Annotated in this window: 37 protein-coding genes, 1 pseudogene and 1 riboswitch; of the genes and pseudogenes, 12 read left to right on the forward strand and 26 right to left on the reverse strand. The window is 28.7% G+C overall.

Annotated elements, in window-relative coordinates:
* The 9 genes and pseudogenes from CLPUN_RS14040 to metK form a co-directional block, all read right to left on the reverse strand.
* Positions 1-156 (reverse strand): helix-turn-helix domain-containing protein (locus CLPUN_RS14040; RefSeq protein ID WP_143329058.1); only part of this gene is annotated, 156 nt, incomplete at its 3' end.
* Between the two features lie 106 nt (positions 157-262).
* Positions 263-6,190 (reverse strand): annotated as a pseudogene (locus CLPUN_RS14045) (DUF6531 domain-containing protein); the annotation flags it as partial.
* A 45-nt stretch (positions 6,191-6,235) separates the two neighbouring features.
* Complete coding sequence (locus CLPUN_RS14050) at positions 6,236-6,988, reverse strand: DUF4280 domain-containing protein (protein WP_077847886.1); 753 nt, start codon at positions 6,986-6,988, stop codon at positions 6,236-6,238.
* Position 6,989: 1 nt separating this feature from the next.
* The gene (locus CLPUN_RS14055; RefSeq protein ID WP_077847887.1) at positions 6,990-7,511 is read right to left on the reverse strand and encodes a hypothetical protein; all 522 of its coding nucleotides are present in this window, start codon (positions 7,509-7,511) and stop codon (positions 6,990-6,992) included.
* A complete protein-coding gene (locus CLPUN_RS14060; protein ID WP_077847888.1) occupies positions 7,508-8,611 on the reverse strand; it encodes a pentapeptide repeat-containing protein in 1,104 nt (367 codons plus the stop codon). Before CLPUN_RS14060 ends, CLPUN_RS14055 begins: the two co-directional genes overlap by 4 nt.
* 111 nt (positions 8,612-8,722) lie before the next feature.
* A complete protein-coding gene (locus CLPUN_RS14065) occupies positions 8,723-10,162 on the reverse strand; it encodes a contractile injection system protein, VgrG/Pvc8 family (RefSeq protein WP_077847889.1) in 1,440 nt (479 codons plus the stop codon).
* Between the two features lie 169 nt (positions 10,163-10,331).
* Positions 10,332-10,949, reverse strand: coding sequence for a hypothetical protein (locus tag CLPUN_RS14070; protein WP_077847890.1), 618 nt, complete (start codon positions 10,947-10,949; stop codon positions 10,332-10,334).
* Positions 10,950-10,976: 27 nt separating this feature from the next.
* Positions 10,977-12,419 carry a contractile injection system protein, VgrG/Pvc8 family gene (locus tag CLPUN_RS14075; protein ID WP_077847891.1) on the reverse strand — a complete coding sequence of 481 codons (1,443 nt, stop codon included), beginning with the start codon at positions 12,417-12,419 and terminating at the stop codon, positions 10,977-10,979.
* A 411-nt stretch (positions 12,420-12,830) separates the two neighbouring features.
* Entirely contained in the window at positions 12,831-14,006 is a 1,176-nt protein-coding gene (metK, locus tag CLPUN_RS14080; RefSeq protein WP_077847892.1) for a methionine adenosyltransferase, read from the reverse strand.
* A 171-nt stretch (positions 14,007-14,177) separates the two neighbouring features.
* A riboswitch (SAM riboswitch) is annotated at positions 14,178-14,276 on the reverse strand.
* Between the two features lie 183 nt (positions 14,277-14,459).
* Between metK and CLPUN_RS14085 the strand changes: the two genes are divergently transcribed.
* Positions 14,460-15,527 carry an NAD(P)H-dependent flavin oxidoreductase gene (locus CLPUN_RS14085; RefSeq protein WP_077847893.1) on the forward strand — a complete coding sequence of 356 codons (1,068 nt, stop codon included), beginning with the start codon at positions 14,460-14,462 and terminating at the stop codon, positions 15,525-15,527.
* A 226-nt stretch (positions 15,528-15,753) separates the two neighbouring features.
* On the opposite strand, the gene CLPUN_RS14090 is transcribed toward CLPUN_RS14085, so the two are convergent.
* Together CLPUN_RS14090 and guaD are read right to left on the reverse strand one after the other, a co-directional pair.
* Positions 15,754-16,134: a RidA family protein gene (locus CLPUN_RS14090; RefSeq protein WP_077847894.1), complete on the reverse strand. Its 381-nt coding sequence runs from the start codon at positions 16,132-16,134 to the stop codon at positions 15,754-15,756.
* A 242-nt stretch (positions 16,135-16,376) separates the two neighbouring features.
* Positions 16,377-17,657 (reverse strand): guanine deaminase, encoded by a 1,281-nt coding sequence (guaD, locus tag CLPUN_RS14095; RefSeq protein ID WP_077847895.1) that lies wholly within the window; start codon positions 17,655-17,657, stop codon positions 16,377-16,379.
* Positions 17,658-18,035: 378 nt separating this feature from the next.
* On the opposite strand from guaD, the gene CLPUN_RS14100 reads away from it, so the two are divergent.
* From CLPUN_RS14100 to CLPUN_RS14120, 5 genes are all read left to right on the forward strand, one after another.
* Complete coding sequence (locus CLPUN_RS14100; protein WP_077847896.1) at positions 18,036-19,913, forward strand: beta-glucoside-specific PTS transporter subunit IIABC; 1,878 nt, start codon at positions 18,036-18,038, stop codon at positions 19,911-19,913.
* Between the two features lie 50 nt (positions 19,914-19,963).
* A complete protein-coding gene (locus CLPUN_RS14105; protein ID WP_077847897.1) occupies positions 19,964-21,370 on the forward strand; it encodes a glycoside hydrolase family 1 protein in 1,407 nt (468 codons plus the stop codon).
* 262 nt (positions 21,371-21,632) lie between these two features.
* Positions 21,633-22,481: a PRD domain-containing protein gene (locus CLPUN_RS14110; protein ID WP_077847898.1), complete on the forward strand. Its 849-nt coding sequence runs from the start codon at positions 21,633-21,635 to the stop codon at positions 22,479-22,481.
* 60 nt (positions 22,482-22,541) lie between these two features.
* Positions 22,542-24,035, forward strand: a complete 1,494-nt coding sequence (locus CLPUN_RS14115) for an FGGY-family carbohydrate kinase (protein ID WP_077847899.1) — start codon at positions 22,542-22,544, stop codon at positions 24,033-24,035.
* Between the two features lie 196 nt (positions 24,036-24,231).
* Positions 24,232-25,713: a pectate lyase family protein gene (locus tag CLPUN_RS14120; protein ID WP_198944344.1), complete on the forward strand. Its 1,482-nt coding sequence runs from the start codon at positions 24,232-24,234 to the stop codon at positions 25,711-25,713.
* 190 nt (positions 25,714-25,903) lie between these two features.
* Here the strand turns inward: CLPUN_RS14120 and CLPUN_RS14125 are convergent, their stop codons facing one another.
* The 14 genes from CLPUN_RS14125 to CLPUN_RS14195 form a co-directional block, all read right to left on the reverse strand.
* Positions 25,904-26,224 carry a hypothetical protein gene (locus CLPUN_RS14125; protein ID WP_077847900.1) on the reverse strand — a complete coding sequence of 107 codons (321 nt, stop codon included), beginning with the start codon at positions 26,222-26,224 and terminating at the stop codon, positions 25,904-25,906.
* Positions 26,225-26,363: 139 nt separating this feature from the next.
* Positions 26,364-26,867: a GNAT family N-acetyltransferase gene (locus CLPUN_RS14130; protein ID WP_077847901.1), complete on the reverse strand. Its 504-nt coding sequence runs from the start codon at positions 26,865-26,867 to the stop codon at positions 26,364-26,366.
* A 32-nt stretch (positions 26,868-26,899) separates the two neighbouring features.
* The gene (locus tag CLPUN_RS14135) at positions 26,900-27,340 is read right to left on the reverse strand and encodes a MarR family transcriptional regulator (protein WP_077847902.1); all 441 of its coding nucleotides are present in this window, start codon (positions 27,338-27,340) and stop codon (positions 26,900-26,902) included.
* Positions 27,341-27,803: 463 nt separating this feature from the next.
* Complete coding sequence (locus tag CLPUN_RS14140; protein WP_077847903.1) at positions 27,804-28,880, reverse strand: hypothetical protein; 1,077 nt, start codon at positions 28,878-28,880, stop codon at positions 27,804-27,806.
* Positions 28,867-29,358: a sigma-70 family RNA polymerase sigma factor gene (locus CLPUN_RS14145; protein WP_077847904.1), complete on the reverse strand. Its 492-nt coding sequence runs from the start codon at positions 29,356-29,358 to the stop codon at positions 28,867-28,869. The genes CLPUN_RS14140 and CLPUN_RS14145 overlap by 14 nt, the downstream gene beginning before the upstream one ends.
* A gap of 212 nt (positions 29,359-29,570) precedes the next feature.
* Positions 29,571-30,731 carry a stalk domain-containing protein gene (locus CLPUN_RS14150; RefSeq protein WP_077847905.1) on the reverse strand — a complete coding sequence of 387 codons (1,161 nt, stop codon included), beginning with the start codon at positions 30,729-30,731 and terminating at the stop codon, positions 29,571-29,573.
* A gap of 225 nt (positions 30,732-30,956) precedes the next feature.
* On the reverse strand, positions 30,957-38,456 hold the full coding sequence (locus tag CLPUN_RS14155) for a non-ribosomal peptide synthetase (protein WP_077847906.1): 7,500 nt from the start codon (positions 38,454-38,456) through the stop codon (positions 30,957-30,959).
* A 140-nt stretch (positions 38,457-38,596) separates the two neighbouring features.
* A complete protein-coding gene (locus CLPUN_RS14160) occupies positions 38,597-39,502 on the reverse strand; it encodes an MBL fold metallo-hydrolase (RefSeq protein ID WP_077847907.1) in 906 nt (301 codons plus the stop codon).
* Positions 39,503-40,105: 603 nt separating this feature from the next.
* On the reverse strand, positions 40,106-41,581 hold the full coding sequence (locus CLPUN_RS14170) for a nicotinate phosphoribosyltransferase (RefSeq protein ID WP_077847908.1): 1,476 nt from the start codon (positions 41,579-41,581) through the stop codon (positions 40,106-40,108).
* Entirely contained in the window at positions 41,578-41,949 is a 372-nt protein-coding gene (locus CLPUN_RS14175) for a hypothetical protein (protein ID WP_077847909.1), read from the reverse strand. Before CLPUN_RS14175 ends, CLPUN_RS14170 begins: the two co-directional genes overlap by 4 nt.
* Before the next feature lie 305 nt (positions 41,950-42,254).
* Entirely contained in the window at positions 42,255-42,938 is a 684-nt protein-coding gene (locus CLPUN_RS14180; RefSeq protein WP_077847910.1) for a cysteine hydrolase family protein, read from the reverse strand.
* Positions 42,939-43,071: 133 nt separating this feature from the next.
* Positions 43,072-43,989: an NUDIX hydrolase gene (locus tag CLPUN_RS14185; RefSeq protein ID WP_077847911.1), complete on the reverse strand. Its 918-nt coding sequence runs from the start codon at positions 43,987-43,989 to the stop codon at positions 43,072-43,074.
* A 345-nt stretch (positions 43,990-44,334) separates the two neighbouring features.
* Positions 44,335-45,363, reverse strand: coding sequence for an epoxyqueuosine reductase (locus CLPUN_RS14190; protein WP_077847912.1), 1,029 nt, complete (start codon positions 45,361-45,363; stop codon positions 44,335-44,337).
* 95 nt (positions 45,364-45,458) lie between these two features.
* Positions 45,459-46,637 (reverse strand): acetyl-CoA C-acetyltransferase, encoded by a 1,179-nt coding sequence (locus tag CLPUN_RS14195; protein WP_077847913.1) that lies wholly within the window; start codon positions 46,635-46,637, stop codon positions 45,459-45,461.
* A 246-nt stretch (positions 46,638-46,883) separates the two neighbouring features.
* Here CLPUN_RS14195 and CLPUN_RS14200 point away from each other — a divergent pair, with 246 nt between their 5' ends.
* A complete protein-coding gene (locus CLPUN_RS14200; protein WP_077847914.1) occupies positions 46,884-47,774 on the forward strand; it encodes a LysR family transcriptional regulator in 891 nt (296 codons plus the stop codon).
* Between the two features lie 150 nt (positions 47,775-47,924).
* Here the strand turns inward: CLPUN_RS14200 and CLPUN_RS14205 are convergent, their stop codons facing one another.
* Positions 47,925-48,638 (reverse strand): ferric reductase-like transmembrane domain-containing protein, encoded by a 714-nt coding sequence (locus CLPUN_RS14205; RefSeq protein WP_077847915.1) that lies wholly within the window; start codon positions 48,636-48,638, stop codon positions 47,925-47,927.
* A gap of 274 nt (positions 48,639-48,912) precedes the next feature.
* Here CLPUN_RS14205 and CLPUN_RS14210 point away from each other — a divergent pair, with 274 nt between their 5' ends.
* The 5 genes from CLPUN_RS14210 (at position 48,913) to CLPUN_RS14230 (ending at position 55,489) form a co-directional block, all read left to right on the forward strand.
* A complete protein-coding gene (locus CLPUN_RS14210; protein WP_077847916.1) occupies positions 48,913-49,350 on the forward strand; it encodes a MarR family winged helix-turn-helix transcriptional regulator in 438 nt (145 codons plus the stop codon).
* 2 nt (positions 49,351-49,352) lie between these two features.
* Entirely contained in the window at positions 49,353-51,602 is a 2,250-nt protein-coding gene (locus CLPUN_RS14215; protein ID WP_077847917.1) for an ATP-binding cassette domain-containing protein, read from the forward strand.
* A 105-nt stretch (positions 51,603-51,707) separates the two neighbouring features.
* Positions 51,708-53,240 (forward strand): sigma-54-dependent transcriptional regulator, encoded by a 1,533-nt coding sequence (locus tag CLPUN_RS14220; RefSeq protein ID WP_077847918.1) that lies wholly within the window; start codon positions 51,708-51,710, stop codon positions 53,238-53,240.
* Between the two features lie 96 nt (positions 53,241-53,336).
* On the forward strand, positions 53,337-54,665 hold the full coding sequence (locus CLPUN_RS14225) for an MATE family efflux transporter (RefSeq protein ID WP_077847919.1): 1,329 nt from the start codon (positions 53,337-53,339) through the stop codon (positions 54,663-54,665).
* A 263-nt stretch (positions 54,666-54,928) separates the two neighbouring features.
* Entirely contained in the window at positions 54,929-55,489 is a 561-nt protein-coding gene (locus tag CLPUN_RS14230) for a TetR/AcrR family transcriptional regulator (protein ID WP_077847920.1), read from the forward strand.
* Positions 55,490-55,719 lie beyond the last annotated feature (230 nt).

Raw genomic sequence — 55,719 nt, forward strand, 5'->3', positions numbered from 1 at the left:
AATTTCATTTAAGATAGTGTTTATAGGTCGTTTTAACTCTTTTGCTATCTTATAAGGTGAAAAGCCATCTTTTAGACGAAGCTGGATAAGCATACGTTCTTCAAAATTCAAATGTTTATTTTTACGTGGTTCTGTGTTATTATTTGGGTAGTCCATAGTGATTATCCTCCGTGTATGTTTTTTGTTTAACGATTAAATCATAACACAGAATAATCCACTATGGATTTTTTATTAGTTCAATTTCATTTTACAACAGGTCTAATTCTTTTTTCTCTTTTATTCTTTCTGTAAAACTTTTTCTTCTAGGAGTTTGACTTAATGGGCTAGTTAAGAAACCTTCTTCTGATTTCTTTTTAGCTTCTTCCATAGCTTTTGCTCTGGCTTCTTGAGCCTTCTTTGCTTCTAATACAATTGCTTTTTCATCTATTTGATAAGCTTTCACTGAAACTACATTTCTATCTACGTTGTAGCTTCTATCCACATGATTTTTATTTCTATCCACATGTTTTGTTAAGTTACCTTCCTTATCATAATAGAAATATTCACTATTTCCTTCTTGGTCTCTTATTTCACATACTTGTCCTAAACTATTGTAGAAATATTCTATACTTCTACCATTTGCATCAGTAGTACTTGTTATATTTCCTGCATAGTCATAAGCATATTTTTCAACTCCGCCTTCTGCTGTTGTTATTTGAATAATTCTTCCCCAGTCATCTAAGAGATAGCTTGTTTGATTTCCATTACCATCAGTGATCCCAGTAATATTTCCTCTAGCATCATACTTATAGCTTTGAGCTAGTTTATTTTCTTTTCTGGAATTTGGAGTAACAATATCTTTAATTTGCCCTAGTAGTGTGTAGGTGTATTCTACTTTATTATTTTCTCCATCTATTGAACTTTTAATATTTCCTTTATGGTCATAAGTATTTTTAGTTATTGTTTCTCCTAAAGCATTTTTAACTTCGACCACTTGTCCTTTTAAATTATAAGAATAAGTTGTTCCAACTCCATCATCTTTCTTATTATCATATTGCTCTGGTAATACTTGCTTTATAATTCTATCATTTTTATCATAAAACAATCTTGTTGTATTTCCTGAGAAATTCACAAAATGAGTAAGTCTATTTTGAGGGTCATAAGTATAAGTCTTTTCCTTAAGTGAAAATCCTAATTTTATATTTGTCTCTTGGAACTTACTCAGCGAATGTAGGTGAGTAGAGTTTTCTTCATTATTAAACTTAAAGTTAATTTTCTTAAATAATTTCTCATTTTCTCTTTTGTTTTCAAGTCGCTCAGGCCAATGCACTCTATAATCATTTTCACTTATATATTTACTGCTTATAAGCTTTGCATCTTCCCCTGAATATTCACTTATGCTTGTTATATTATCAGCCTTATCGCATTTATAAGCATAACTTCTAAAGATTCCATTAGCTTCATCTTTTTCATGCTGCTCTATAACTCTATCAGCTTTATCATAAACTCTTCCTATTTCATAGCCTTTTGGAGTTATAATCTTTGTTGTATTACCATTTTTGTCATATTCATAACTTGTAATAGCCCAAATATTTTTTCCAGCAGTTTCTGGAGCTACAAAACCTCCGTTTATTTCTTCTTTCTTTTGAATTAAATTTCCTACTTTATCGTAAATATAGTGAATTGCCTTAGTAGTTGTATCATTAATCTTAAAGCTCTCATATGTTTTGTTGTTTAAGCAATCATATTTATATCGTGCTTTTGCACCATACCTATCCTTAACTTCAACAAGCCTGTTTTCTTCATCATATTCAAAATGAATTTCATGATATTTATTACACACTTGATTTTCAGATACTATTGTAGTTCCATACTTTTCTAAGATTTTATTTCCATTCTTATCATAATAGTAGTATGCTAAACTATATTTAATCAAATCTTGTCCAATACTTTTTTCATCAGCTGACAATTTATTATTTTGTAATAAAACATTATCTTTATTATCATCTGTTGAATTCTTTACTTGTATTGAATCATTTGATCTATTGTCTTCAACTTTTTCAACCGGAACTCTTTTTTCAATTAGATTTCCAAGTAAATCATATTTAAATAATGTTGCATTTCCTTCATTATCTATTTCTTTTATTATGTTTCCATGAAGATCATATTCAAAAGTTTTTTCTACACTTCCTTCCTCATTTATTATTGAAGTTAACCTATTCATTGAATCATAAATATAGCTAAATCCTAACCCATCATCATTTTCTTCCTTGTAGTATTCTGGGCTTATATGCTTTATAACATTTCCATTTGAATCATAGAAGAATCTTTCTATTCCTCCATCTGGATATATTGTTTTTATTTTTCTATTATCTTTATCATAAGCATACTCTACTCCAAGACCATCATGAGTTTCGTCACTATAATAATTAGGATTTACTTGCTTTATTATATTGCCTTCACTGTCTCTTATGCTCTTTTCTACAATTCCAAGTGGATTTTTTATACTTATAAGTCTATCCATATGATCATAGGTATATCTATAACCTTCTTCTGAAGCACTTCCATCAATACATGCGTTTGGAGTATAAAGGCTCACTAAATTTCCCATATTATCATAATTTTTTATTGTTACATTTCCATTTGCATCCTTTATTTTAGCTGCAAAGTTTAAATTATTGTATGCAAATTCTATTGTTCCATAATCTGTTTGTATTTCAGTGTTTCTGCCTACTTTATCATAGGTATATCCATAAACATATCCACTGTTTGTAATTACTATAACTGGATCTTTTCCTTGTTTTCCTCCTAAGTCACTTGAATTTTTGTATTCATATTTTGATATATTTCCATTACCATCTGTTTTACTTAGAATTCGTCCATAAGAATCATATTCATAACTTTCAGTTTTCCAATTTCCAACCGAAATCTTTGTTTTCTTAGTCATTAAATTACTTAAGCGATCATAATCATAGATAATTTCTTTTTCTTCATTATCTTTTTCTTGAATTAAGTTTTCATTTTCATCATAAATATATTCTGTTATTAATCCATTTGGCAGCGTTTCTTTTAGCAAGTTACCAAATTCATCATAGACTTTAAAAATTTCAAAGCCCTTTCTATCTTTTATATAGCTTTTATTTTGATAATCATCATATTTATATTCTTCTGTAGTTCCATCTTCATAAAATAAATGTGTAATTAGTCCATCTTTATTAAATCTTGTTTTTTCTGTTCTTTTACTCTTAGTATAATAGAAGGTTACTTCTTTTTCTGAGTCATCATAAGTTATTTTACATGAATCATCATTCGGGAAGTCTTGACGTATTACTCTTCCTTTTTTATCAAAGAAGTTCTTAGTATAGGTATTTCCATTTTGATCTGTTATAGTATCTATATATCCTTTATCATCGTAGGTATATCTTGTTATTCCTTTATCAACATGAATAACATCTGTTAAATAATCTCCATCATACTTATATTGAACTACTCTATCTAAGTCATCTTTTATCTCAATTACTTTTCCATCTTTGTAGATCAAAAATAACTTATAATTTGAGAAGGTTGTTATTGTTTCTATATTTTCTCCAATGTAGGTTACTGAAAGTTTGTTATTGTTCTTATCAGTTATATCAACTAGTTTACCGAAATTATTGTACCTATAAATCTTTTTCTCTGTTGCAATTTTAAATATCCAATAGTCACCCTTATTCTTTAATGAATAAATTTTTGCTCCACCCTTGTCATTTATCCATTCATCATAAGCTTTATTAAAAGTTTCAACATGACCATCTGTACAAAGTACATTTATTTTTTCTCCATTAAATTCAAGTAAAGTTTCAAAGTTTGTAGTCCATCCAAGTCCAAGAAGCCCTGTCCTGTTATTTACAGATTCATATTTCCTTTCAATTTTAAATTCTTCATGAATATCTGGTAGTACAATATCAGTTGCTGGAATATATAAACTTCCTGTTGCTCCATCTACAGGATCAGAGAAACATACTTTATTACCAATATATTTCTTTATAAAAGTACTTGTAAAATTAGCATCTCCAGTAGTTGCTAATTGACTTCCCATATCTAAAGCGATATCAGAAGCTAATCTTACTCTTCCTAGAGTCTTACACGAAAGCTCTCCCGCTTTCTCTAACTTTTTGAATTTATTCATTGCACCTATACTAACATTAGACATTGCAGCTGAAGTTACTGCTGATTTTACATAATCCATAATATCAGTATCTAATTTTCCGTTATCAGCATAATCAGCTAACATATTAAAAGCAACATCTCCGCCTGCATCTAATCCCATTTTTAACAATACCTCTGTAGCTGCTCCACCTGTTCCAATTGCAATTACGACACTTGATATAAGAACCGATCCATATTTTACAATATTATATAGTGTTTCATTCCCTCCACATACAGTATCCCGCATAAAATTATAAGATTTCGAGAAGTCACCACTCTTGGCTTTACCATAATCAGATAATCCTTCTCCAATTTCAGCTGCACCTACTGCTGCTGCCGTAAGCCCAACTCCTACAGCTGCAAGTGCTAATCCTCCTGTAAGCACTGTTGCTGCTACTGCTACCGCTACAACACCAATAGCCAATGCAATTGCTCCAAAACCCACCTTTTGCTTAGCTGCATCAACTTTTTGTTCTTCATATGCTTTTGCTTCATTATTTATTTCTTCTATTTTGGCTGCATCTCCATCATTTCTATGCGCTATTTCATCTGGCAGCACTACTGGATCTTTTATTGTTCCCTCATATTTAATTGTAGTTCCTTTTATAAATGTCTGCTCAGACATTTGAACTCCAATTGAACCTTTAGATAGTTCTATTTTACTTTTAGCTGAAAGATTTATACTTTCTGGTCTAAATGGAGGTGTATCCCCAAATCCTTCTCTCATTCCAAGTTCTAAATTTTCTGTTGCTGTAAAATTAATATTATTACCTGCTAAAGAAACATTTCCACTTTGATTTAAAGTTAAACACACAGTTCTACTATCATCTGCTGCAAAACTCATATCACTTGGAGTTAATTTCATTTCACTACCTGATGTATGAGAAAATGATTTATTATCTGGATTTTGAGTTTTTCCTGCATATTTTGCATCTGATCCGTGTGCTCTTACTGCGTGAATTGCAATTGAATCTTTCTCCTCATTAGTTGGAAAATAAATATGAACCGTACTTTCTTTTTCAGGCATACAGTACCATGCACTACTTTCTATTGCAAAGGTAAAATATTTTTGATTTGGATAAGCTTCATATACAGAATCTATTTCAAAGTGTACACTCATAGTGTTTCCTTTTATATCTTTAACTGCAGCAGGTATACTCATTCCAAAAATCTTATGATTAACTTTCTGAATGCTTCTTAGACCTCGTTCAATTCCTAATGCATAAATTGTTCTAATTTCTTCTTTATAAACTTCTGTTTGAACTTTTGCTACTACGCATTTAACTTTATTGAATATAACCTGTTCTCCAAGTATTAATTTGTTAGGAGTTACAATTTCCCAAGTGGTATACTCTTGAAGAAAATTTTCCTCAATACCTAAAGCTTCTCTCTTATTGTAATTATTAATATCTTTAACAACTTCATAATCATCTAAATCTATTTTCTCATCATTATTAATTTCAGGTATTCCAAAATGGAATCTCCCATAATCTGCTGTAAATTCGGGAAGTAATACTCCATTAAAATGGCTTGCAATCCTCTTTATAAATTCCCAGTCTGTTTCTTCATATTGAAGTATAAACTCCCCTATTGCTTGTCCTTTAGTTATATTATCGGTGAAGTCTTTCTTAATATAAGGTTCTAAAACCTTTTGTATAACCTGTTGATAGGTCATATCTAGGTTACAGAAGGTTCTACTGTTTTTCTTAATATCAAAATCCTTTGTATAAGAGACACATTGAAGCTCCATAATATGAAGATTACTTTTATAAGACATGAAAACTTCCTTAATCTTACCTATAAATAACTTAGTTTCTTGCTTAGTATCTTCATCAACTCTCGATACACTTACCTTTTCTTCCCTAACACTTTTATTTATATACTCTAATATTTTTCCTTCTTCTATTAATAGCCTTAACTTTAAGGAAGCATGGTCATTAATTGGCTGTACTATTTTTATATCTTCAACTTGAATACCATTGTAAGGTATTTCTATTTTTAATCCCTTATATGTTAGTATCATATAGTTCTATCCTCCTTCTCCTTTGTTAAATTTCTGATAGTTTTTCTATTCTTTTTGCCCACTTGTGTATAATGTAATTTCTCCCCCATATGCACATTGAAGCTTACATCTACCAAGTAATGAAGGTTTTCCATCCATAAGAACATCTTCTTTTCCGTCTATCCATTCAGTAAATATTTGAGGATCACATACTCCTGCACATTTTGATGCTAAATCAGCACTTGCTTCTTTTGCTGGAGGTTTTGAAAACAAATCCATGACCTTTTCAAAAAAACTTTTCGGTCTACTATTTACTTCGTCTAATATTTTTTTAGCCGCCGCTTGTACACTTGGATTATTTGGGCTCTGACATATTCCAAAATTTCTTATATTTACATTAGGTTTGCTATCGCCAACATTTAGTTGAGCAATTCCATGTATAAATTCCCCATGGCTTATAGGAACTACAGCAAAGCTTTCATGAACTGCACAGCTGCACAGAATAACTGCAGTATGAACAATATAGCTTTTTTGAAGATCTTTTAATCGTTGAGCCTCTGCTTCTGCTGCCTTCTTTTCCTCTTCTGCTTTCTTCTCCTTTTCCGCTTGTTCTTCTGCTTTCTTTGCTGCTTTTTCTTCTGGAGATGCTGTAAGCCAGTTTATTCCATTACCAATATCTCTCTTTAAAAAGCCACCAACTCGTTCTACCATCCCTACTGTTTGTTTAACTGTATCAACTGTATCTTTTACACCTTTTTCAGCTTCATTTACTACTGTTCCAGCCAATACCCCATATTTTCCCTCATTTTCACTTGCCACCTTATTCCACCTCTATTTCCTCAAAGTTAATTCCCACAAATAAATTTCTCTTTAGCATGCTTTCAACTACATCTAAGGAAACTATAAAGTAATAATCCACACCTGCTTTTATTTGAAATATATTATAATCTTCTATTTTCTTAGAATCTAAAACTATCTTATCTACCCAGCCGTTTTTTAAATAAATAGTATTATCACTTAATGCATCTAATAAATCAGGTAAAACTAACCTATATACTTTCTGCTTTTTCAGTTTTAAATCCGAAAATACAGCTATTTTATAAATTATTGTATTTTCATATAAATTAAAAACTTTGTGAAGCTCATCTGAAACAAGTAATACTGGTGCTTGAATTAAATCTGGATAAACACTGTTTTCATTCCCTTTTACAGGAACGTTTGTACAATCTCTATATTTATCTTCATCTACCTTTAATAAAGTCATTTTTTTGCTATTATTAAAGCCTTCTATTTCAATTGCATTTTCAAGAATTCTATCTTGTCTTAAAATAAAATATTTCATTCTTCCTTCCCTCCATCTATATATATAGTTTGAAGTTGTTCTGAAGTTAAATGAATAAATGGTATATCTTTTTCACTGAAGACAGCATCTTCTACATCCGCTCCTTCAAAAGACACATTTTTTAATTTTGCACCTATAAAGGCTGATTTTTTTAATTTTGCATTAGTGAAGTCTACATAACTAAGTTCAGAATTACTAAAATCTACTCCGATACATTCTGCACTTCTAAAATTAGAATCTTGAATTATAGCATTTTCAAAAGATGCTCCTCCTAATTTTGAATTTTCAAATTCACAATGTTGTATTTTTGCTGCCTTAAATTGTCCTTTTATTATGTAACTTTCTGAAAAATTTATTTCCTTAAGTCTGCTGCCTTTAAAATTAATAAATAACATATTCTGCTTTGTTAAATCACCAACTTCTAGTTTGCTGTCTTTCCACACAGTATAAACAAAGGGATGTTTTTCTTCTGGCTGCTTTTTTAATTCCAAAAGTTCGTTTATATCTTTTTGTCTATTATCCATAGCAAATAATATTTCACTTTTCCCTTGATATTCACTCCATTTTACAGTGTAAAAAGTTTCTATGAAGTTTTCTTTCATCCATGGCTCTTCATCTAAATTCCAAAACCAGCTTCTTATGCTTATTGAAATGTCGTTATAACATTCTACTGCTAAATTAAATATGATTTCTTGAATATCATATTTATTTACTTTTCCCATATAAATCTTTTTTTCTTTTATTAATTTTTCTTTAAGGTCTATAAATAACTCAAACAGAAATTTCAAGTCTATTTCTTCATATATAGAATCCTTATCTAAATACCATAATGAATTATAGCCATGAGCAAATATCTTATAGCTTTCATTTAAAATATTGATTCTAAGAAGTTCAAATTGAAAAACTCCTATTTTATAATCCTTTTCTGTTTCATCAAACTCCTTGGCTTTCTTTATTAATTTTTTCATTCCATCTATTAATAATTTTTTTACCTTTTCTTCATTTTCCTCAAAGTATTCTTCAAACTTTAATCTATATTCCTTCACTAAGTTTTCGCTTACATTTGCTTTAAAATGTTCTAATGCTTCTTGTCTGTTCATGATAATCCTTCCTTTTCCTTTAGGAATTATTCTCTTAAGTAAGTCATATTAAATCCAATAATTTTATTGCTTTGTCCTTTGCATCATTTACTTAACACTTGCTTTATATAACTAATTATTATTAACTTGTGTACCTTTTTCTTTTATTTGTCCCTCTTGATCAAAGTCCAAACCTCCACCTTTATCACAAGCAAAATTTATAGTCTTCTTGGAGCTTACTAAAAAACTCTTTTGAGCCTGAATTTTAATATTTTCTTTTGCATTTACATTTATATTATTTTGGCTTGTGATGCTTAAAGTTCCATCACTCGTAAGGTTCATTTCTGCCTGTCCACTATCGCATGAAATAAAAATACCAGCTGGTGTAAGCTTAACCTGTTTATCATGAGCTGTTCTTAGATACTTATCATCTGGATTTCCCATTCTGTCTTCTGATTCTCCGGCTCCTTGAATGTATCCACTAACGGCACTGACTGCGAAGGTTTCATCTTCATCTTTAGTCGGGAAATATGCTCTTACACTATCCCCTATTTCAGGCATGCAATACCATCCACTTCCATCAGTAGATGCTGACATAGTAGAAAATTTAAACCAATAAGCCTTTTCTTCCTCTTGGCATTCATCTATATTTAAATGAATCTTTACTAAGTCTCCTTGAACCTTTATTATTTTTCCATCAATTGAACTTCCTATAATATTGGTATTAAAAATTCTTTTCTGTCTTAATCCGTTTTTTATTCTTAATTTATAAGTGTTTTCTAGTTGTCCATTTTTAATTTCATAAATTCCTTCATACACATAAAAGGATTGTCCTTGCATTTGTATATTATCTCCAAGCTTTAATATTTCATAAGTTTCTATTTCATAAGTTATATAATCTATTTCATCTGCATCTTGAAGGAAATTTTTAAGCATATATTCATAAAGCCCTAATTCTTTATATACTTTATAATTAGTATTATCACCTTTTAATTCCTTTACTTGATCTGGAACTCCCATAACATACTGTATTGATTTAGTATCCATAACTGAAAATAATCCTTGATTATATCTTGATGCTATTCTCTTTAAAAATTGCCAGTCTGTTTCTTCATATTGAACAAGGAATTCTTTTACTTCTTCATCTGGTATATTTAAAATATAATTAGAATTGCTATATTCACTCATTATAGATTTTATGAGGTTTCGAGTAGTCATAGATATGTCTTGAAAAGATTTGGACTTTAATTTTACATCCATTAAATAGGACATGCTTTTAGCTTCAATATTAATTTTGTATACTTCACGTTCTACATTTATTTCTATATTAGTAACAATGCCATAAAATAAAGTTATATTTTCATTTCCTTCATAATAAACTTCTATAGTCTTATTATCTGTGGTTAAATCAATATCCTTATCTTCTTCATTTTTTAAAATTCCACTTAAATATAGCTTTATATGTTCATTTATCTTTACGTCTATTTTTAAGTTTTTAATTGATTCTAAAGTATATCCACTAACTCTGATTTTTTCATAATTAATTGATTCTACTACTTGGTTCGGATCCATTTTTACAAGTCCCCTCCTTTAACTTTCCTTATCCTTTAGCTAAATTAACTTATTTTCTTGTATTTTGATAAAAATTCAAATACATTTATTTCAGGTATATAAGTTCCTTCATAAAATTTGCATCCATATGCTTTATTCCATGTAAATTTATAATTGCAAAATATATAGTTTAATTAATCTTTATCAGCATTGTACTTGCTTTTATAATTAATTCCCAAATCTTAATATCTTTATAAAAACAATTATAATTTCCTATAAGCAAGGTTCCCTTATATTCTCTATAGAAAACAAGATTATAAATCGGACCCTTTCCGGTTGGAGTTTTATATGTTCCATAATACATTTTTGAAGCTCCATCTCCAACTTCTCCCTCTTCAATCCATTCTAGGTAAAGCTCCATATCTTTAAAATTATTTTCCATGCCTCTTTTAAACTTAGCAAAACTCTGTTTTTGAGCACCTTTATCTATATAAGTTAAAGTAAAACTTAAACCATCAAGATCATTCACTAAAGTAACATTTTTATTAGTGTTTACTTTTTCTTCGAAATATCCTGCAGGCATTGGTATTTCTAACTTTCCTTTTATAAGTACTCTGTTTTGAAATTTAAAATTGGTATTGTTTATATGTAATACCCCACTTTTAATTTGATTTATTACTTCTTTAAGGGTAATTTCTTCCTCATCTGCATTATGGTTATCTTCATCTAGTTCTTTCTTTAAGCCTTCTTCTTTTTCCATTCTCTGCTGCATTTTCAATTTTGCTATTTTTTCATCTATATTATCCATGCTAATCTAATCTCCTTTAATCTAATATTACCCATTATTATGAGTTCTAGTTCCAGTGACTAAAATCTCATTGCCCTCATTCATTATTAAACTGCTTCCAGTTTCACATAAAATATCTACACTTTTTTGCGCACTTATTGTCATTTCATTTTCTGCTCTTAATAAAAGATTTTTAGCACAAGCAATATTAATATTCCTTTGACCCACAACATCTATAGTTCCATCTCTATTTAAATTCATAGAAGCTTGCCCACCATCACATTCTATTAATATTCCATTAGGTGTAAACTTAACTTCTTTATTTGCATCTGTTTTTAAAGATTTGTTATCTGGATTAGACATCCTATCTTCCTTTGCCTCTGCCCCTAATTTTGCTTCATGAGTATCAATAGCATTTACAACAAAAGCTTTACTTTCCTCTTTAGTTGGGCAGTATAATCTTATTTTTTCACCAACTTCAGGCATACAGTACCATCCTCCACCATCTGGTGATGCTGCAACCGTAGCATATGGAAACCAATATGATATAGAAGGATCTGAATTGTTGCTAATTTCTAATTGAACCTTTACTCTATCTCTTTGAACTTCTAATATTGATCCATTAATTGATATTCCTATACAATTCATATTGTATAGACGCTTTGATCTAAGACCACCTTTATGTCTTAATTCATATATATTCTCTAAATTGCCTGCTTCCATTGTATATACTACTTTATTAATATAAAACTGACTGCTTTTAAAATCAAAATTCTCACCTAGATTTAATATCTCTTGTGTTCTAATTTCATAAGATATAAAATCTGTTTCTAAAACCTCAAACACATCATTATTTTTTGCATCATTATATTCCTCTACTGCTTTAGAAATAGAATAATTAAGAATTTTTGTTTTTGGCTCCACATGTATTTCTGGGGTACCTATATATAAATGAATATTCTTAAGTTCCATTTCACTTATAAGACTTTGATTATACCTAGATACTATACGTTTTAAAAATTCGTAATCCGTTTCATCATATTGAAGTATAAATTCCCCAATTGGTTCATTAGGAATGTTTATATTATAATTTGCACTAGGATATACTTTCATCACTTCATCTATAAGCTCATGAGTAGTCATATTTATATTTTGAAAATCTCTTTTTTTCTTTTGAATATCCATTTTATAATCAAAACTTTTAGCTTCTATAAATAAGGTGTATACATAATTAATGACACTTATCTTTATTTTTGTAACAAGCCCGTTAAACAATGAAAAATGTTCTCCATCCTTTTCATAAAATACTTCTATAGGTGTTTCTTCATCTGTATCCTGCAAACAATTATCTTTCATTTCATCATTTAAAATACATGTTAGATTTAAGGTAACATGATTACTTAAGCAATTTTGTATCTGCATTTTTTTTATAAAATTCACTTCATATGTAGATATTCTTAAATTTTCATACGATATAAAATCTTCTTTCATAAAATACATCCTTCCCTTCACTTTTATACTAAACAGATTTACTACATACTTCTTTACTTTTTTTAATTCATCATTACATCATATATTTTTTCTTCCTTAATATATACTTAATTACATACTTCTTGGTATAATGAGTATTTTCTTCACTTTTTTACATTATTTTAATAAACTTCACTTTATCATCTTAATAAAATATAATAAATATACTTGTCGTAAATTCCCAAAAATTAATCGTAAAAAATAAGTATTTTAATTATTTCGCCTTTACTATTTAATTGGTATATTCCAGGATAAATCCATTGACTTTTAAGTTAATAACTAGTATTTAACAAACTTTTTCTTGAAATTATTAATTGCTTATAGCTCAAAAAAGCTGCCTCAAAATAAATTTGAGACAGCTTGAATATCATACTATAGATATTTCTTAATTTCTTCTACTTTATTTAATTGCTCCCATGGTAAGTTAAGATCATTTCTTCCGAAATGTCCATAAGCAGCTGTTTGTTTGTAGATTGGTCTTCTTAAGTCAAGATCTCTAATTATAGCTCCTGGTCTTAAATCAAATACTTTTTCTACTATTTCAACAATTTTATCTTCATCAACTTTTCCTGTTCCAAAAGTTTCTACTTCAATAGAAACTGGCTTTGCAACACCTATTGCATAAGCTAATTGAATTTCTAATTTATCTGCAGCACCTGCAGCAACTAAATTCTTAGCTACCCATCTTGCAGCATATGCAGCTGATCTATCAACCTTAGTTGGATCTTTTCCTGAGAAGGCTCCTCCTCCATGTCTACCATATCCGCCATATGTATCGACTATTATCTTTCTTCCTGTTAAGCCTGAATCCCCTTGAGGTCCTCCAACAACGAATCTTCCTGTTGGATTGATGAAATATCTAGTTTTATCATCTAATAATTCTGTTGGAACAACAGCATCAATAATATATTTCTTAACATCTTCTTGGATTTTTTCTAAAGAAATCTTATCATCATGTTGTGTTGATATAACGATAGTATCAATTCTTTTAGGTGTATTATCTTCATATTCAACTGTAACTTGAGTCTTTCCATCCGGTCTTAAGTAGCTTAATGTACCATTCTTTCTTACTTCTGTAAGTCTTCTTGATAACTTATGAGCCATAAATATTGGAAGTGGCATGAAATCTTCTGTTTCATTAGTTGCAAAACCAAACATCATACCTTGATCTCCAGCTCCAACTGCTTCAACTTCGTCTTTTTCACCTGCTCTTGATTCAAGGGCTTCATTTACACCCATAGCAATATCAGCTGATTGTTCATCTATTGCTGTTAGAACTGAACAAGTGTCACAGTCAAATCCATATTTAGCTCTGTCATATCCAATTTCTCTTACAGTTTCTCTAACTACCTTTGGGATATCTACATAACAATTTGTTGTTATTTCTCCCATTACCATTACCATACCTGTAGTCGTACAAGTTTCACAAGCAACTCTAGCAAGTGGATCTTGTGCTAAAATAGCATCTAAAACACCATCTGAAATTTGGTCACACATCTTATCTGGATGTCCTTCTGTAACTGATTCTGAAGTAAATAATCTTCTCATTTTTTTCTCCCCTCGACATAACTCTTTATCATAAATTTTAATACATATATTTTAATTTTAGTAAAATATATACATACTTTTGGTAAGCAGTATAACTTTTAACTTTTATGGAAATTGTTTTGCTAAAATAAAAAAACTCTTCGATAAGAAGAGCACAATTTCAACAATACTTTCTTATCTTGTAGAAATACATCTACGGAATTGGCACCTTGTTTAATACAGGTTGCCGGGTTTCACAGGGCCCTTTCCCTCCACCTCTCTTGATAAGAGTTACATAATTTAATTTTCATCATTATGTTATCATATGATTTGTGATTAGTCAATATAATAAAAACAGTCTTTTTTTAAATTTTCCTTGTTTAAGTATCAATGTTATTCTATAATTAAATAAAAATACTTTGATTGTCAAAGTACTTTTATCATTGAATTTTCTTGTGAAAGGATATATGTAAAATGAATTTTAATTCACTTAAAATTGGAAATTTAGTTGCCCCTATTCCTATTATTCAAGGAGGAATGGGCATTGGCGTTTCATCTTCTAACTTGGCCGCTGCTGTTGCAAACGCTGGTGGTATTGGAATAATTTCTGCTGCTCAACTTGGTTATGATGAAGGTGACTTTGAAAAGAACCCTTTAGAAGCAAATTTGAGAGCTTTAAAAAAACATATTGAACTTGCAAAATCTAAAGCAGTTAATGGAATAATAGGCATTAATGCTATGGTTGCAACTAATAACTATGAAGATCATATAAAGGCCGCAATAGAAGCTGGAGTTGATTTAATAATTTCTGGTGCTGGACTTCCTACTATGTTACCTAAACTAGTAAAAGATTCTTCTGTAAAAATAGCACCTATTGTTTCTTCTTTAAAAGCAGCAAAGGTAATATTAAAGCTTTGGGATAAACATGATAATATAGCTCCAGACCTTGTTGTAATTGAAGGTCCAAAAGCTGGTGGGCACTTAGGCTTTAAGGTTGAAGAATTGGAAGATGAAAATCTTGATTTTGATAAAATTGTTACAGATATAATAGATGAAACAAAAAAATATTCTCAAAAATATGACAAAGAAATTCCTGTTGTTGTTGCTGGAGGAGTTTTTGATGGCTATGATATTGCTAAGTACCTTAAATTAGGAGCTAGTGGTGTTCAAATGGCAACAAGATTTGTAGTAACTGAAGAATGTGATGCTTCACAAGCCTTCAAAGATGCATATTTAAAATGCACAAAGGAAGATGTTCAAATAGTTAAAAGTCCTGTAGGAATGCCTGGACGTGCTATAAGAAATCCTTTTGTTAAAAGAACTCTTACTGAAAGAGAAAAAATAACTCATTGTTACAATTGTTTAACACCTTGTAACCCTGCTGTAACTCCTTACTGTATAAGTAAAGCTTTAATTAATGCAGTAAAAGGAAATATTGATGATGGTCTTATCTTCTGTGGAGAAAATGCTGGCAGGCTTACAAAAATGACTACTGTCCAAGAGCTTATGGATGAGTTAGTTTCAGAAATAAAGAAAGCTTAACTAAATAAAATTTGCTGCATTTACAATTGAATCATAATTGTGATTTAATGTGAATTTTATGAATCTATATAACTTAAAATTATATATAATTAAATGGACTGTTACAAAGAATTGCTATACAAAAGCTTTCCTTGCAACAGTCCATTTTACTTTCTTTATAAAATTATGTTAAATATTATCTTATAAATATTTTAATTACAATAGCATGAAAGTATCCTAATATTAATTATTCCTTTTTGCATGCAATTACTTCAACTTCACATAACACTGCTTTAGGAAGTTCTTTTACTGCTACGCAAGAACGTGCTGGCTTACTTATAAAATATTCAGCATAAACTTCATTAAATTTAGCAAAATCGCCCATTTCAGCAATAAAACAAGTTGTTTTAATAACATTATTAAAATCAATGTTATTAGCTTCTAATATAGCCGAAATATTTTTCATAACCTGCTTTGCTTGTTCTTCTATAGTAGTTCCTACTACTTCACCTGTTGCTGGATCTAAGGCTATTTGACCCGAAGTAAATAATAAATCTCCAAAGCTTACTGCTTGAGAATATGGTCCTATAGCTGCTGGAGCTTTTTCTGTGTTCGTTACTTTTAACATTTTTAATTCCTCCCCAAAATATATATGGCATTTTCTTTGTTATTGTTTTTCAAATGCCTTAATCATTAATTCTTTTATATGAATTTATTTAATTGTATCATCTTATTATTTCATATACAATTTTTTTAGTAATTCCTATTTTATCCCTATATATATCTACAAGATAACTAATTCTGTTTTTTCAAAAAATCTTCCTTAATCAATAAGTAACTTAAAATCTTTTTTGCGCTTTAATTATAATATTAATTTAATACTTTTCCAGATAAATATTTATTAATTATATTTTCCTCATTCCCAAAATATATTAATCTTTCTATTCTCTCTTCTATGCTGCCTTTACTTACCTTCCATAAATTCTTATCATCTATTACTAGAGCATCAAATTCATAACCTTCTTCAAAGCTCCCAACTCTCCCAAAAAATCTTCCACCGCCTTTAGTTGCTAAATAAAAGGCTTCTTGAATCGTTAAAGGTTTTTCTTCCTCTTTAAAACAGACATATCTTAATTTTGACATTTTTATTGCACTAGCCATTACAGAAAACATATTTAAAGTTTCTCCACCTGATATATCTGATCCAAGACCCATTTGAATATTTTTCTTTAATAACTTACTAATTGGAGATATTCCACTAGATAAATTTACATTAGAAGTTGGACAATGAGCTATTACTACTTCATTCATTTTAATTTTAGCTATTTCTTCTTCAGTTAAATGGACACAATGAGCCATTATAGTTTTAGTTTGTCCAAATAGATTAAATTTATCATATACATCACCATAGTTTTTGCAGTCAGGATGCAGCTCATTAACCCACTCAATTTCCGATGGATTTTCTGCTAAATGGGATTGAACTGGAAGATTGTATTTTTCAGCAATCTTACCAAGCTCCTCCATTAAATAACCTGTGCAACTTGGTACAAACCTTGGAGTAACTATTGGCTTTACAAATTTATATTTCCCACTACAATTTTCTATCCATTGAATAGTCTTTTTAATTGATTCATCACTATCTTCCTTTAAGGTATCAGGACAATTTCTATCCATATTTACCTTGCCTACATATGAAGTTATTCCCTTATCATCTAATAATTTCATTAATATTTCTGTAGACTCCTCATGAATTGTCCCAAAAATAACTGCTCTTGTTGTTCCTTGATTACATAATTCCTCAACAAATTCCTTATATATTTTTTCAGCATAACCTTTATCTTTAAATTTTGCTTCTTCTGGGAAAGTATATGTTTCAAGCCATGGTATAAGTTCTTTATCATAACCAATACCTTTTATAGCAAATTGAGGCGCATGTGTATGTAAATCAACAAAACCAGGAATTATAAGTTTATCACCATAATCTTTAACTGTAATTCCTTCATATTTCCCTGGTAATTTATCGTATACTCCTTCAACGGAATTTTCTTTTACTACTATATACCCATTTTCAACTATATTAAATGCTTCGCTAGTTTTCGTATGTACAATGTTTCCTTTTAATATCTTAATCTTTTCCTTAAAACAAGCCATATGTTCAACCCCTTATTTAGTTATTATTCGTATTTATTATAATAAATCTCTTATATATTCCCGTCAAGATTTTGTTAATTCTCCTCTAATGCTAAATCTACTTATAAATTTAGCATTTCAAATTTTATGGCTTTTATTATATCAAAATTATAATAATAACGGAAACATTTACACTTGACTCGTGAAAACGTTTATGATAATATATACACATAAAACTCAAATAAATCACAGTAGACGTGTTACTGGTAATGCAGGCAAGATCGAATCAATTGTTTAGATTATTCTATATAATCTAGCGATTTGGTTTGGTCTTTTTTTTGTTGAATGGCCATGAAACAAAAAATTAAAATTTCTATAAATATTTAGGAGGATTTAATTATGGATTATGCAAAAATAGCACAAGATATTTTAAAAAACTTAGGCGGCAAAGATAATGTAAAAGAATTATCCCATTGCATGACACGCCTTAGATTTAAATTAAATAACTCATCTAAAGCAAATAAAGATATAATATCTAAAATTGAAGGAGTTATTTCAGTTGTTGAAGGTATGGGCCAATTTCAAGTTGTAATTGGAAATAAGGTTACAAAAGTTTATGATGAAATGATTAAATTAGTACCAGAATCAGGTGTTTCAAATTCTGATTCCGCAGCTGCTGAAAAACAAAGTATTGGCAATACACTTTTATCTGCCTTATCTGGAATTTTTGTCCCTATCGTTCCTGCTATTGCTGGCTCTGGTATGGTTAAAGGAATTTTAGCAATTTGGGTACTATACTATACAAATATGTATGGAATTGATGTAAAACAATATCAAAGTTATATTATTTTAAATGCATTATCTGATGCTGTATTCTACTTCTTACCTATATTTTTAGGATTCTCAGCAGCTAAAGTATTTAAAACCAGTCAAGTATTATCAATGATTATTGCTGCAACTTTATGTTATCCTGCTTTCACTGCCCTCATGACAGGAAAGGAAGCAGTTGATTTTCTAGGACTTCCTGTAACAAAAGCACCTTATACGTCTTCTGTAATTCCAATAATTATTGCAGTATGGGTGCTATCATATGTTGAAAGATTCTTCGAAAAATATATACCAGAAGTATTAAAGATTATTATGGTTCCAACATGTGTTTTACTTGTGATGCTTCCTGCTACAATATTACTATTTGGACCTATTGGAATATACCTAGGAAATGTTATCAATTTTACTTATAAATCTATTTATACATTTAGTCCAATCCTATGTGGAGCTTTTATTGGCGGATTATGGTGTGTATTAGTTATCTTCGGTGCTCATAAAGCTTTAGTTCCAATTGGTATTAATGATGTTGCACAAACTGGAAGGCAAAATCTTTTAGCTTTTGCAGGTGCCGCTAATTTCTCACAAGCTGGTTCTGCACTCGGAGTATTCTTTAAAACAAAAAATAAGCAATTAAAAACAATTTCTATGTCTGCTAGTATTACTGCTCTTTTTGGAGTTACAGAACCTGCTATCTATGGTGCAAATCTTAGATTGAAAAAGCCAATGGTATGTGCTGTAATCTGTGGTGCTATTGGTGGTGGAATTATGGGACTTGGAGGAGCTTATGGAAACGCCTTTGCAAACCAAGGTATTTTAACAATACCTGTTTATGCCTCAGCTGGAATGATACCATTTTTAAGTTACTTAGGTGGCTGCGCCATTGCATTCTTTGGTTCTGCTATCTTAACTTATATAGTAGGCTTTGAAGACATAGAAAATAAAGATGAGGAAGAAGTTAAATCTAGTAATTTAATTCAAAATTTATCTTCTAGTGAAGATCTTGAAATAACATCTCCCTTAAAAGGCAATATTATTCCTTTAACTGATGTAAACGATAATGTATTTTCCTCAAAGGTTATAGGTAACGGTGTAGCTTTAATTCCAACAGATGGAATAATCAAAGCTCCTGCTGACTGTAAAGTCGTTTCACTATTCCCTACCTTACATGCTATAGGCCTAAGATTAAATAATGGAGCTGAACTATTAATTCATATAGGAATTAATACAGTCGAATTAAAAGGAAAACATTTTGAATCATATGTACAACAAGGTGACTACGTAAAAAAGGGAAGCAAATTAATATATTTTGATATTGATAAGATTAAGGCAGCAGGATATGATATCACAACACCAGTAATAGTAAGTAATACAGGAGACTTCGCAGATGTAAGTCCATGTGAAAGTAAATATGTATCAGATGAGGATATAATTATTTCCCTTGCAAAATAAAAAAACAATAAACTACTAAAATAAATGTTTTATATAACAGGAGGATTTCTATGAATACAATATTTCCAAAAAATTTCTTATGGGGTGCTTCCTCTTCTGCATTTCAAATTGAAGGAGCGTGGGATGAAGATGGTAAAAAAATGACTGTAGCTGATTTCAATTCCTTTAAGAAATCTGACATACAAGCTGATACAAAGGTAGCTTCAGATTTTTACCATCATTTTGAAGAAGACATTAATTTAATGAAAGAATTAGGAATGAAAACTTATCGTTTTTCTATCTCATGGGCAAGAATTATTCCCGATGGTGATGGTGACATTAATCAAAAAGGAATAGACTTTTATAATAAAGCAATCAATAAATTAACAGAATGTAACATTGTACCTTTTGTAACTTTATATCATTTTGATTTACCTTTTGCTTTAGTTGAAAAATATAATGGTTGGGAAAGCAGAGAAACTGTATATGCATATGAACGTTTTGCAAAAATCTGTTTTAAGGAATTTGGAGATCGAGTTAAGTATTGGCAGCCTCATAATGAACAAAATTTAATTGTTAGGGTTGAGGAAAGAATCAATATTTATGATGAAAAAGACCACTTAAAAATTGATAAAATGCGTGCTCAAATGGACTACAACATGTGTTTAGCACATGCCCTTGCAGTTAATGCATGTCATGAGATGATAAATGATAGTAAGATTGGAGCTGCTGTATCATCATCTGTAACCTACCCACTTACCTGCAAGCCAGAAGATGTTTATGCTGCACGTATGAATGATAACTTTAAAGTTTACTATATGCTTGACATGCATTTTTATGGTGAATATCCAGGCTATTATTTAAAATATCTTAAGGAGCGCGATATAATGCCTCATATGGAAGACAATGATAAGGATATTTTAAAAAGTGCAAAAATGGATTTTATAGCAGTGAACTATTATAGAACAAATTGTGCTGAAGCATTACCCGTATCAAATAATAATACTTTTGGAACTAGAGAAGGCACTGTAGATTTTAGCATGCATGGACTTTTTAAGATGTCTATGAATCCTAATTTAAAAGCTTCTGAATATGGTGCTGCAATTGATCCCTCTGGCTTACGAGTTGCATTAAACGAATATTGGCAAAGATATCATCTGCCTATTATAATTACAGAAAACGGTCTTGGAACTCCTGACGTTTTGGAAAATGGAAAAGTTCATGACAAATATCGTATTGATTACTTAAAATGCCACATAGATGCTTGTGCATTAGCTATAGAAGATGGTGTTGAAATGCTTGGTTACTGTCCTTGGTCTTTTATGGATCTTTTAAGCTCTGCACAAGGCTTTAGAAAACGCTATGGTTTAGTCTATACGAACAGAACTGACCACGATACCTTAGGATTAGAGAGAATAAAAAAGGATAGCTTCTATTGGTATAAAAAAGTTATAGAAACTAATGGTGAATTAGAATAAAATAACATAATATATTTATAATAAATTTATATAAAAACTAATGATATTACTTCATTTTATTGCTCACCATTAAACTATTTAGGCATATTGAGAAAGCTCCTAGATAGCTTCATATTTTGTATAGAACAATGAGTATGTGCATCTTATAAATACACATACTTAAGGGATAATAAAACAGAATGGCTTATTGACTTATTTTCAATGTGCCTAAATTAACACTATTTATTTAAATAAATATAATGATGAGATTGGAGTGCTAAGTATGTATATTACAAAAATCTTAAATAATTCCTTGGTACTTGCAAAGGATAATACAGATAATGAAATAATTTTAATGGGAAAAGGTCTTGGACACAATCATGCTATAGGCTATGAATTGAAAAAAGAAGAGATTGAAAAAATTTTTGTTCTTCATGATGAAACAATGAAAAAGAATATTATACAATTAGCTTCTGAGATTGACGAGGTCTATTTTAATATCGCACAAATGATTATTGATTATGCAATAACAAAATATAATATAAAATTAATGAATCATATATATTTAGCTTTAACTGATCATATTGCATTTGCTGTAAAGCGTTTTAAATCTAATATTCTAATAGAAAATCATTATTTATCAGAAATTAAAGATTTTAATCCTAATGAATATGATATTGGGGCATATGCATTAAGAATAATTAATGAAAGTTTAAGCTTGCAGCTTCCACAAGAAGAAATTATAAATATTGCTAATCATTTTATTAATGCTCAACAGGATAATCCTTATAGTGAAAAAAACAAAAAAATTTCTAAAATAATAAAAGATATATTAGAAATTGTTCACTATCATTTTGCAATTATATATAATGAAGATTCATTTTATTATAAGCGGTTTGTAGCACATTTAAAGGCTTTTTCTCAAAGATTTCTTGATAAGCAGCCTAATAAAGAACAAGTTGATTTTATTTATGAGCAAGTACGTGCTAATTGTAAAGCAGAATACGAATGTGTAAAAAAAATTAAAACGTATATATATAATGAATATTCTAGAAATCTACCTATTCAAGAAGAATTATACTTGATGATACATATTCATAAAATTTTAGGAGAATTAGATGAAATCTCTTAAGATAAATTAAGAAAGTATATTAAAACTTTGCCCACTCTAATTATGCAAGGAGGTTTGATTATGGTGATTATTCTGGTTATTGATGTAGGAACTTCGAGTATGCGTGGTATCCTATATTCGCAAAGCGGATATGCACATAAAATTATTCAAGAGACTTATTCACCTGAATATCTTAATGATGGTTACGTTGAACAGGATACTCTTACTTTTAAAAAAGCTCTTATTAATATAATAAAACAAGCCGTTGAAGGTGCTAACAATTTAGCTGCTGAAATCATTGGTATTTCACTTACGTCCCAACGTTCATCTATGATCGCACTTGATTTTGAGTGTAATCCATTACGTAAAGCTATAATGTGGCAAGATAGACGAACACTTCCAATATGTTCAAATTTGTTGCCATATGAAAATTATATTTATGAACGAACCGGTCTTAAACTAAGTCCTGTTTTTCTAGGACCTAAAATAGCATGGTTAAAGCAAAATGAAGAAGAGATATATAGAAAAGCTTATAAAATTGTTACTATTGCAGATTATCTAATGTATATAATGACAAATAATCTTAGAACTGATTATACCTATGGCAGTAGAACTCTATTAATGAATTTACATACTCTTAATTGGGATACTGATTTACTTAACTTATTTGATATAGATGAAGATAAGTTATGTACTTTAAGTGGACAAGGTTGTATTTCTGGATATATAACGGATAGTTTTTCTAAAATATCTGGATTAAAAGCCGGTATTCCTGTAATTTCAGCCGGTGGTGACCAACAATGTAGTGCAATTGGAAATGGTGTAATTAATGAAGGCGATACTCAAATAACTACTGGAACAGGTTCGTTTATTATTACTTCCTCCGACAAACCTCATATTGATCCCGTTAGTAAAGTTATATGTAGTATTTCTGCAGTTCCTAATAAATATATTCTTGAATCTAGCATACTGACATCAGGAACTATTTATAATTGGTTCAATAAAAATTTCTATTGTAGTACTGAAACTGTTGAATATAATTATGATAAAATAAATTTCGATGCAGAAAATTCTAAACCAGGTTCTAATGGTGTTATATTGTTACCACATTTTCAAGGCAGTGGTTCACCTGATTGGAATCCAAATGCTACAGGGTTGTTTCATGGTATTTCACTTGGCACTAAAAGAATAGACTTTCCACGTAGTATTTTAGAAGGAATAGCCGCTGAAATTGCTGAAAATTTAGACATATTACGTTCATATGTAGGAACGATCACTGTAATTAATATTTCTGGTGGTCTTACTAAAAATTCACTTTTCAATCAAATACAGGCTGATATGTATGGCACATCTGTAAATTTACCTTCTGATTTTGAAACTACTGCTTTAGGTGCCTTAGCCAGTGCAGCTGCCGCTTTAGGAGTATATAATTCTATACCTGAAGCATTAGACTATATAAATAAAAATAAAGAAAATACTATTTATAATCCAATTTTAAATAATATTGAAATTTATAATCAATTAAAAATCCGTAGAAAAACTATTTACAACGCTTTATATAAAAGTATAACTTGATTAATATTTAATCATTGTATAGCTAGAGACTTATTTCCTAAATATAATTGAGACTTTTACAATTAATATATAAAAATAATTCTCTATCTAAACTGCAAATTATTTATTTAATTTTAGGAAATTATTGTTTACATTAGTATTTTATGATAAAATCTGTATGAAATTTAAAAATTTGTAGATTAAAGGAGTTTAAAAAATGAAAATTGGAAGAATGATTAGTAAAAAAACCCTATGTTGTATAGTAACAGCTTCATTAATTATGGGCGTTACTTCATCAAAACAAGCAGCATTTGCATCTGACCTAAAGACTACTTCAAGTATCCAAACTACATCAGCAAGTTCTATACAAAATTTAAGTGAATATTCTGTTACAGGCTTCTCTAAAGGAAACCAAGGTGGGGGCATAATTGATGAGACAAGCCCTGATTATAAAAAAGTAACTAATGCAACAGAATTAGCAGCAGCTTTAAATAAAAAGTCACCTGCAAAAGTTATAGAAATAGTGAATGATATTGATTTAGGATGGAATGAATTACCATCATCAGTAAAAGGTTCACCTTTCTCTCAAGCTAATACTCCACTCACACATCCACTATTGAAGAAAACTGGTGTAAGCAAACTTTATGTCAAAAATTTAAATGGCCTTACTATTTACTCTAAGAATGGAGCTAAATTAAAACATGTAGGAATAATTTTAGATAATTCTCAAAATATAGTTATTAGAAATATACAGTTCGATGAGCTTTGGGAATGGGATGAAGCTACAAAAGGTGATTTTGATAGAAATGATTGGGATTATGTTACTGTTCAAACCTGTAAAAATGTATGGATAGACCATTGTACTTTTGGAAAATCATATGATGGTATAGTTGATTCTAAGAAAGGAACAACAGGACTTACTATTTCTTGGTCTAAATTCTTACCAGCAGACATGACAAATGGTGGCTTCTATGCTGCCATGTTCGATGAAATGGAAAAAAATCCTTCAAGCTATCCAATGTATAGCCTTATTAAATCTCAAGGATTAAGCAAAGAAGATATTATGAAAATTGAAGCACCACAAAAGAAAACTCATTTAATTGGTTCAACAGAATTTGCAAGTGATAATGCAAATTTACAAGTGACTTTACATCATAATTATTATAAGGACTCACAAGATCGTATGCCTAGACTTAGAGGCGGAAATGCACACGTGTACAATGTTGTAATGGACTCAACAAATGCATATGAAGCTTCAAAGTTAATACCTTCAAGTGTTGCTACAGCTTTAACTAAGTCAGGATACCATTTTGGTCTTTCAAGTAATGGTGCCTTATCAACTGAAGGCGGTGCTGTTCTAGTAGAAAAAAGCCAAATATTAGGTGTTCAAAATCCATTAAGAAATAATCAAAAAGATCCTAAAAAAGCTAATTATACAGGTAAAATTAAGGCAGTAGATACTATTTATAAATATGGTGATGTATCATACCGTGGAGATAGTGATACAAAAGATAGTACATTACAACCAAATCCAGTAGTACCTGCATTAAGTTTCTCATGGAATGGATTTACTACTTTACCATATGACTATAAAATGGATGATCCATCAACATTAATTGATACATTAACAGGAGTTAATGGAGCTGGCGCTGGAATTATTAATTTAAGTTCTAAAGAGTGGCTTCAAACTACTTATTAAAATTTTAAGCAAATAAAAAAAATAATCATGACAGAGGCTTTGAAATAGTCTCTGTTTATTATTTCTAAAATCAATTATTAATTAATTTTCTTGGAGTTCACATAGAACGTAACTGTCTTATATTTCCTCTTTGTTCCCTAAGGCCATCTGTAACATATATAGGACATCGCCTATAGTTAATAATATAATTTTAATGTACCACAGATATTTCTCCATCACCATTTATAATTAAAGTCTCTCCCTTTTCTATAGGGCCAACTTTTAAATACTCGTTTTCATTATCAAGCTTTGCAACCAATACCTGTGCACCATTAGAATCAAGTACTATAATAGTAACAGGTTTGCCTGGAGACACAAGTTTAATATTACGATAATACCCCTTATGTTCAGGAGATATTTTATATATCCCCTGTTTTAAAGTCGTTGATGTTGGAATTTGTTCTGCTTGGGAAACTTCACCAAACATAAATATAGATATTAAAAATACTATTAAAATTTTTTTCTTTTGCACATAATTCACCTCTTGTAATTAGTATTTTATTTTACTAATTACAATATACATTTTATTTATACCTAAATCATAAACAACTTCTTTACTTTTATTTACCATTATAAATTAATATTTATTATTTTTTATGATAATCTCTTCACTATAATATTTTCTCAAAAGCTATTCTTTTGCTTCTATTTGCTAAATAAATTATTCCACAGTATTGAAATTTGTTTTTCTTGAGTAACTTTTGCATAGATATGTTTTCTTCATGTGTATCTACCTTGATACTATGTACACTTTTTTTAAAGCAAAGCTGTTCTATATTTTTGATAATTTGTGATGATAATCCTAATCCCTTATAAGTGTTATCTACAGCTATTCTATGAATAACTGCATATTCATTATTACTAATCCATTCACCCTCATAAATAGCTTCATATGTTTTTTCTCCGTCAAAAGAAACTGCTACTGTAGCAACAATATTATTGTCTTTTAACAACACGTAACTATTTTTATCAGCAATATCACCGCTTATTGTTTCAATGCTAGGATAGTTATCCTGCCACTGATTAATCCCCTGTTCTTTAAAATAAACTTGTGCTTGTTTAATAATATTCATTATATTATTAATATCTATTTCAACTGCTTTTCTAAATTCCATTTCTCTACTCTCCTTTTTCTTATATAACTTTTTTATATATCAAGCCAATATTCTTCAATATTTTCGCTCATTCTTTTTATTAATCTAGCTGCCATTTTCTTTTCTTCTTCACTAAAACCTTTAAAGCTTATTTTCAATTGTTTACTTTCTTCCTCAATTATAAATTCATATACTTTTAAAGCCTTTTTAGTAGGAGTCAGTTTATACTCCCTCTTATCCTTTTCATGTTGTTGTTTATTCAAATATCCAATGTCAATAAGCTTTTTCACAGCTTTTGTAGTTGTAGTTTTATCAACTTTTAACATGTTTGATAAATCCACAAAATTAATTCCAGGATTTTCACAAACTCTAGTTAGAAACATATATTGACCTTTTTGTAAGTTAAATTGTTTATATTTAAAATCAGCTTTGGAGTTTATAGCCCTAGATAAAGTTCCTACAAATCTCAACACTTTAAATTCTAATTTTTTCATTTTTATACCTTCTTATAGCCAATTATTAGTTGAACTTTCAACTAATAATTATTGTATATTAATTTAGTTGAAAATTCAACTTGTTTTTTTAATAAAATTATTATACATTCATAATGTGTAATTATATTATCTAATCCTATAGTTCATTTATATCAATTACATTATCACAATCTTAATTTAAATTATTTACAATCCTTAAATTATTTTTTATTAATTATATATAAATTTTTATATTTACAGTCTTTATTTAATGTTCCTTTTTACAATAAAAAAGAAATGCTCAAAGTTATTATTACTCCTGAGCATTCCTCTTAATTTTCTTTGTCATTATAATATATTTTTTACATACTAATAAAACTACACTATTTATTAAAGTATAATGATTGTACTACTTTTATATGGATTATTATTTTACTTTTTAAATGAATATTGTAATTTACATTCACCATTTAAAATAAATATGTTATAGACTACTTTTAATCATATTTACTATTATGTCTTCACTAATACCGCTTATTGATGAAATAGAATATGATACAGTACTTTTTTTCCAAGTTGCTAGATTGGCTATTTTATTTTTATTGCCCTCTAAATCTATATTGATCCCGTTTGTATCACAGTTGTTCTTAATTTTATATATATTATAATCACCACTTATATTTTCAATATCTTTACCAGCTCTAAAGATGATTCTATCATTCCCATTATTATATTCTATTTGTATTATATCATTTGATATAACGCTTATATTATCTATATTAAACCCTTTAGGTAATTCTTTTATATAATTTATTTTTAATTTTACTGCTGCTTCTGCTTCTTCTAATGTTTTATATTCTTTTATGATCTCCCCGCAAGTAACTAGATCGGAACTATCTAGGTTATCCTCTTCATTATTTTCATTATTATTCTTAGTTAATTCCCCTTGATCTTTAGTTGTTTTTTTCGATTTATCGTCTGAGCTTATAGGGTTTGTTGATTCAACAATTATATTAGTTGGTGGTTCCATTGTCTTTGGTGCTCCAATAGAATCCTCAGAACTTTTTTCATTTTGCTTTATTTTTGATGAATTTTCATTATTATTTTCATTGTACTTTGAGGAATCACTTTTTTTATAGTTTTCATCATTATTAGTATGTCCATTTATAACTTCCTGTTCCTTCAGTTTATTATCATTTTGACTATCCTTATTATAATCTGCACTATTTTTATTATCATAATATGATTCACTCTCTTCAATATTTTGTAAATCTTTATTTTTATCATCTATATCTTTAGATATTTCTTTTTGCTTAAAATTATCATTATCATATTTAAATAATTGAGGGTTGTTTTTTACAACACTTAAACATATAACTACTGTAAAGCATGCAGCAATAATTTGCATATTTTTTCTAAGTAAATTATGTTTTTTTATTTCTATACTTTTGTTTTTAATGTCTGTATTTTCGTTAAGTACATTATGGAGTATTCTTTTTTTCATATCTTCACTCATAACAATTTTGTCTAATTCCTTTTTATAATTCTTACTCAAAATCATACTCCTCCTTTAACTCTTTTTTTAATATATTCCTTCCTCTGCTAAGCAGCGAGCGTATTGTTGATTCTTTCTTAACTAATATAGATCCAATTTCCACTGTAGTATAACCTTCATAATAATATAAATAAATAATTTCTCTGTATTTTAGTGGAAGCTGCATTACTTTATTAAGAACATTACTATCTTTATATTCATCGTAATATGGCATTTCTGTTAACTCTACACTTTTTTTAAACCAAGAAGATTTTAATTTATTTTTACAGATATTTCGAGCAACACAAATAAGCCAATGCTTTTTATAGTCATCACTTTCAAATATGTCTATATTTTTAATTAATTGTACAAAAACTTCTTGTACTACATCTTCTGCATCATAAATATTTTTCATATATGAATATGCAAGTCTCAGCAGCATATTTCCATAATGATCTAAATCCTGTGAGATAATTTCATCCGTACGCAATGAAATCTCATTCATTCTAAAACTCATCCTTCCATTCTGTAGCACAATTAACTAACAAAATACCATATAGCCCCAAAATAATTTCATTTTTATTGTTCCTACACTAAATAATTTATAATAAAATTTTTTAATTATATATGTTGCAATAATAAATCTACATCTAAAACCTTGTAATGTTAATCAGCTGCAAATAATTTATATGTAGAAATCTAATTGCAACATATATACTAAAAAATACTTTTAATTATATTAATAATATCATCTTTCTTCATTCCATCAGTTACCGAAATAGAGTATGCCATATCATTTATTTTCCAAGTTGCAAGCTTTATAAGTTTATCATTTCCACTTAATTTAATGCTTTTACCATCTAACTTTATACTATCATTATTTTTATATTCATTATAATCTCCACTTATATTGTCTACACCTTGACCCATTCTAAATAGAATTTCATTTTTTCCATTACTATAACAAATTTGAAATGACTCCCTTGAAATAGTGCTAATGAATTTTGATTTGAATTGTGCTGGTATTTCCTTAGGTAATATAACATTAAATTTAAGCACTTTTTGAGCTTCTTCTACAGTCTTAAATTCTTCTATTGGATTTGCTATACTTTCTAATCCTGCAGTTTGAGTTTCCAAAATTGAAACTTTCTCTTCTAAATTCCATTTTCCACTTTGGTCTACTTTATATCCATCAGGCGTAATTGTATTACTAACCATTTCTCCACTATCGTTTGAATAATACCAATTACCGTTTGTTTCTACCCATCCTTTTTGCATTATCCCATTGTTATTCATAAAATACCACTTATTATTTATTAGCTTCCATCCTAAAGTAAGATCTCCATTATCAACATATATTGATTGTCCATCTTTTGTTTCACTCCAAAAACTACCTACTGCTTTTGAATCATTAAAAAGTAAATTATAAATTTTAATTGGAGCATATATGTTATTATCAATTACTATGGGTACCGCTCCTAATTGTTCTGGTGCAGTCATTCCTATAGCATGACTACTTTCATAATTATATGAGTCAACACCTACTTCAATTTTAGTTTTAATCTGATCGTTATCTAAACTTACACTCTTATTATTCTTATCTATATTTACTTTAAACCCCAGACTTTCTGCTGTAACTTTTATCGGAACCATAACCTTTCCATTATTTATCACAATACTAAGTTTACCTATATTTATATTTTTTCCTTTTATAATCAAATCATTAATTTCATCTTTCGATACATTAGTTGATATTAACATTTGTTCTTCATTAATAGTAGACATTAATTTTTCTTTATTTATATCTGCTGCAAATGCTGGAACGGATATTCCTGCAAGTGTTATAGCACTTAATAAAATTGTTATTACTTTTTTCATAATTATTCTCTCCTTTAATTTGCATATTGTTTTTTATTTGCTTTTCTAAATATAATACAATCCAAATTAGGAAAGTGTTGCATCAAGTTCTAAAATATTTTTATATTAAATGTTCAACTATGTTTATTACTACAGTTTTTTCTAATGTTCATTATTTTATCGCAATGAATTAAATACTAGATTTATTAAAAAACATATTTAGCACCCTTAATCTAAGTTTAATAATTATAAGAAATTAACTTTTTCACAATACTCAAGCATTCTTTTTAAAGCGCCCTCATCTAAATTGCTCCATTCAAAACCAAATTCTTTTAAAATGGCGTTTGTTCTATCACTAACAGTTACAAAAGTTGTTGAATTATTATTTTCAAATAAACCTAAATTAACCATAACATTATCAACATATTCCCTTAATTTTTCATCTTCGCTCTTTAATGAAATATAATATAGAAAATCATCCATATTTCTTAGTTCTATGTCTTTATATTTCTTTCTTAGTGCTTCCACCAAATCCATTGTACTTAATTTTTTAGGGTTTTCTATGTGAAATACTTGATTTTTGTAATTAGTCTTATTAAAAAGAAGAATAACTGCTTTAGCTAATTGATCTACGTAGGAAAAATCAAAAATATTTCCTTTTATTTTTGGTATACAATTAAGTTTAATAAATGCTTTGATATTCTTGTAAAAAGCATTTTCTGTTATATTTTCTTGAAATAATCCTGTTTCGTAATTAAACGTCACATTTCCAAGCCTGAATATTTTAGTATTTAATGATTTTTTACTAGCTTCTTCAACTAATTTTTCAGCTTCTAATTTTGAACGCACATATACATTATCACAATCTTGTCCAATATCAATATCTGATTCTGAAAACATAACAAAATCTTTATTAGAAATACTTCCACTTCCAACACTTATAGTAGATATTTGATTAAAGTCCTTTATTAACCCTTTTTGAGCAAACTCCAGTAAATGCTTTGTACTTAAAACATTTATATTATAGAAATCTTTGTACTTACCATAATGTTTTACGTTTGCTGCAGAATTAACTATACAATCTATTTTTAAAGATAAGCTTTCATAAGCATTAATATCTAAACCGATGTAATCCTCCGATATATTTCCTATTAAAATATTTATTCTATGCTTATATTTAAGGTAAAATTCTTGCCCAAAATAAAAAGCAGTTTTTTTCATAATTCTTTCTTCAACTTCTTTGATAGTTTTTCCTCTTAATAATAAATATATTTTACTATTTGTATTCAATAAAAGTTCTTTTAAAATATTTATACCAACATATCCAGTACTACCTGTAAGTAAAATATTTTTATAAGTCATTTCCTTATTCAAATCAAAATTTATATATTTTTCAATATCATTTATATATAAATCATAGGCTGATTTTATGGCTTTTGGAATTTTATTTCCTTCCTCAAACTCTGTAACACTTACCTCTTCTTTAGCTGTTCTAACCTCTAAGCTTGATATTTCCTCTTTAAACTTAATATTAAGTGCTAATTCTTGTATAGTTGGGTATTTAAATATGTCATTTATAGCAATACTAAATTCCTTTGCTAATCTTGAAACTACTGAAATTGCCTTTAATGAATTGCCTCCTATTTCAAAAAAATTCAAATCAGTACTTATATTTTTCATCCCCAATATTTTACTCCATGCCTTAAAAATTTTTTCTTCAATATTATTTTTAGGAGCTATATATTCATACTTAAAATCAGATGACTTTGGACTTGGAAGTGCCTTTCTTTCAACTTTTCCATTGGAATTAACAGGCATACTTTCAAGCTGCATTATATGGGAAGGAATCATATAACTTGGAAGTTCCTTTTTCAAAAATTCCTTTATTTTCTTTGAAGAAACTTTTTCGTTGCTTACAACATATGCACATAAATATTTATTTCCACTTTCATCCTTCTTATCCACCACTACTGCTTCTTTTACTTTTGAATATTTTAATAATTCTCCTTCAATTTCCTGCATCTCTATTCTAAATCCATTAATTTTCACTTGATAATCCATTCTCCCCATAAAATGTATATTTCCATCTGACAGCCACTCTGCAAGATCACCAGTTTTATATATTTTTTCTCCACTTACATATGGATTTTCTATAAATTTTTCTTTTGTAAGATTTCCTCTATTTAAATATCCTCTTGCAATACCAGCTCCACCTACACATAATTCTCCTGAAACCCCTATTGGAAGCAGATTATTATTCCTATCCATTATATAAGTCGTTGAATTAGATATTGGAGTTCCTATAGGTATTGCTATGTTTTCATCCCACTTACCTTTGACTTCATACAATGTAGAAATTACTGTATTTTCCGTTGGTCCATATGCATTTAGAATTTTTAAATCTTTATATATTTTTGTTATTTTACTTACCTGCTTACTAGATAACACATCTCCTCCAACAATTAAACATCTTAAATCTTGGAATATTTCAATATTGCTCTCACAATATTGATTAAATAGCGGAGTTGGCATAAGCATTACTGTTATTTCATTTTGATTAATATAATTTTCTAATGCATTACCATTAATTATTAAGGTTTTTTCTTCTAAATGTAATGCTGCTCCATTAAGCAATGTGATCCAAATCTGGAATACTGATGCATCAAAAGACAAAGATCCAGATTGAAGAATTTTATCATTGCTCTTAATCTCTATATAATCAGGATTATTTACAAGATTTACTAAATTTTTATTTTCTAAACATACTCCTTTAGGCTTTCCTGTTGAACCTGATGTATAAATTACATATACTAAATCTGTAACTGTATTTACATTCGAAAGATTTTCTTTACTTTCTTTAAATATTTCTTTACTACTTGAATCTATTAATTGTATATTTATTTTTTCTAAGTTAACTTTATCTAATTGATGTTTTTTAATTAATATTATTTTACTTTTACTATCCTCAAGCATATATTTTATTCTTGTTTCAGGATAATCTTCATCTATTGGCAGATATGCTGCTCCACTTTTTATTATGGCGAGCATGCCAATTATTGTATCTATACTTCTATCGCATAATATTGGTACAATCTCTTCTTTGCCCACTCCATTTTTCACTAATAAATTCCCAAGTTGATTTGCTCTTTCATTTAATTCTCTATAAGTTAAACATTGTCCATTTGATACAAGTGCAGTTTTATTTGATAAATTTTCAGCTTTCTCTTCAAATAGCTCTTTTATTGTTTTATTGTGAGCATAAGCTTTCTTTGTATTGTTAAATTTATTTAATATTAAATTTTTCTCCCACTTAGATAACATATCAAAATTATCAATAGGTTTATCTAAATCTTCAAGAATTCTTTCCATTACGTTAATATAATGTTCTATAAAACATTCTATTGTTTCTTTTTTATATAATTCTGTTTGATATTCTAATTCACCTGATATTTTGTCCTTTTCCTCTTTTAGTATCATGGAAATAGGAAATTTTGCTATGTTGCTTTTCAACTTATATGCTGATATTTCTGTATCATCTAACCTTAAATCTTCAATATTTACATTTTGAAAAGAAAAAATCGCATTAAAGAGCGCTGCTTTCTTTATATTTAATTTTTCAAGTATATTCTTAAGATCATAGTTTTGATTTTCAAATGCCTTTAAGGAATTCTCTTTAACTTCCTTTAAGAAATCTCTAAAACTAATATTATTGTTTATTTTATTTCTTAAAGGCAATGTATTAACAAACATTCCTATTGTATCTTTTAAATCTTCAGAGGTTCGTCCTGCTGCTGGAGTTCCTATTATTAAATCATCTTGGCCAGTATACTTATATAAAAGTACATTATACGCTGCCATATAAAACATAAACTTTGTTACCCCTAAACTAGTTATAGCTTGGTTTATTTTTGAAGTTAATGCTTCATTTATTTCAAAAATTATCATATCTCCTTTAAAACTTTCAGTTGATATATTTTTATAGTCTGAAGGCATATTTAATTTAGGAATTTCTCCTTTAAACATATTAAGCCAATATTTTTCCTCACTATCTAATAACCCGTTTTTATATAAATTATTTTGCCAATTTGAAAAATCTTTATATTGAATTTTAGGTACACAAAGGCTTTCTCCATTATATAATGAAGATAGTTCTTTTGTTATTATACTCATTGAAATTCCATCTGAAACTATATGATGTATATCTATAAGTAATATTGATGCATCATTAAATTTAATAAGATTGACATGAATAAGTGGTGCTTTACCTAAATCAAATGGTTTTATAAAATTTTCAATTTCAATTTTATCTTCATTAAAATTACTATTTATTTTTATATGCTCAACTTTAAAATCTACTTTAGTTTGAACTTTTTGGAATATATTTTCATCAAATACATGAAAGCTTGTCCTTAATGATTCCTGCCTATTTATTAATTCATAAATTCCTCTTTCTAATCGTACATTATCCAAATCACCTTTTATTAAATATGCAATAGGTATATTATAATTTGTGCTATTTAAATTTGTTTGATTTATTGCATATATTCTTTTTTGTACTGCTGATGCTTCATAGTAATCTTTTTCTTTTATCTTTTCAATTTCATTAAAATCAGAATTTTCCTCTGCAGACATATCTTTCAACCATTCTGCTAATTCTTCTATTGAAGGCTTATTAAATACATCTGTAACAACAATTTTTGTCTTAAATTCTTTATGAATTTTAGAAACCAAATTTACAGCGGTTAATGAATTTCCTCCTAGATCAAAGAAGTTATCTTTTATAGATATCTCTTTAATATTAAATATCTGACACCAAATATTTTCAAGTTTTAATTCAATTTCACTTCTAGACTTTATAAATTCAACTTCCTTTTGCGATAAATCAGGGCTTGGCAATGCTTTTTTATCAATCTTCCCATTACAATTAAGATCAAACTTTTCAAGCTGCATTATATATGAAGGTATCATATAATTTGGCAGTTCTTCTTTTAAAAATTCCTTTATTTCTTTTGAAGAAACTTTTTCTTCACTTAAAACATATGCACATAAATATTTATTTCCACTTGCATCATTTTTATCTACTACTACTGCTTCTTTTATTTTTGAATATTGTAATAATTGTGCTTCAATTTCTTGCAGTTCTATTCTAAATCCTCTAATTTTCACTTGATTATCTATTCTTCCCATAAAGGATATATTTCCATCTGGCAGCCATTTTGCAAGATCACCAGTTTTATATATTTTTTCTCCTTTTACATAAGGATTTTCTAAAAATTTTTCTTTTGTAAGCTCTTCCTTATTTAAATATCCCCCTGCAATTCCGTCTCCACCTACACATAACTCTCCTGGAACACCGATTGGAAGCAAGTTCTTATTCTTATCCATTACATAGGCAGTTGAATTAGAAATAGGCTTACCAATTGGTATTAGCATATTTTCATTCCATTCACTGCTTATTGTATAAGTTGTTGAAAAAGTAGTATTTTCAGTTGGCCCATATCCATCAATTATTATTAAATCTTTATAAGCCCTTTTTAGCTTGCTTACAGAAATAGACGAAACTACATCTCCACCAGTTAATAAACATCTTAATGGCTTAAATAAATCTATATTTTCTTTACATAATTGATTAAATAATGGTGCAGTAAACCAACATATTGTAATCTTATTTTCTCTTAAATAACTTTCAAGTAATTCTGGATTTAAAATAATATCTTTTGCTTCCACAAATAATTGGTTTCCATTAAGAAGTGCTCCCCATACCTCAAAAGTAGATGCATCAAATGCAATAGAGCCTGTCTGAAGTATTCTGTCATCTTCTTTAAATTCAATAAAGTTAGTATTCTTAATAAGTCTGATTACATTTTTTTGCTTTATACATACTCCTTTTGGCTTTCCTGTTGAACCTGATGTATACATTACATAGATTAAGTCATCTGTAGTATTAATATGTTCTAGATTATCTATACTTTCATTTAATATCTGCTCATCTTCATAATTTATTGTTTCTATATAATTTTCAAATTTAAACTTCTCTAATAAACTCCTTTTTCCTAAAATAACTTTACTCCTAACTTCTTCTAACATATAATCTATTCTTGACTTAGGATAATCTTCATCTATTGCTAAATAAGCACCTCCACTTTTTACAATAGCCAACATTCCTATTATGGTTTCTAAGCTTTTGTCACATAATATTGGCACTATGCTATTTCTTGTTATTCCTCTTTTCCTTAATGCAGCCGCAATTTGATTTGCTCTTTCATTTACTTGTCTATAAGTTAAAGATCTACTTTTTGATACCACTGCAGTTTTATCCTTCATAGCATCAACTATTTTTTCAAACAATTCACTTATGGATTCATTTTTAGGATATTCTTTTTTTGTATTATTAAATTCATTTAATATAAGATTCTTCTCTTTTTTCGAAACTATCTGTATTTCTGAAATTTTTATATTAGAATTACTGACAATTTGTCTTGCAATACACTCCAGGCAAGTAACCATTTGTATAATTTGCTCATCAGTATGATCTTCTATTCTGTACTGAACCTCTAACTCTATATTTCTATCCTTTTTTAATTCTTTAATAAAAATATGTAATGGAATATTTGTGTATTCTTGAGCAATAAGTTCATTACTAAGAATCATATTGCAACTATTTTTTACATTATAACTTTCAAATGAATAATAATTTACACAAAATTTAAATAAAGAATCAACTCCCTTTTTCTTTAGTTCTAAATCCTGAACCAATAAGTCATAAGGATATTTTTGATTAGTATAACAGCTTTTAAGTTCACTATTCAAATAATTTAAAAATTCATTAAAACTAATATTATCTTCTAAATTTATTCTTAAAGGCATAGTTCCTGTAAACATACCTATAGTTTCTCTTTGACGTTCATTGCTTCTGTTAAAGCAGGCAACAGCAAGTGTTATATCATTATCATTCAGAATCCTGCTCATATATATACTTGAAATAGAAATGAAAAATTTATTTAAAGAAATGTTGTATTCCTTCAAAAATTTCTTAAGCTTATCACTCATCTTACTATTTAATAAGAATGACTTTGTCTTTGATTTAACGCTTTTGGGATTTATATATAAAGAATTTACATTTAGATTTGAGAATTTTTCATTCCAGAATTGCTTATTTTTTTCAAACTCTTTGGAATTTAAATATTCTTTTTCATCATATATAAAATCTATATATGAATTTTTAATATTAGACTCAGCAATTTCATTATTGCATAATTGCTGATATATATTAGAAAGTTGTTCAATTAGTAAATTGCAAGACATTCCATCAAAAATGAGATGATGTATAAAAAAACACACTCCCATTTCTTCATTACTAATCTTATACATATAGAATTTGAATAATAATTCATTTTGTTTATATAACGTTTTCTTACCTTCATTCATACAAAACTCATTAAGTTTTTTAATGCCATTGTTTTTGTATGATGAAAAATCTAAAAAAGGTACATTAATAAAACTATATTCATCTACATATTCATATAGTTTTCCATCTTCTTCATAAAATTTTAATCTTAATGAATCATTTTTTTTGATTATTAAATTTATTGTTTTCTCTAATAATTGAATATCCAAATTACTACCTATATTAATTTTTGATACAATATTATGCATTGATGTATTAGGATACAGTAGCTCATTATACCAAATTCTCTTTTGTGGATGAGTTGTTTCAAATTTTTCACTAATATTGTTATTGTTCATAAAGAACACCTCCTAATATATTATTTTTCCAAATATAATACAATCCAAATTAGGAAAGTGTTGCAATAAATTCCAAAATATTTTTGGTAATTTATCTTCTTAAGTTAAAATATGCTATATTATAAAAAACTCGCTTATTATCAGCGAGTTTGTATGGATTTAGTATATTTAAGAAATCCATTTTCCATTATTAATTCTAGTTTTTCTATTTCATGTAAATATTCTACATAGGATTTTAACATTCTCTCCATAAAATAATACTTATGTACATTATTTATATTAATGTTAAATTTTTTACTTATAATTTTCATAATCTCTTCCATTGTCATAGATCCATCTATTGCTTCATATATTCTCATTGCTCTGCTTTCATAAAAATCTATATTATCATTTATTAGTTTTGTAATATTGTTATATATTCCTTTATGTGCCACCACATATTTACTGCAGTTTAAGTCATAAAGCTTGGCCTTGCTCTTCATATCTTCACTTAAAATATAAGCATATGGCATTTTTGCTCCTTCCATTAGTTCATAACTTATGAGAGCATCTCCTATATAGGCGATATCGTCAGGAGTTATAATACAAATATGTGCAGGACTGTGACCTGGTGTAGAAATAATCTTAAAGTCAACCCCGCATAGTAATATTTCATGTTGGTTTTCCTCTATAATAATATCTGTTTTAAAAACCATATGATCATAATGTTCCTTTACAAACTTTAAGGTTTCACTTCCATAATAAAGCTTAAGATTAACCTCTGAACTGCAGATAATAGCTTCATAAGCTGACATTGCAATAATAGAATTATATTTATCTTTAAAATATTTATTATTTCCAATGTGGTCTATATGAGCATGACTGTTTAAAATAGCTGTGACTTTAAACTTATTTTTTTCCAAAACTTCCTCAATGCGTTCGCGCTCTCCTCTTTCCCGTCCTGTATCCAACATAATAATTTCTTTATCATTAATTTTATAAAATGGTATATAGGTTATTCCAGTATCAATACAATAAGTATTTCCTTTAACTTTTAATATATCCAATTAAAGTTCTCCTTCCTCATAAGTACAATTATATTATATATTATAATTATCGCATTGTTATATAAATTTTTATATTTACCAGATTCATTATCAACATTCTTTTTGAAACAAAAGCAAAATTACTTCAAATAATTTTTTATATTTTAACTATTGAATTCATCTAGTTATACTTCACTATGTCTATATTTTTCTCTAAACTCGTCTTCTAAAATGCTCATGGTAATCATATCATAATATTTATGATTATAAAAACAGCCATCCCGTTTAATTCCCTCCCCTCTAAAACCTATTTTTTCATAGACATGAATTGCTCTTTTGTTAAATATAAATTACAATGTTATATTTGTATTTTAGCCTAAAGCACCTTATATCATGCTTTAGGCTTATTAAATTATTAGATTATATTTGGCTTATCCATGCTGTCATATCTGCATCTGAAGGTATTCTCTAATCACTTCTAGGAATCAATATACTAAACCTACCTTTACCTCAGCTATCATACATGGACGTTTAAATTGTTGTGTAAAGAACCTTCTATAGAATACTCTTAACCATTTTCTTCATCATACTTATATAAGTACATTATCCTAACACAAGCAATGATTAATCTTCAAAAACATGCTCGCTTAACATTTCATATTTAAGATCCCATAATTTTCGAGATAAATCTACAAAGTAATTGTGTGGATTTTCAAATCTTGTAACCTCTGACCATAGTGTGTTAACTTGCTCTTTGCAAAACTTTTGAATTTCATGGACACTTAGACATTCATATACACACTTACCATCTTTAAAGATTTCTACTTGTAACCTCTTAGCATAGAAGTTTGTTATTTTTTTCTTCTTCCAGGTATGTATAGGATCAAATATTACATATGGTTTTGATTCATCTATTATTTCATCTGCTAGACAGATTACATCCACAAGTGCTTTATGTAAATCTTTGTCGAATAATCTATATGTGAATTTAAATCCCGGATTTGTAGTTTTGATTTCATTTTCACTTATCTTAATCTTAGGTACAAGCTGTCCATTAAGTTCAATTGCAGACAACTTATATACTCCACCGAAAACACTTTCAGACCTTGCAGTAATAAGTCTTTCTCCTACACCGTATCCATCTATCACAGCACCTTGTTCAATTACATCCTTGATTATATATTCATCAAGTGAGTTGGATACTATAATCTTGCAATCAGGATATCCTGCTGCATCTAGCATCTCTCTACATTTAATACTTAAATAAGTTATATCTCCACTATCTAGTCTAATTCCGTTTGGACGCTTTCCTTGTGGTTTTAACACTTCATCAAATACCTTTATAGCATTTACCATACCAGACTTTAACACATTGAATGTATCAACTAGCAATGTACAATTATCAGGAAAACTAGCAGCCCATGCTTTAAACGCCTCATATTCACTAGGGAATAACATTACCCAACTATGAGCCATTGTTCCAACTGCAGGTACTCCAAACATTCTTTCAGCCATCATAGTTGCTGTAGCAGTACAACCTCCTATATATGCTGCCCTTGCTCCATATATAGCAGCATCGTATCCTTGACCTCTTCTTGCACCTAGCTCTAGAACTGACTTACCTTGTGCTGCTCTTACAATTCTATTGGCTTTAGTTGCAATTAAAGACGGATGATTTATACTTAATAAAACCATTGTTTCTACGAATTGAGCTTCCATAACATGACCTTTTATTACTACCATAGGTACATTAGGGAAAATTGGTGTGCCTTCGGGTATCGCCCACATGTCACCTCTAAATTTAAAAGTTTTTAAATACTCAAGGAATTCTTCTGAAAACATTCCCTTTGATCTAAGATACATAATATCATCTTCTTCAAATTTTATACCTTCAACATATCTTATCAATTGTTCTAATCCAGCCATAATAGCAAATCCGCCACCATCAGGTACTTTTCTAAAGAACATATCATAGTATGCAGTTAAATCCTTAAATCCGTTGTCCATGTATCCTTTCATCATTGTTAGTTCATAGAAATCCACTAATGCAGTTAAATTTCTTGAGTCCTTCCAATCAATCTTGTTTATTGTATTTTTCATATTACCATCTCCTTAATTATTCTTTTAACTTTTTTTTGAGTTATTATATTTACAATGTAATTTACTATTTTATCTGTATCATTTTTATTAAATTCTCTTATTGAATGCTCTCCTACATGTTCGAGTAAGTACAATTTATGGTTATCTTCCTCTAACCAAAATGACATTCCATTTGTATAAAATTCCAAAGGTTTGCTTGAATTTATACTATAAGCAAATCTATATCCATATTGTATAAGTTCCCTTCCATTCTTATATGCACATCTACTACAAGTGATTATCCTGCCTTCTACATCTTTGAGTCTTTTGTCTTTCAATAACATTTCAACTATTTTATAAGGATATCTTTTTTGTTCTAAATCTACCATATCTTCCACCCTTCATTTTAAACACTTTGTTATTAACAAAATGTTTAAAACACTTTGTTATAAATAATTGTATTGAAAATAAAATGGGTTGTCAAGTATATTAGGAAATATTTTTAAATTATTTTTATGATGTGTATATGTTATAGATTTAATTAGTATAACTTAAAAGTTGTCTCACGGAAGAGGTGGATTTCAACTAAAAGTCATAATCGCTCCGATAGCAAATGCTTTTTCTTAAGATTAAAGTGCATAAAAAAAGTATGGAGTAAAAAATTACTTCATACTTTAGCGTCAATTATGATTAATTATCCTAATCCTTTAACTACCTTAATGCCATTATCCATCATGCTATATAAGAATACTACATTCATAAGGTCTCCATCATGATTGGCAATGTCAAGGTCATAAGTATCTACAGCACTAATTGGCACTATTATTTCAACTTCTTCATTATGTTCATTAAAGAATGTTTTCATGGAAATGGCAGCGTGAAAAATACAGATATCACTACAATCTCCTATAAATACAAACTTTCTTATACCTTTCATATGTAATTTGGCTACTACTTGTTTAAACTTTTCTGATACAAATGCGTTAGTTGAATTCTTTCCAACAACTACTTTATTTTCAATATCATCTAACTCACTTATAATTTTCGCTTCCTCAGAACCTCTTACACAGTGAATAGGTCTAGCATTAAATTCTATAGAATCTTTAGTATGATCCTCATTTACTATTACTACTGGAATATCTTCATTCTTTGAAAACTCATGAGCAATTCTTGATACTTCTGGTATAAGTGCTTGTATTCTAGAACTATATAAAGCTCCACAATTACAAAAGCCATTATTCATATCAATCACTATTAAAGCAGTATCACCCACTAATTCTGATATCTTTAATACTGGTAGTTTATTAAAACTCTCCAATATATTCATTAATGTTTTTGTACTTTTATTAATAAAGTCTTCTGTTACTATACTCTTCATAAAAATCACTCCATTTCTTATTTTTTATTGGTGTTTATAAAAATGCTACTAACTATATATAACTTCTTTATCTATCTTACATTTTTATTGTAATTCTCTTCCACTTTACATCACTTGTAAGAAAATAAAAAAATTAAGCTTCCCATTCAGAATTGAATTTTATTAGTTTAGGAGGTCTGTTTCCCCTTTTCTTACCAGCACCACCAACCGCGCCTTTTTCATCTGTTTCAATTATCATATGTTCAAATTTTCTTCTAAAGTTAGTGTCCTTATACTTACTTTCGCCTTGGATAGTTTCATATACTTCTTTAAGCTCGCTCCAAGTAAACTTTTCTTCCATAAGGTTGAATATTATATCAGTATAATCTATCTTACTTCTTAATCTTTCTATCCCATAAGCAATAATCATAGAATGATCAAAAGCTATATTTTCTTTTTCAATTTGCTTCCAACTTATTTTCTTTGTTCTGCTGTTTTCAACTATCTTAACAACTTTTACTATTCCATAAGCATCTTCCGTACCATTAGTGAAGGAAATCTTGATATATTTTTCTTTGTTAAAGCCTTTTTCAGTATATACTTTTCTTTCTTCCACAATTTTAAAGTCTACAGTAAACCAGTCAGCATCTTGAGCGTCATCACCTGCAATAACTTCAAGATTTGTACTATTTGCTAAAGCCATATAAGATACGCTCACTATTCTATGTCTTTTATCTCTATCTACATCTCCCCAAGTATATAATTGTTCCATATATATACCTGTAACAGATGTTTCTTCAGCAAGTTCTCTCTCCGCTGTTTGGTCAAGATCTTCATTCATATTTATAAATCCACCAGACAAAGCCCATTTCATTATATCAGGATGATCCTTTCTCTTAACTAAAAGTATCTTTAGCCTCTTACCATTAGGACTCTTTTCATCATCTGTTACTGTAAATATTAATTGGTCTGTTGTTACAAAGGGAGCCACATAACTCTTTTTTTCTTGTTGATATAATTCAAGAAATTCCTCTTCCGTTTGTCCCTTTGCGTTTCTTATTAATTCGTCCATTACAATCACCTCTTACTATTTTATGTATATTTTGTTTTTAATATTTTGTTTAAAACATTTTGTTAAAAATATTGTATTAAAAAGAAATATATTTGTCAAGCACTCAATAAACTGATCTAAAAGAAAAGCAAATTAAAACATCTTATATCTATTCTAAGACATTTTAATTTGCTTTATTTTGACTAAAAAATATTTTATTTAAATATTTTTTAGTTCATGCATATTATTTAAATTACTATTTATCTTCATGAAGCAAATATTCATTTCCATCCTGATCTTTAGATGAAACCTCCTTTCCATAAAACAGCTTCATAGTTTTTGTTACTGTAACAGCATTTACTTTCCTTATAAATTCAATTTTTTAACTGCCCATTCTGCCATTTCTCTTACTTTTAAGTTACTATCATTACAAGCGTTTAGTATATGTTCTCTATATTGTTCCTCATAGTCATTTACCATTACATTAATAGCATTTACTTTCCATTTCCAAACACTTTGTTTATCTATATACCAAAATTTAGGCTGCATCACGTCTTCTAAAAAGGAATAATCCATTTTAAGAATTTTTTCTAAGGATATATGCTGGCTTAATTCTTGTAAGTTAGGAAATTCTTCTGTTTCCTCCCAACGATTTTTATTCATAGGGCAAACATCTTGGCATACATCACATCCATAAACCCAATTTCCTATTTGTTCTCTATATTTTTCGTTAATCATATCTCTCCCCATAAATGTGGTTACACAAGATACACATGCCATAGGGCTCATTGTGTAGGGCTCTGATAAAGAAGCTGAAGGACACGCTTTTATGCATAATCCACACTTTTCAGAGCAAGCTTTAACTTTAGGTTCTTCTATAGCTTCAAGCTCCTTATCAATAAGCCATGCTTCTAAATACACCCATGAGCCATTTTCAGTATAAAAGAAATTATTCTTTCGAACTCTTCCAAGCCCCGCTTTTAATGCCGCCCATCGTAATGGTGCAAGACCAAACCCTCTCTCATTTTCTGCTCTAAGTCCCAAGTCTTGCATATATTTTTCAAATTTCAAGCTATCTTGAAAATCTTTAGAGTTCTCATCTTTCCTTCCATCAACTAAATAATATTTTGCAATCATACCTTTTAAATGTTTTGGAATATTATATTTTCCATATCTTCTTACACATATGACAATTGATTTGGCCCAAGGATGAGTTTCTTGTATACGTGTAAAACGATACATACTTTGGTAAAAACCTTTGGTTTCTGGAATACGATCAATCCTTTCATTAAGCTTTTCTTCATATCCATCAAGATAAGAAACCTTAATAATTCCACACTTTTCATATCCCATTTCCAGTGCTGCACTTTTTATTTGCTCTGCTAATAAAGTCATTTTTCCACACTTCTTTCTTAGACGCAATCAAAAAAATAATAAACCCGTATGCTTGTGTATTATTTTCTTTCATGTGCCTTAATTGGTAATTATAATTACTCTCTTTCAACTATTACGGCAGTTCCTTGACCTCCACCAATGCATAAAGTAGCAAGTCCTTTCTTTGCATTTCTTTTTTTCATGGCATGTAGCAAAGTTACTAAAATACGTGCACCAGATGCACCTATAGGATGTCCAAGTGCTATAGCTCCACCATTAACATTAACTTTACTCATATCTAAATTTAAATCTTTAGTTATTGCGATGCTTTGAGATGCATATGCTTCATTTGCTTCGATTAAGTCTAAATCTTCAGCTTTTAAATTAATTTTATCCAAAGCAGCTTTTGTTGCATAAAATGCTCCATATCCCATTATTGCAGGGTCTAATCCAGCTGATCCATAAGAACTAATTTTAGCAAGTGGCTTTATTCCTAAAGCTTTAGCTTTATCCCCGCTCATTATTACTAATGCTGCCGCCCCATCATTTAATCCAGATGCATTTCCTGCTGTCACTGTGCCATTTTCTTTAAAAATAGGCTTAAGTTTTTTTAATGCTTCTATAGTATTACCAAACCTAGGAAATTCATCTTGGTCAAATATTATTTCACCTTTTTTTGTTTTAATTACTACAGGAACTATTTCAGCTTTAAATTCTCCATTTTTAATAGCTATTTCAGCTTTTTGTTGTGATATAAGTGAAAATTCGTCTTGTTCTTCTCTTGTCACCTTCCATTTTTCTGCAACATTTTCTGCTGTTACTCCCATATGATAGTCATTGAAAGCATCCCATAAACCATCTTTTATCATTTCATCCACAAGTTCACCATGTCCCATTCTTTGTCCCCATCTTGCATTACTTAGTAAGAATGGTGCGCTAGACATGTTTTCCATACCACCCACTACAATAGTATCAGCATCGCCAGCTTTTATAATTTGAGCTGCTAAACTTATAGACCTTAACCCTGAACCACAAACTTTATTAATTGTGAAGGCAGGTATTTGTACAGGTAATCCTGCTTTCACAGCTGCCTGTCTTGCTGGGTTTTGACCTAAACCTGCTTGAAGTACATTCCCAAAAATAACTTCATTAATTTCCTCTGGCTTTATATTTGCTCTTTTAACAGCCTCTTTTATTACTATTGCACCTAATTCAACTGCCGGTACATCTTTTAAAGTTTTACCATATGCTCCTATTGCAGTTCTTACTGCACTTACTATTACTACATCTCTCATTTTTTATTCCTCCTATATTAAATATAACTTTGTTATTTTTTTCACAAATATTGATATACAAATTCATTTATTTTATTGATATAAGGTTATTCTGAAAACCTATTTAACCAAATTTGCAGCTGCTCTATCATCTGATAAATTTATATTATCAAAGAATAATATATTTGTAAAATTGATATATTCGAATTGACAATTCATTTTTTTCAATATATTATTATTTTAAATATTGAAATCGAGGTGAAATTAATGGATATTAGACACTTTAAAACTTTTAAAAGCATTATTGAAGAAGGTAATTTTTCAAATGCTGCAACAAAATTGGGGTATACACAATCTACTGTTACCTCACAAATTCAGCAATTAGAGCAAGAACTCTCAATCAAGTTATTCGAAAAAATTGGCCGCAATATGATATTAACACCACTTGGAAAAGAATTGATACCTTATGCAAATGAATTACTTAATACAGTGAAAAAAATTGAGAGCGTTGGTAAATATGGAGAGAAAATTACAGGAGAATTAAAAATTGCCGTTGCAGAGTCATTGATGTCTTATAAATTACAAAATGTATTGAGCTTGTTTAAAGAAAAAGCTCCTAATGTAAAACTTTCTATAATTTCTCTCAATTGTTATGCCATAAAAAATATCCTATTGGATGGTGAAATAGACCTTGGTTTAATGTACGATGTGGGAATTCCAAATGATAATTTAACTACTGTTAAACTTTCTGATTTCAATTTAGCTTTAATCTGTTCGCCATTATTGGAACAAGAAAATTTAGATTTTTCTAAATCAAATCAAAAAATAAATACAAGCCTTATAATTAACGAAGTTGAATCCATTTATCGAAAAATAGTTGAAAGTTATTTTTTTGATAACAATATATTCTTAAATAACACAATTGAACTTTGGAGCATAGAAGCAATAAAAAAATGTGTTGGTAGTAATTTAGGAATTTCGTTTTTACCTCGTTTTACAGTAGAAGAAGAGCTGGAAAATGGTAAATTAAAGGAACTTAACGTAGGCTGTTCTGATGCAAAAGTTACAGCAATATATGCTTATCATAAAAACAAATGGATTAGCCCTGCAATGTCGTTATTTATTGAGTTAGTAAGAAAAAACTTTAATATTAGTTAAAGTGATTTCTTACTTGTATTGCAAAAATACACTAATCCTTAGTATGTACAGCAAAAGAAGGACAACCTCATATATCTAGATTGGGTTCTCCTTCTTATATATAAATTTCTATATTATTTATAAAATCTCTTATTTAGTCCTATTTATAAATTAAACATTTGGACTAAGACTTAATTTACTTTTTACTTTAATTTCTTTATCTCTCACAAATTTGTATATACGTGCCACAAAGTATCCTCCAAATATCAAAGTGTAAATTAATACATCAAATAGCCTCCCACCTTGGATTTTAGGTATATATAGACACATAACATGAGCATATATTAACCCATAAAAAACATATGCAAACCTTTGAATTGCTTTCCACTTTTTAAATGGAATTCTTTTTCTAACACTCGGAAATGAAGTTATCATTAATGGAAGCATTATAGTAATTAGAACTACTGATATTATTGATGCTATTAGCTTAAGCCAAGTGAACGAAGTAGGATTTGTAAATAATATTGCAAAATTTGTTATCCCATATAAAACATTATGCCCTAATGTTAAAATACATGCAATTATTGACAGTTCACCACGTATACTTAATAATTTTTTAGTTATATTCATTTTCTTATTTAAAGCACCCGTATACATTACAATAGTAAATAAAGCAGTTGAAACTGCACTTCTTGAGAAAATTGATACAACATATTTATTTATATCGTTAGGTACTTTACTGCTTAAATTTAATTCAAAATATAAAACAAATCCTATTGCAATTATTCCCGATATTATATAAAAAATATTTGAATGTCTTTTTATTTGTTTATGAAATAAAACAATGAAAATAGACATAAGTAAAATGGAAATTAATATTAACACTAACTTTATCCTCCTTAATTGGTTATATTTAATAACAAAATCAATTCTATCACAAATGATAATGATTTTCAATATCTTTTTTATTTCGTTTCTAGGTTTCATTATTCCTCATAAAGAAATTGCTTTTTTAACTTCTTGAAATAGTAAATAAATCTAGTTCCTTTCCATGCAAACTTTATTAAAAATAATTTCCATATTGCAATCATTTAATTGAAATGCTAAAATAATTTCTGAAAAGAAACTATTTTATTAATATTAAGGAGGTCCTTATTGCATGAATAAACAATTATATAATTCTAAATTAGAAGAAGGCTTATCAAGGCTTCAATGTGAACTTGTTACTGAAAGAAACAAGATAAACACAGAAAATATTTCTTGGTTTCAGTATGATTTATTAGAATCTCTATATCGCACAAATGGAAGCCGTCCTGCAGAATTAAGTAATAGCTTAAGCGTTTCACGATCTAAAATATCTAAAGGATTAAAAACTCTTAAAGAGATAGGCTATATAAGACAGGAAAAAAATAATTCTGATGCAAGAGAACTTAAAACAGAATTAACCGATAAAGGTTTCAAATTTTTGAAAGAAATACAAAAGGGACATGAACATTTAGCTAAAATTGCATCATCTACCTTAACTCCAAATGAACAAGCACTTTTTGCCAAACTATGCCTTAAAGTAAGCAAAGTTTTTGAGGAAAGAAGGAACTAAATATGACAAGAGAAATGATTGAAATCTTCCATGCAAATGAAAATAATCTTAAGGATATCTCAGTAAATATTCCAAAAAATAAAATTACTATAATTACTGGTCTATCTGGTTCAGGAAAGTCTTCACTAATTTTCGATACATTAGCTGCTGAATCCCAACGAATGTTAAATGATACATATTCCTCTTACATTCAACAATTATTACCCCACTATGGCAGACCTAATGTTGAAAAAATTAATAATCTTCCAGTTTCTATCATTATAGATCAGAAGAAAATAGGTGGAAATGCACGATCAACTGTTGGTACCGTCACTGATATCTATACCCTATTACGTCTTCTCTTTTCTAGAATTGGAAAACCTTTTGTTGGTTACTCTATGAATTTTTCTTTCAACAATACAAATGGTATGTGCTCTCACTGCCAAGGATTAGGGGTTATTAAAGATATTGCTATTAACAAACTAATAAATTTCAATAAAAGTTTAAATGATGGTGCTATTCAATTCCCTACCTTTCAACCGGGTGGATGGCGATTAAGCCGTTATACAGAATCTGGCTATTTCGATGTTAAAAAGCCAATTAAAGATTACTCAGATTTAGAGCTTAATACTCTATTCTATCAAAATGAAAAAATCCCCGATAATCCCACAAACAATTGGCATAAAACAGCAAAATATATTGGACTCATCCCAAGAATCAGAAGCTCTTTTATAGAAAAAGAGCAAAAACAATATAAAAAAGAGCTTGAGCAGCTTGTTGATGAACAAATTTGCTCCCATTGTAATGGAAAACGTCTTAATGATACCATTCTATCATGCAAAATTGAAGAAAAATCAATTAGTGATTGTGCTGACATGCCGATAAGTGAATTGAAATCTTTTCTTCAAATACTTCAAGAATCCAAAGTTCAGACAGTTATTGATGATATTCTCAAGCGTTTAAGTACATTAGAAGAAGTTGGATTAGATTATCTTACATTAAATCGCAAAATTAATACCTTATCTGGTGGCGAATCTCAACGTATTAAAATGTCAAAACATTTAAATAGCAGTCTTAGCGACATTCTATATATATTTGACGAGCCTAGTATTGGACTACATCCCTACGATATTGCTGGTATAAATAATATATTCAACGGACTTAGAGAAAAAGGGAATACAGTTATAATCGTCGAGCATGATCCTGATGTAATAAAGATAGCAGATTACATTATTGATATGGGACCAGGATCAGGAGTTAGTGGTGGTAATATAACTTTTCAGGGAACATATCACCAGCTATTAAATAGTAATACTACTACTGGTGCTGTCTTATCTAAAAAACATAATATAGCTTCAACAAATAAAGACTTTTATGATTTCTATGAAATTAATAATGCAAAAATGTTTAATTTAAAGAATATCTCTATAAAAATACCTAAAAATGCCTTAACAGTAGTAACTGGAGTAGCTGGTTCTGGTAAAAGCACATTAATAACTCGTCTTTTCCGTAATAAGTATCCAAACAGTATACTTTTAGATCAAAAAAGAATTTATACCTCTTCTCGATCAATATTGGCAACTTATATAGGTTTTTTTGATAAAATTAGAAACATCTTTAGTAAAGTAAGTAGTAAATCACCTTCATTATTTAGCTTTATTGGAGACGGTGCCTGTCCTTTGTGCAAAGGTAAAGGTGTAATAAAAACAGATTTAGCTTTTATGGATGATGTGGAAGAACCTTGTGAATTATGTGAAGGAACACGATACAAACAAGAAGTATCAAAATATAAGTATGCTGGATATACAATAAGTGATATTCTTAAGCTCTCAATTGATGAGGCTTTAGAAATTTTTATAGATAAGGAGCTTAAAAAAATATTAAATACTGTCTCTGACGTAAACCTAGGTTATATTAAACTTGGTCAATCTCTTGATACTATGTCTGGTGGAGAACTTCAGAGATTAAAAATTGCTGTAACTCTTTTAAATAATACTGGCGAAGTTTACATATTGGATGAACCAAGCACAGGTTTACACGAATCAGATATAACAAAATTAATACAACTATTTAATAAATTAATTAATAAAGGAAAAACTGTTATTATACTAGAACATAATTTAAGTATAATGTGCTATGCTGACTGGATCATTGATTTAGGTCCATTAGGTGGATTTAATGGCGGCGACCTTATATATATGGGATATCCAAATGGTATTACAAAATGTTCTTCATCTTTTACTGGAAAAAGATTATTAGAATACATATCTTAAAAATGTATTAGATAAACTTTGAAGCTAATGTTCCGCAAACTTTTACTTTAGTAAAGTTAATTTTGATATAATAGGACTGTAAATAAATAAATGGAGATTATAGTTATGAATATGAAAATTCTTTTTATAGCACCTTATTTAGGATTAAAAGAACTAGTACTGTCAATTTTAGATGAGTATAAGGATATACAGATAGATGTATATCAAGGAAATTACGAAAAAGGACCAACGCTTCTAAAGAAACTACATGCCGATGAAAAATACACTGCAATTATAACAAGAGGTGGCACCGTTGAAACCTGTAAGAAGATTACAACAACGCCTATAATTGAAGTTTATATAAATGCTTTTGATATTCTTAGGATTTTAAAATTATCTGAAGGCTATAATGGAAAGAAAATATTCTTAGCTTATCCAAGCATTGTTAATTCATTTAAACAGTTAAGTGAACTTATGGGATATTCCATGGAGTCACAATGTTATTTTGAACATAAAAATATAAGAAGTATAATTGAATATCTAAAAAAAGAAAACTATGAACTTATCATTGGAGATAATATTGTATATGAAACCGCACAAGAACTAGGAATAAACAGCATATTGCTTACTAGCGGAATAGAAAGTGTAAGAAGTTCTATTGAAGAAGCTGTTAGATTATGCAAAGCTCTCTCTAAACATAATGAACAAATTATTGAATCTGATTACTATATAGATAATCAGAAAATAAAAGAAGATAATGTAGATAAATTTATAACAATCTTTAATAGCAATGAAATATCACCAAGACTTATAGATACAGTATTTCCCCAGACAATTTTATCTCAAATATCAGAGCTTAGTAATACATCGCTTGCAACTATTATAATTGGTGAAGATGGAATGTGCAAAAGTGATGTTGGTTACTTATGCTGTTGCTTTGGCCCTCAAAAAAGAAAAAGTCTAGTATGTGTAAGCTGTTATTTGATGCCAGAATACTATAACTATAGTTTATTAGATAGTATTATAATGAAGTACTTATGGAATGATGGAGGAACTTTATTTTTAGAAGATATAGACCAATTATGTAAAGAAGGACAAAAAAAGATAAGTACTATCTTAAAAAAGTTAGCTAAAAACAATAACATTAAAATAATTGCCTCTTCCGAGTTACCTATAGAAATCTGTGTACAATCTGGGAAACTACTAAAACAGCTTCGTTCAATCTTAGATGAAGTAAGAATAGAACTAATGCCTTTTAACAACTATACAAGTGAAATCACTAATATGATAAGCATGTATCTCTCTAAATTAGATGTAAGATGTGCAAGCCAAGTTGTCGGAATAAAAGAAGGAGGAATAAAATTATTATCAGATTACCATTGGCCAGAAAATATTAGACAGTTTATGAGAGTAATAAATCAATTAGCACTAACATGTAATGGTTCATATATTACTCAAACTGAAGTTGAAGTTGCTCTAAAAAAAGAACGTGCTAATCATCAGCAGGCTAGCTTAATACCTGTTGATCTTAGTGGAAATTTAAAAGAAATTGAAACTCGTATTATAAAACATATAATGGCAGAGGAAGGAATGAATCAAGTAAAAGTTGAAAAAAGATTGGAAATTGGACATAGTACATTGTGGAGAAAGCTAAAATAATTTCATAATGAAACGAATTTGATATTTCACTTATTGAAGCTGTCCCAATCACTTTAGTATAATAACTAAGGAAAAAATACTAAGGAAGTGAAATATATGATTAAAGATATGACAAAAGGTAACATACCAAAGCATCTGATCAGTTTTTCTATACCTTTAATACTGGGAAATCTGCTTCAATTAACTTATAATGCAGTAGATTCTATAGTTGTAGGAAGATTTTCTGGAACAGATGCATTAGCAGCAGTTGGAGCAGCTAATCCTATAATGAATATTGCTATTTTAGGGATAACAGGTATATGTATCGGCTCCTCAGTGCTCATGAGTGAATTTTTTGGTGCTGGAAAATATGAAGAATTGAAAAAAGAAATATCAACTACTTTAATATTTGGATGTTTTTTTTCTTTGTTAATTGTAGTACTTGGTTTGATTTTTTCAAAAGGAATATTAAGTCTTCTTGGAGTACCAAATGAAATTCTTGATTCTTCAACACTCTATCTTAGAATCATATTTGTTGCAATGCCATTTACATATTTATATAATGCAGTATCAGCGGCTATGAGAAGCGTTGGCGATTCCAAAACTCCAATCAGATTTTTAGCAATTGCATCTATTTTAAATGGATGCCTTGATTTTGTTTTTATAGGTGGCTTAAACATGGGTGTACTTGGAGCAGGTCTTGCAACAGGAATTGCAGAAGCTTGTTCTGCACTTTTCTGCATAATTTATATATATGAAAAAGTTCCATTGTTAAAATTGACTAAAAGTGATATTAAAATTGACATGAATCTTTTAAAGAAAACACTTCAACATGGTTCTATAACAGCATTACAACAGTCTTGTCAGCCAATTGGAAAGTTACTAATACAAGGTGCTATTAATCCATTAGGCGTCGCTGCTATTGCAGCATTTAATGCTGTAAACAGAGTTGATGATTTCGCATTTACACCACAACAAAGCATATCTAATGGAATGATGACATTTGTAGCTCAAAATCGTGGTGCAAATAATAAAAAGCGTATTAAAGATGGATTTAAAATTGGATTATGTGTAGAATTTTGTTATTGGATATTAATTTGTATAGTTATTTTATGTTTAAAAGAACCTATTATGAAGTTGTTTGTTTCTTCCGAAGATACAAGTATGATTAGTTTGGGAGTTCATTATTTAGGTCTTATGGCATTTTTTTATCTACTTCCAGCATTTACAAATGGTGTACAAGGTTTCTTTAGAGGCATGGGAAATATGAAAATTACATTAGTTTCTACATTAATACAAATATCATTTAGAACAATATTTGTATATGTATTGGTTGCACATATACAAATGGTTAGTGTTGCTTACGCAAGCCTTATAGGATGGATATTTATGTTAGCTTATGAAGTGCCTTATTATTTCATATACAAAAGAAAAAATGATTTATAAAAAAATTAGTTTAAGAAAATATTAAATGGAAATAATAGATTTAATGTTCCCATTTCAAACAGGATTATTTTTATTGAAACTACTTACATTTTCAATGTGTGTACATTGCAATAGCAAAATTATAGATTTTGACTGTAACTTATGATATTAATTATGGATAATTTATTTAAAAAATTTTTTATTTGACAATATATTATTTAATCGTAAAATATTATTTATACAAAATTTTTAGTAATTTGTTAATTAGTAAGGGAGAAATCTAAATGAATGATCAAATGAAAGACAGACGATATAGACGTACTCAAAATCAGCTTACAAAGGCTTTAATTGACCTTTTAAAAAATAAAAATATTAATCAAATATCTGTTCGTGAACTCTCTGAACTAGCTGATATTAATAGAGCTACTTTTTATTTACATTATAAAACACCTCATGATTTACTAATACAACTTGAAAATAATATTTTTAATGTAATTTTTACTTCATATGAAAATCATAATATTATGGCTCAATATGATTTTTTACTATCAATTTATAAATGTGTAAATGATAACCATGAATTATTATTAGTCCTTCTTAATCCAAATTCAGGTAGTACCTTTTGGGATAAATTGAGTAATTCAATTAAGAAACATCATAATTTCTTGTGGTCACCCCATTTCAATTATTTATCTAAAGAGGAACTTAACTATTTTGGCGCTTTTATCATAGATGGTTACATTTCTGTAGTAAAATTCTGGCTTTTAAATGGAATGAAAGAATCACCTGAAGAAATGGTTGAATTATCAAAAAGATTTCAATACAAAATACTTCCCTCAAATTAGAAATACATAAATATAATTTTTAAGATTAACAATTACTAAAACATATTTAAATTTTTAATCTAAATTATCTATTAAAAATAAATTTAATTTAGATTTTATATTTATAGCAAACTTAATATACCTCTTAAATTCTAACTTATAAAAGTGCTTAATATTACTTTTTTATGAGTTGGAATTTTTTATTTATAATTTCATAACATACATATTAATATTTTTAAATACATATTTAT

Source organism: Clostridium puniceum, from assembly GCF_002006345.1.
In the GTDB taxonomy this organism is placed as follows: Bacteria; Bacillota; Clostridia; order Clostridiales; family Clostridiaceae; genus Clostridium; species Clostridium puniceum.

Excerpts from the sequence above, each read along its gene's own strand:
- CLPUN_RS14230 (WP_077847920.1), top strand. The coding sequence starts at position 54,929 with ATGAATGATCAAATGAAAGACAGACGATATAGACGTACTCAAAATCAG.
- CLPUN_RS14140 (WP_077847903.1), bottom strand. The coding sequence starts at position 28,880 with ATGATTTTGAGTAAGAATTATAAAAAGGAATTAGACAAAATTGTTATG.
- CLPUN_RS14200 (WP_077847914.1), top strand. The coding sequence starts at position 46,884 with ATGGATATTAGACACTTTAAAACTTTTAAAAGCATTATTGAAGAAGGT.
- CLPUN_RS14150 (WP_077847905.1), bottom strand. The coding sequence starts at position 30,731 with ATGAAAAAAGTAATAACAATTTTATTAAGTGCTATAACACTTGCAGGA.
- CLPUN_RS14070 (WP_077847890.1), bottom strand. The coding sequence starts at position 10,949 with ATGGATAATATAGATGAAAAAATAGCAAAATTGAAAATGCAGCAGAGA.
- CLPUN_RS14130 (WP_077847901.1), bottom strand. The coding sequence starts at position 26,867 with ATGGAATTTAGAAAAGCAGTTGAAATAGATATTAATAATATAATGAAT.
- CLPUN_RS14100 (WP_077847896.1), top strand. The coding sequence starts at position 18,036 with ATGGATTATGCAAAAATAGCACAAGATATTTTAAAAAACTTAGGCGGC.
- CLPUN_RS14210 (WP_077847916.1), top strand. The coding sequence starts at position 48,913 with ATGAATAAACAATTATATAATTCTAAATTAGAAGAAGGCTTATCAAGG.
- CLPUN_RS14120 (WP_198944344.1), top strand. The coding sequence starts at position 24,232 with ATGAAAATTGGAAGAATGATTAGTAAAAAAACCCTATGTTGTATAGTA.
- CLPUN_RS14110 (WP_077847898.1), top strand. The coding sequence starts at position 21,633 with ATGTATATTACAAAAATCTTAAATAATTCCTTGGTACTTGCAAAGGAT.
- CLPUN_RS14090 (WP_077847894.1), bottom strand. The coding sequence starts at position 16,134 with ATGTTAAAAGTAACGAACACAGAAAAAGCTCCAGCAGCTATAGGACCA.
- metK (WP_077847892.1), bottom strand. The coding sequence starts at position 14,006 with ATGAGAAGATTATTTACTTCAGAATCAGTTACAGAAGGACATCCAGAT.
- CLPUN_RS14195 (WP_077847913.1), bottom strand. The coding sequence starts at position 46,637 with ATGAGAGATGTAGTAATAGTAAGTGCAGTAAGAACTGCAATAGGAGCA.
- guaD (WP_077847895.1), bottom strand. The coding sequence starts at position 17,657 with ATGGCTTGTTTTAAGGAAAAGATTAAGATATTAAAAGGAAACATTGTA.
- CLPUN_RS14085 (WP_077847893.1), top strand. The coding sequence starts at position 14,460 with ATGAATTTTAATTCACTTAAAATTGGAAATTTAGTTGCCCCTATTCCT.
- CLPUN_RS14180 (WP_077847910.1), bottom strand. The coding sequence starts at position 42,938 with ATGAAGAGTATAGTAACAGAAGACTTTATTAATAAAAGTACAAAAACA.
- CLPUN_RS14215 (WP_077847917.1), top strand. The coding sequence starts at position 49,353 with ATGACAAGAGAAATGATTGAAATCTTCCATGCAAATGAAAATAATCTT.
- CLPUN_RS14175 (WP_077847909.1), bottom strand. The coding sequence starts at position 41,949 with ATGGTAGATTTAGAACAAAAAAGATATCCTTATAAAATAGTTGAAATG.
- CLPUN_RS14190 (WP_077847912.1), bottom strand. The coding sequence starts at position 45,363 with ATGACTTTATTAGCAGAGCAAATAAAAAGTGCAGCACTGGAAATGGGA.
- CLPUN_RS14185 (WP_077847911.1), bottom strand. The coding sequence starts at position 43,989 with ATGGACGAATTAATAAGAAACGCAAAGGGACAAACGGAAGAGGAATTT.
- CLPUN_RS14060 (WP_077847888.1), bottom strand. The coding sequence starts at position 8,611 with ATGAACAGACAAGAAGCATTAGAACATTTTAAAGCAAATGTAAGCGAA.
- CLPUN_RS14170 (WP_077847908.1), bottom strand. The coding sequence starts at position 41,581 with ATGAAAAATACAATAAACAAGATTGATTGGAAGGACTCAAGAAATTTA.
- CLPUN_RS14075 (WP_077847891.1), bottom strand. The coding sequence starts at position 12,419 with ATGAAAGAAGATTTTATATCGTATGAAAATTTAAGAATATCTACATAT.
- CLPUN_RS14225 (WP_077847919.1), top strand. The coding sequence starts at position 53,337 with ATGATTAAAGATATGACAAAAGGTAACATACCAAAGCATCTGATCAGT.
- CLPUN_RS14135 (WP_077847902.1), bottom strand. The coding sequence starts at position 27,340 with ATGAAAAAATTAGAATTTAAAGTGTTGAGATTTGTAGGAACTTTATCT.
- CLPUN_RS14145 (WP_077847904.1), bottom strand. The coding sequence starts at position 29,358 with ATGAATGAGATTTCATTGCGTACGGATGAAATTATCTCACAGGATTTA.
- CLPUN_RS14115 (WP_077847899.1), top strand. The coding sequence starts at position 22,542 with ATGGTGATTATTCTGGTTATTGATGTAGGAACTTCGAGTATGCGTGGT.
- CLPUN_RS14220 (WP_077847918.1), top strand. The coding sequence starts at position 51,708 with ATGAATATGAAAATTCTTTTTATAGCACCTTATTTAGGATTAAAAGAA.
- CLPUN_RS14155 (WP_077847906.1), bottom strand. The coding sequence starts at position 38,456 with ATGAACAATAACAATATTAGTGAAAAATTTGAAACAACTCATCCACAA.
- CLPUN_RS14065 (WP_077847889.1), bottom strand. The coding sequence starts at position 10,162 with ATGGATCCGAACCAAGTAGTAGAATCAATTAATTATGAAAAAATCAGA.
- CLPUN_RS14055 (WP_077847887.1), bottom strand. The coding sequence starts at position 7,511 with ATGAAATATTTTATTTTAAGACAAGATAGAATTCTTGAAAATGCAATT.
- CLPUN_RS14105 (WP_077847897.1), top strand. The coding sequence starts at position 19,964 with ATGAATACAATATTTCCAAAAAATTTCTTATGGGGTGCTTCCTCTTCT.